We start from the raw sequence: 56,370 nt of genomic DNA on the forward strand, positions 1-56,370 counted from the left end.
TACCGCTACAACGAGGGCTACGTGCTCGTGCAGATGCAGGGCAGCGACGAGGGGCTGGAGCTCCCGGTCGAGATCGCGTCGCACATCTTCCTCGTCGACGACGTCCGCTGAGGTCGGCGCGTTCCACTGAATGGGACGATCCTGACCGTGTTTACGCGTCTCAGGGGCTGCTCGACGACGCCGGATGCCGCATTCCGCGGGCGTCGATGACGCACTGTGCGGAGATTGCCAGGCGCGGAGCGTGACATAACCGTGACCTTCGGGTAGCCTCGAAAAGTCCAACAGGCGAGAAGCCCGCCGTCCGGACCCCGCGTGGATTGCCTCACCGGCTCGTCGTCCACATGTGGTGAAACCCGCACGTCGTGCCCCGACATCGAGTGCTGACGAGCCAGGCGCCCCGGCGCAGAGGCGCCGGAGGACAAGTTTGGCTGAAGAGATCGAGTCGCACGCGAACGTGCCCGAGCACGCCGCGGCGGACCAGAACCGTCGTGCGCGCATCCGGAAGAACCCCGTGCGACGATCCGGCGCCGTCGCGCCCTCGAAGCCGACCGCGGCCAAGGCGCAAGCCCGTCCCGCCGCGTCGTCGAAGAAGGGGCGAGTCGTCAAGCCGCTGCGCAGCCTCGTGGTGCTGACGATGGTGGGCGGTCTCGTCGCCACGGTCGCGATCCCGGCGTTCGCCGCCGGCGCCACCGCCGTGGCCGAGGATTCCAAGACGATCCAGCAGATGGCCGTCGACAACGCGCAGACGTTCGTCGCCGCCTCCGACGCGAACGCCAGTGAGCTGTCGCGCGAGAGCTACGCGGCCACCACCGCGGAAGAGATCGAGAAGAAGAAGGCCGAAGAGGCCGCCGCCGAGCGTGCGCGCCAGGTCGCGGCCGCAGCCGCCTCGGCGGCGAAGTCGCGCGGCACCACCGTCCCCACGAACATCGCCCTCACGTCGCCGGGCACCGGCGAGGTGCGCTGGCCCCTCCTCAACTTCACCAAGGGCCGCGGCCTCTGGGATTCGGGCTACCACCAGGGCGTCGACCTCCTGACGTCGTGCGGCACGCCCATCTACGCGGCGGCGGCCGGCGTGGTCAAGGTCTCGCAGGAGAGCTACGGCGGCTACGGCGTCGGCATCTCGATCGACCACGTCATCGGCGGCCAGCAGGTCAACACGCTCTACGGCCACATGACGTACGGCAGCCGGCAGGTCTCGGTCGGCCAGAGCGTCTCGGCGGGCCAGCTCATCGGCCTCGTCGGCAGCACCGGCAGCTCGACCGCGTGCCACCTGCACTTCGAGGTCCACATCAACGGCTCGGTCGTCGACCCGTGGGCATGGCTGCAGGCCAACGCGGGCTGATCACAGACCTTCAGCAATCACATCGGAGAACGGATGCCTCGAGCCGAGGCATCCGTTCTCTTCTTCGTTACCCGACACGCCATCAGCCGTTCAGTCCCCACGCGCCCCGGGCGTGTCGCGGTGGGTTACCCTGGGACTCGACGCTGAGAGAGCGGAGGGAGCCGATGGGCTGCACACCACGCATCCGAACCATGGATGCGCTTGGACGCCTCGTCCTTCGGCATTGCACGAACGGATGCCGCGGCACTGCCGTGGCGCCAGGGCGCTGTCTGTAGACAGCGCCTTTTTTCATGCCCCTGCGCCCTTGATCGTCGCGCAAGTCGAATAACCGAGAAGCCGTCCCGGCCATTCGAGAGGATGATCAATGCGCACTCTGGTGCTGAATGCGGGCTATGAGCCCCTCGCGGTCGTGTCGTTCAAGCGGGCACTCGTGCTCGTCATGAACGAGAAGGCCACCGTGGTGGAACACACCGAGACCGATCCGGTGTGGGGCACCCGACGATCGTACGAACGCCCCGCCGTGATCATCCTCACCCGCTACGTGCGGGTGCCGGGTGGTCGCCACGTGCCGGTGACCCGTCGGGGCGTGCTCCGTCGCGACAACCATCACTGCGCGTACTGCGGCAAGGCGGCGTCGACGATCGACCACGTTCTGCCGCGCTCGCGCGGGGGCGCCGACTCGTGGGAGAACCTCGTCGCGTGCTGCCTGCGTTGCAACAACATCAAGAGCGATCGCACGCCGCAGGAGATGCACTGGGAGCTGCGGTTCACGCCGCGCCCGCCCCGGGGTGGGCAGTGGACCGTCCGCGGCACCGAGCGCACCGATCCGCGGTGGGAGCCGTACCTCGCCCTCGCCGCGTGATCGCGCGCGGCGTCAGAAGAGCGTGAGGCCCGAGACCTCGAGGGCGAGCAGCGTCGCGCTCACGAACGCCAGCCCGGTGTAGACGAGGTCCTCGAACCAGTCGAACAGGCCCGGTTCGCGCGCCGGCATCATCTTCGGGTTGTAGTAGAAGATCGACACCAGGATCACGAGCACGGAGAAGACGAGCCCGATCCAGGCTGCGAAGGGCACGCCAAGGAAGAGCAGCACGATCACGACGGTGGCGAGCACGTACAGCCACAGCCCCTGGACGAAGGCCCGCATCGAGTCGTACCGCGAGACGCCCGCTTTGGCGGTCGCCCGCCAGAACTCGTAGATGAGCGACAGCGCGAACGACACGATCAGCACCCACGCCGACACGGATTCGAGCAGGCTCGGGTGAACGGCACCGTCCATGGACTGGCTCCTCGCAGGTCTCGTGGAGCGAGCCCACGGTCGGCCTCACGCTAGCGGGTCGGAGGCCGTGACGGGAAGATGCGTTCGTCGACGGTGTGGCTTCAGGTCCGGTCGAGGACGCGCAGCCAGCGCGTGAGGATCGGCTCGAGGGCCGCAGCATCCGTCGTCCCGAGCTCGTCGAGGATGCGGCGCTCGTTCGCGAGGTGGGCGGCGATGGCGCGATCGATGAGGTCCCGCCCCTCGGGAGTGAGTCGCACCAGGCGCTTGCGGGCATCGGATGCCTCGGCCCGCCGCTCGACGAGCCCTCGGGCTTCGAGGCGGTCGACGCGCTTGGTGAGGCCGCCCGTGGTGACGAGAGTGTGGTCGGCGAGCTCGCCGGCGGCGCGTTCGAACGGCGCACCGGCGCGGCGGAGCGTGGCCAGCACGTCGAACTCGCCCTCGCTGAGTCCGAACTCGCCGTAGACCGCGACGAGGCGCTCCGTGAGCTCGAGCGCGACGAGGTGCAGGCGCCCGATCACGCCCTGCGGCGACGGGTCGAGGTCGGGGCGCTCGCGGCGCCACTCCTGCTGGATCTCACCGACGCGGTCGAGTGGTTCGTCGTGCGCGGAGCGGTCGTCGGCGGCCATGCGACCCATCTTATCTTCCCGGTAAGATAAAGTATCTTCCATGGAAGATAAGCGATGGATGTGGATCCTCGTGACGGCGATCGCCCCGATCGCATGGGGGAGCGGGTACGTCGTCACGCACAGCCTGCTGCCGGCGGATTCCCCGCTCTGGGGTGGCGTGCTGCGGGCGCTTCCGGCCGGGCTCATCGTGCTGCTCCTCGCGCGCCGGCTTCCGCGCGGATCATGGTGGTGGCGCTCGCTCGTGCTCGGCACATTGAACGTCGGCGGCTTCTTCGTGCTCGTGTACGTCGCCGGCCAGCGGCTGCCGTCGAGTCTGGCCGCGACGCTGATGTCGGCATCCGCCGCGTGCATGCTGCTGTTCGCGTGGCTGCTGCTGCGTCGCCGACCGCGGCTCGCCGCCGTCGTGGGCGCGACCGTGGGACTCGTCGGAGTGGGGGTGATGCTGGGCTTCGACGCGGAAGGCGCCGATCCGTGGGGCGTCGCCGCGTCGCTCGGCGCGATGGTCGCCTCCTCGATCGGGTTCGTGCTCACGGTGCGATGGGGCTCCGACGTTCCCGCGCTGCCGATGACGGCGTGGCAGCTCGTCGCCGGCTCGATCGTGCTGCTTCCGGCCGCGGTGCTCGTCGAGGGGGCACCGCCGATGCTCACGGTGCCGTCGGCGCTCGGCTTCGCGTACCTCACGCTCGTCGCGACGGCGCTCGCTTACGTCGCGTGGTTCGCGGGGCTGCGACGCCTGTCGCCGGGGGTGGTCGGCGTGGTCGGCCTGCTCAATCCGGTCACCGGGGTCGTTCTCGGAGTGGCGGTCGCGGGCGAGGCGTTCGGGGTGCCGCAGGCGGTGGGGGTCGGCCTCGTGCTCGTCGGGATCGTGGTGGGTGCGGCACCTGCGCGGCGTCGCGCCGATCGTCCGGTGCGTCAGCGGTGGTCGGCGTCGGGGAGTCTGGATGCGACGTCGGGCACATAGTTCTCGATGTTGCGCGGAGGGCGCTCATACCCGCGGGACGGCGGACGCTGCGGGATGACGACGTCCTCGCGGTCGACGACGTCGTACGGGATCCGCGAGAGCAGGTGGGAGATCATGTTGATGCGGCTGCGACGCTTGTCGACCGAGGGTACCTCGTACCACGGGGCCTCGGGGATGTCGGTGTGCACGAACATGCTGTCCTTGGCGCGGGAGTAGTCCTCCCACTTCGTGATCGACAGCACGTCGTTCGGGCTCAGCTTCCAGCGGGCGCATCGGGTCGTCGGCGCGCGACCGGAACCTCGCCTCCTGCTCGTCCGGAGAGACGCTGAACCAGTACTTCAGCAGGAGGATGCCGTCTTCGACGAGCATCCGCTCGAAGATCGGTGCCTGATGGAGGAACCGGTGATACTCCGCATTGGTGCAGTAGCCCATCACGTGCTCGACTCCGGCCCGGTTGTACCAGGAGCGATCCATCAGCACGATCTCGCCTGCCGCGGGCAGGTACGGCACGTAGCGCTGGAAGTACCACTGGCTCCGTTCGCGCTCGGTGGGAGTGGGGAGAGCGACGATTCTGGTGACGCGCGGGTTCAGATACTCCGACACGCGCTTGATCGTGGAGCCCTTGCCCGCGGCATCGCGCCCTCGAAGATCACGACGATGCGTGCGCCGCTGGCCTGGACCCAGGCCTGCATGTCGACCAGCTGGGCCTGCAGGCGCCGCAGCTCCTGCTCGTAGGCCTTCTTCGGGATCCGCGGCTCGCTCATGGATCCTGAGGGTACAGGCTGACGCCGGGTCGGCGGAAGAAGAATCCTCGAACATAACTGTCGGAACCCGGTACTACTCTCGTTCACAGCGATTGAAAGACTAGAACATGCGTTCTAGAATGTGGGAATGAGGGCGATCGTGCAGCTCACGGCACAGCACGTGCACGAGACCGCCGACCAGAGGCCGACGGGCTCCGATCCCGCCGCCCTCGGCGCGTCTTCGCTGGGTACCGTCGCGCAGCTGCGCGCCCAGGTCGAGCGGGTGCAGGGGCGACGACTCGACGCGCCGGTGCTGCCGGTGCATCCCGCGCTCGCCTCGCTGCTTCCCGGGGGCGGTCTGCGCCCCGGGTCTGCATACTCCCTGCCGCGCTCGACGTCGGTGCTGCTGGCGCTGCTGGCACAGCCGTCGCAGGCAGGGTCGTGGTGCGGGGTGATCGGCATGCCGCGGCTCGGCGCCGAGGCGGCGGAGGGGCTCGGCGTCGATCTGTCGCGGCTCGTGCTCATCCCCGACCCGGGCGCGCGCTGGCTCGCGGTGACCTCGACCGTCGCCGAGGTGCTGCCGGTGGTCGCGGTACGGCCGTCGGGGCGGGCGGCCGACGGCGAGATCGCGCGCCTGGCAGCACGGCTGCGCGACCGCGGTGCGGTGCTTCTCGTGCAGGGGCCGTGGCCGCAGGCCGAGGCCGTGATCGAGGTGGGCGAGCCGACATGGGAGGGGGTCGGCCGCGGGCACGGGTATCTCTCCGGCCGAGAGGTGACGCTCACATCGTCGAGTCGGCGCTGGCCGCGATCACGGCGGGCGCGCGTGATGCTTCCGGATGCTGCGGGGCACGTCTCCGCCGCGCCCGAACGCATGCGGCGCGTCGAGGTGCTGCCCTCGGCCGAGTCTGCGGAGTCCTTCGCGCGACAGATCAGAGCGGTGGGGTGACATGACGCCGGGTACGCCCGTCCGGAGCCTCGTGCTCTGGTTCCCCGACTGGCCGGTCACGGCTCTCGAGCGGGAGGCGGGTGCGGCCGCGGCTGTCGAGGACGCGGTCGGACCGCGACCGGGTACTCGCACGGATGCGGCGCAGGAGAAGTTCGAGGCGAAGCCCCCGGTCGCCGTCGTGGAACGCAACCTCGTGGTCGCGTGCTCGGCGTCCGCGCGTGCGGAGGGAGTGCGCCGCGGGCAGCGCCGACGCGATGCCCAGGCGCGGTGTCCCGGGCTGACGCTGGTCACCGCGGACACCGCCCGCGATCACCGCGCATTCGCCCCGGTCGTGTCGCTGATCGAAGAGAGGGCGCCCGGGGTGCAGCTGGTGCGTCCGGGGCTGTGCGCGCTGCGCGCGCGTGGTCCGGCGCGGTACTACGGCGGCGAGGTCGAGGCCGCCCGCATGCTGATCGGCACCCTCCACGAGTCAGGGCTCGACGGGGTGCGGGTGGGCATCGCCGATGGGCCGTTCACCGCGGAGCAGGCGGCACGCGGTGGCACGAATGCCGCAGATCCGGTCTTCGTCGTGCCCGCCGGTGGTGCGGCAGGCTTCCTCGCCCCGCTGCCGGTCGCGGTGCTCGACGCCTCCGCGCTGCTCGGCACCGGCGCGGCGGGGGCGAAGGAGGCGACGGACCTCGTGGGTCTCCTCGCCCGGCTCGGCGTGCAGACCCTCGGCGGGTTCGCCGAGATGCCCACCGATCGCGTGCGAGAGCGGTTCGGCGAGCGGGGCGTCCGGCTTCACGCGCTCGCCGCGGGGCGGGACTCGCGACCGGTGCAGCCGCGCACGCCGCCGCCGGAGCTGCAGCGGGAGATCGCGTTCGAGCCGCCCCTCGAGATCGCCGATCAGGTGGCGTTCGCCATGCGCGTCACCGCCGACGACTTCGTCGCGGGTCTCGGCGCCGTCGACCTCGTCTGCACCGAGCTGCGTGTCGAACTCGTCGGAGACCGCGGGGAGCGCAGCGAGAGGGTGTGGCTGCACCCCGGATCCTTCGACGCCTCGGCGGTCGTCGACCGCGTGCGGTGGCAGCTCGCGGAGGACGTCGGGACGGGCGACGCGGCCGGCGGCGGGCTGCGCAGCGGGGTGACGCTCGTGCGGATCTCGCCGGAAGCGGTGGATGCGGCATCCCATCACGCTCCGGCGCTGTTCGGCGGCGGGCCCGAGGAGCGGGTCCACCACGCGCTGTCGCGTGTGCAGGCGATGCTCGGGCACCGCGGCGTGCTGACCCCCGCGATCGGCGGCGGGAGGTGGCTGGCCGAGCGCCAGGTGCTCGTGCCCTGGGGAGACAAGGACGAACGCGACCGGAAGGCGACCGGCGCCGGGGGCCTCGCGGCGCAGCGCGCACGACCCTGGCCGGGGAGCCTGCCCGACCCGCTGCCCGCGACGGTGTTCGCCGACCCGGTGCCGGTCGACGTGCGGGCGCTCGGCGGCGAGCTGGTCGACGTCGACGAGCGGGGCAACGTCTCGGCCGTGCCCGCACTCTTCGTCGAGAGCGGTCGCCGTCGCGCGATCGAGGCGTGGGCGGGGCCGTGGCCGGTGGTGGAGCGCGGATGGGATGCCGCGCGCTCGCGCCGTGCGCACCGGTTCCAGGTCGTCGACGCCGACGGGTCCGCGTGGCTGCTGGTGTGCGACGGCGACGCCTGGACGGCGGAGGCCACCTATGACTAGGGGGTCGGGCTGATGGGCTTCAACAACCCGGGCGTGCCATGGTCCGAGATGGAGCGTGTGCTGAGCGGCCGTCGCAGACCCGACGCACCGCCGGTCGGCGCGGACGGTGGCGACAGCCCCGCGTGGTCGCATAAGCGAGGGCCGTACGTCGCGCCAGAGATCGAACGCCCGGCCGATGCGATCCCGTACGCCGAGCTGCATGCGCACTCGTCGTACTCGTTCCTCGACGGCGCCTCCTCGCCCGAGGAGCTCGCCGAGGAGGCGGAGCGGCTGGGGCTGCATGCCCTCGCGGTCACCGACCACGACGGGTTCTACGGCATCGTCCGATTCGCGGAAGCTGCGGAGTCGCTGCAGCTCAAGACCGTTTTCGGCGCCGAGCTGTCGCTCGAGCTGCCGAAGCCGCAGAACGGCGAGGCCGATCCGGTCGGCGCGCACCTGCTGGTGCTCGCCCGTGGCGAGGAGGGGTACCACCGGCTGGCGGGGGCGATCACGCACGCGCAGCTGCAGGGGGCGGAGAAGGGCAGGCCGGTCTACGACCTCGAGGAGCTCGCCGCGCAGGCGGCGGGGGAGTGGGCGGTGCTCACCGGGTGCCGCAAGGGCGCCGTGCGCCGCGGGCTCGCCGAGAGTCCCGACGCGGCAGCCGGCGAGCTCGACCGCCTCGTGACGCTGTTCGGGAAGGACAACGTGCACGTCGAGCTGATCGACCACGGCAACCCGCTCGACACCCGTGACAACGACGTGCTCGTCGGGCTCGCGCGGGAGCGGGGCCTCCCGCTCCTCGCGACCAACAACGTCCACTACGCCGTGCCGAAGCGGCAGCTGCTCGCCGCGGCGGTCGCCGCCGTGCGCGCGAACCGCGGTCTCGACGAGCTCGACGGCTGGCTGCCCGCGCACGCCGGTGCCCATCTGCGGTCGGGGGCCGAGATGGCGGAGCGCTTCGTGCGATTCCCGGATGCCGTCGCCCGAACCGTGACGCTCGCCGACGAGCTCGCCTTCCCGCTGCGCAAGGCGAAGCCCGCGCTCCCGAAGCAGAAGGTGCCCGAAGGGCACACGCCGATGTCGTGGCTGCGGCACCTGGTGTGGGACGCGGTGCCGCGCAAGTACCCCGACCTGACGGAGGAGAACCGGGCGCGCATCGAGAAGGAGCTCGGGGTCATCGAGATGAAGGACTTCCCGGGCTACTTCCTGATCGTCCACGGCATCGTGCAGTTCGCGCGAAGCCAGGGCATCCTCTGTCAGGGGCGCGGGTCCGCCGCCAACAGCGCCATCTGCTACCTGCTCGACATCACCGCCGTCGATGCGATCGCGTACGACCTGCCGTTCGAGCGGTTCCTGTCGAGCCTGCGCGAGGAGGAGCCCGACATCGACGTCGACTTCGACTCCGACCGCCGTGAGGAGGTCATCCAGTGGGTGTACCGGGAGTACGGGCGCGACCGCGCGGCGCAGGTCGCGAACGTCATCCAGTACCGCCCCAAGAACGCCGTGCGCGACATGGCGAAGGCGCTGGGGCATTCGCCGGGGCAGCAGGACGCGTGGTCGAAGCAGATCGAGGGATGGGGAGCCCTCCTCGAGACCGGCGCCGGCCACGACATCCCCGATCAGGTGCTGGAGTTCGCGTCCGAGCTGCTCAAGGCCCCGCGACATCTCGGCATCCACTCCGGCGGAATGGTGCTCACCGACCGCCCGGTGGGCGAGGTCGTTCCGATCGAGCACGCGCGCATGGAGAACCGCACGGTGATCCAGTGGGACAAGGACGACGCCGCCTGGATGGGTCTCGTGAAGTTCGACCTGCTGGGCCTCGGGATGCTGGCCGCCCTGCAGTACTGCTTCGACATGATCCGCGCCTCGACGGGGGAGGACTGGGAGCTGTCGACGATCCCGAAGGAGGAGAAGGCGGTCTACGACATGCTGTGCCGCGCCGACTCGATCGGCGTGTTCCAGGTCGAGTCGCGCGCCCAGATGGGGCTTCTCCCGCGCCTGCAGCCGCGCCGGTTCTACGACCTCGTGATCGAGATCGCTCTCATCCGCCCCGGCCCCATCCAGGGCGGGGCGGTGCATCCCTTCGTCAAGCGCAAGCTCGGACAGGAGAAGGTGACCTACCCCCACCCCAAGCTCGTGCCGGTGCTCGAGCGCACGCTCGGCATCCCGGTGTTCCAGGAGCAGCTCATGCAGATGGGCATGGCCGTCGGCGGGCTCACCGGCGAGGACGCCGATCTGCTGCGCCGCGCCATGGGCTCCAAGCGCGGGATCGAGCGCATCGACTCGCTGAAGAAGAAGCTGTACGCCGGCATGGCCTCGAACGACCTCGTGGGCGAGGAGGCCGACGCGATCTACGCGAAGATCCAGGCGTTCGCGAACTTCGGCTTCGCCGAGTCGCACTCCCTGTCGTTCGCGCTGCTCGTGTATGCCAGCTCGTGGATCAAACTGCACTATCCGGCGGCGTTCCTCGCGGGGCTGCTGCGGGCGCAGCCGATGGGCTTCTACTCCCCGGCGACCCTCGTGGGCGACGCGCGCCACCACGGTGTCGAGGTGCGCCGTCCCGACCTGCACCTCTCGGGCAGCGAGGCGGTGCTCGAGGCCGTCGCCGGCGCTTCGACAGGCTCAGCGACCGGGGCGGAGGGGCCGACCGGCCTCGACTCGTGCGCCGAGCGGAAGCAGCCGCCGGTCGGGCTCTTCGACCTCGACGCGCCCGACGAATCCGCCGCACACCGCCGCGACGGGAGGTTCGCGGTGCGGCTGGGACTGGCCGGAGTCAAGGGGATCGGGGCGACGGTCGCGCAGCGCATCGTCGCCGCGCGCGAGACGGGCGGGCTGTTCCGCGACCTCCGCGATCTCGTGCGGCGCACCAGCATCACCGCGGTGCAGGTCGAGGCGCTCGCCACCGCGGGAGCGTTCGAATGCCTCGGTCTCAGCCGGCGCGAGGCGATCTGGCTCGCCGGGTCGGCGGCGCAGGACCGCCCCGAGTTCCTGCCGGACTCGCTCATCGCGGTGCAGCCGCCGCTGTTCGCCGACCCCACCAGCTACGAGCGCCTCGCCGCCGACCTGTGGGCGACGGGCATCTCGACCGACGACCATCCGATCACCCACTACCGCTCCGGGCTCGATGCGCGCGGCGTCCTGACCTCTCGCGAGCTGCGCAGTCACGAGGTCGGCCGCCGCGTCGAGGTCGCGGGGCTCGTGACCCACCGGCAACGGCCGGCGACAGCATCCGGGATCACGTTCCTGAATCTCGAGGACGAGCACGGTCTCGTCAACATCGTGTGCTCCCTCGGCGTCTGGAACCGCTACCGCCGCATCGTGCGCGACTCTCCGGCGCTCATCGCGCGCGGCATTCTCGAGCGCTCGACCGAGGGCGTGACGAACCTCATCGCCGACGCGTTCGAGGATCTCCGCGTCGGCGTGCAGCACCGCGCGAGGGACTTCCGCTGACGGATCCGTCCAGCTCCCTGGTCGGAACCGTCAGGGTAGACCCCGGACGCCGCCGATCCGGCGGGTCCGGGGTCACCCGGGGGGAATCGTGTCGGCGGCCTACTCGACGAGCTTCCCGACGACCGACACCTCGCGCATGAGCGCCTCGATGTCGGCGGGGATGGGCGGGATCTGCTCCCGAACAACTCCGGTCGAGGGGGACCACACCAGGTTGACCTGCAGTTCGGGATCGATGTCGGGGTAGTCGCTCCGGTTGTGGCAGCCGCGCGTCTCGCGGCGCTCGAGCGCGGCTTCGAGCGTCGCGCGGGCGGCGAGAGCCGCCGACTTCAGGTCGAATGCGTGCGCGAGGTCGTGGTAGCCCGCGATATCGGGGTGCACCCCGATGTCGGCCATCCGTGCCTCGATCGCGTCGAGCTCCGCGAGGCCGGTGAGCAGCCCCTGCTCGTCGCGCACCACGCCGGCGTGCTCGGTCATGGTGTCGCGGATCGCCCGCTGGAGCGCCCGGACGTTCTCGGTTCCGTATGCGGCGAGCAGATCGTCGATCTCCGCGCGCGCGGTCGCGACCGCCGAGGCCGAGCGCGTCTGGGCGGGCAGCGCCGCGGAGTACGCGGCTGCCGCCTGTCCGACGATGCGGCCGAACACCAGGAGCTCGATCAGCGAGTTGCCGCCGAGGCGGTTGGCGCCGTGGAGTCCCGAGGACGCCTCGCCGATCGCGTAGAGACCGGGGACATCGGTCGAGTGGTCCGACGAGCGGACCCAGACGCCGCCCATCGAATAGTGCGCCGTGGGCGCGATCTCGATCGGCTCCTTGGTGATGTCGAGCATCTGCAGTTCGAGCATCGTCTGGTAGACGCGGGGGAGGCGGGTCATGATCGTCTCACGCGGGAGGTGGGAGACATCCAGCCAGACCCCGCCGTTCGGCGTGCCGCGGCCCTCCTTGATCTCGGTGTAGCAGGCGAGGGCGACGCGGTCGCGCGTGGACAGCTCGAGGCGCTCGGGGTCGTACTTGTGCATGAACCGCTCGCCGAGGCCGTTGCGAAGGATGCCGCCCTCGCCGCGCGCCGCCTCCGAGATGAGAGTCCCGGCCGCGTTCTCGGGCTCGATGATGCCGCTGGGGTGGAACTGCACGAGCTCGGGGTCGCGAAGGCGGCCACCCGCCTCGACCGCGAGGCGGAAGGAGTCGCCGGTGTTCTCGTCGCGTCGCGACGACGTGCGCCGCCAGATGCGGTTGTGCCCGCCTGCGGCGAGGATCACCGCGTCGGCGTGGATCAGGTAGCGCGTGCCGTCCTCGAGGTCGAACCCGTACGCGCCGAACACCGCGCCGTCGTCGTTCACGAGGATGCGCGTCACGTACACGGTGTCGAGGATGGGCACCTGCAGCTGCGCGGCGCGGTTGATCAGCGTGCGCTGGATCTCGAGGCCGGTGTAGTCGCCGGCGAACGCGGTGCGACGGTAGGTGTGCGCACCGAAGAATCGCTGCGAGATGCGGCCGTCGTCCTCGCGGGCGAACGGCATGCCGTACCGCTCGAGGTCGTCGATGCCGCGGGCGGCGCCCGACGTGACGATCTCGACGGTGTGCGGGTTGGCGAGGAGGTAACTCTCCTTCAGCGTGTCGGCGGCGTGCTGCTGCCAGCTGTCGTCGGCATCCATGGTGCCGAGCGCGGCGTTGATGCCGCCGGCAGCGAGGGAGGTGTGGGCGTCCGACTTCGGTCGCTTGCCCAGGGCGACCACATCGACGCCGGCTTCGGCGAGTTCGATGGCCGCGCGAAGACCGGAACCGCCGGTGCCGATCACGAGGACGGTGGTGGAGAGCTGGCGTTCTGCAGGGATCACGTCAGACACGCTAGGCAGTTCTCTTCGATTACTCCAATGCATATTCATTGTCATATCGATAGCGATACGCTATATTCATGAATCTCGAGCAGCTCCGCGCCTTCGTCACGGTGGCTCAGCTCGGCAATTTCACGCGCGCGGCCGAGGAGCTCCACCTCGCGCAGCCGTCGCTCAGCCGTCAGATCTCGACGCTCGAGCAGAGTCTGGGCGCCGAGCTGTTCCACCGTGCACGAGCGGGCAGCACCCTGACCGTCGCGGGGGAGTCGCTGCTGCCCCTCGCGCGGCGGATGCTGGCGGACGCAGCATCCGTTCGCCGTGAACTCGACGAGCTGGCGGGCCTCCAGCGCGGGCGGGTGCGCCTGGGTGCGACCCCGACCCTGTGCATCAGCCTCGTCGCCGAGGTGCTGAGCGTGTTCCACGCCGCGCATCCGGGGATCGAGCTGCACATCACGGAGAGCGGTTCGCGCGGTCTGCTGGATCATCTCGCCGGCGGTGAGCTCGACCTCGCGTTGATCACGACGTCGGGTGCGGCGTCCCCGGAGCGATTCAGCGTCGCGCCGCTCCTCGTCGAGGAGCTGGTCGTCATCTCTTCGGCCGGCGCACCACCGCTCACCGCGCGAGAGAGCATCGGTCTCGGCGAGGTGGCCGGCCTGCCGCAGGTGGCGTTCAGCTCGACGTACGACCTTCGGGCGACGACCGACGCGGCGTTCGCGGCGGCGGGGCTTTCACCGTACACGGTGATCGAGGGTGCGGAGATGGACGCCGTGCTGCGCTTCGTCGAGCGGGGGATCGGTGTCGCGATCGTGCCCGCGATGGTGCTCATCGAGCGCTCGGGGCTCCGGTCGGTGCGCCTTTCCGATCCGACACTGACGCGCACCATCAGCATCGCCCGCGTCGCCGACATCTCGCCGACGGCGGCCGTCGAGGTGATGGAGCAGACGATCGTCCGCACCGCCGCCGCGCTCGCCGCGGGACCCCAGGCCACGATGCGACTCGCCTAGCCGCCGGACGTGAACGTCAGGGGGTGGGGGAGTCGTCGGCATGCACGCAGCCGGGCGGCTCGGAGTTGCCGCTGAGCGTGAAGTCCTCGCACGTGAGGAACCGGCTCTGGTTGAGACCCAGGACGAATGAGGCGACGGCGATGGCGGCGACGATGGCGAAGATGCCGAGCCGGACGCGCGGCGGATAGTCGGCGATCACGTCGGGCCACACGGTGCGCACGACCACCCACAGCGTGAACGGGATCCCGACGAGTCCGACGACGACCGCGAGCACATCGAACAGGTTGCCCCAGAGATCGTCCGCGGCGGGGGCGCTGGTGAACGACAGCACGAGCCACAGCGACGGGATGGCGAGCGCGATGGCGCGGCCTGCCTTCACGCGGGGCCGCGCCGGCTGGATCAGCACCACGACGAAACCGGCCGTCGCGACCACCCACACGGTCAGGAGCTGGTCGAAGAACGGAGTGTGCCACGCCCCGAGCGTGAATGCGGGCCACCAGATCGCGCCGCTCATTCCGATGAGGACGATCCCGATGCCGCGATAGCGGGAAGGGGTCTTCGAGGCGGCGCCGGGCGCGGGTGTCGCAGTCATCCCGCTCCTCTCCGGCGTGTGTCCGTGTGACGTGCACAGTAGTGCATCCGTGTGGAACCGCGGGAGACCGCGAGCGTGAACGCGCGTTGCGAAATGACGTCGCTCGGTGCTGTCCCCCGCACCGTGTACGCGCTATGGTGAGGCGACGGACTGCTTGCCGTGATCCTGGGAACTGATCACAGCGCGGGCGTCCGGACTGGGGATCTCTGGGGCTGGGCCGCTGATTTCCCCTGCGCTCCCCCCGCGCAAGGACGGTCCCTCGGACGTTGCAGCTAGAGCCTGTAGCGTCCGAGGGACCTCAGCCTGTCCGCGCGCGTCACGCGCCCTTGGGGGAGGGCTCGGCACTGGGGATGCCTGTGCGACGCGACCGAAAGGTGCGGAACCCGGCCTGCTGCCACCCTAGCGCGTCATCTCAGACGCTCCCCGAGCCACACGCAGGACTCTGCGCGATCTGGCGAGCGTCAGTGGAATCCGCCGTCGGCGGACTGGATGATCTGCCGCATGACGTCGATCGAGATCTGCTCGCGCTCTCCGGCGACCCACTCGTGGACCATGAACGGGATCCCCAGGCTGTCGAGGTAGTCGGCGGTCTTCTCGAGGCGAGGAACGACCTGGATGTGATCGTTGCCGAACAGCCCCGCCGTATAGACGGGCTCGCCGTCGCGGATCGCGCGTCGCAGCTCGACGGTGGAGCGTCCCGTGATGCGGTACAGCGACTTGAGCACCTCACTGCCGAAGTCGGGGGTTCCGTCGATGGTGAGCGAGAGGGCGTTCTCGGGCGTGGTCACCCGTCCATCACAGCACGTCGAACCGCGACCACGGTGCGTCGGTCGTCGCCACCGGCGGTCACGAGCCCGCGATCCACCCGAAGCTCGCCGTCTGGTGATCGTGAAGGGGACCAGGCGACGACCCGTCCGTCGCGGAGCCGAGCATCGTCCGGGTCAGCTGCGCCCGAGAGTCCATCAGGCGCGTGAGTTCGGCGGCCAGGTCGTCGTCGTGGGGTTCGCGCTCGTCCTGGGCCGCGCGGAGAACGGTGCGCCGCATCAGCTCCTTCGCGAACGATCCGGTGGTGCCCTCGGCTCGCTCGGCAGCGGCGTCCAATGCTGCGTCGCTGTACGGCAGGTTGTGGGCGTAGCGGCGGAACAGCCGGCGCCGCTCAGCGAGGGCGGGAAGCGGCACCTCGACCGCGAGGTCGACGCGTCCGGGGCGCTCGGCGAGTGCCCGCTCGAGCGCTTCGACGCGGTTCGTCGTCATGATGAAGGCCACATCGGCATCGCCGTCGAGACCGTCCAACGCGTCGAGCACCTCGAACAGCAGCGGCTGAGGAGAGGCGTGCCGTTCCATCGCGACGAGATCGATGTCTTCGAGCACCACGATCGCGGGCTGGAACGTGCGGGCGATCTCAGCCGCGGCACTGACGAACCGGATGCTGGACCCGGTCAGCACCACAGCGGTCGTCTCGGGTGTCGCGCTGAGCAGGTGACGGACGGTGAGCGTCTTGCCGGTTCCCGGCGGTCCGTACAGCAGAACGCCGCGCTTGAGATGCTGGCCCGCGCCTCGCAGCGCGTCGCGGTGCGTGCCGATCGTCACGACGTGCTGGACGATCTCTGGGAGCACGCCGTCGGGGAGCACGATGTCTTCCGCGGCGACGGAGGGACGTGCCACGAACGTGGCGCCGGCCTCGCGCCCGTACTCGGTGTGCTGGAACGACAGCACCTGGCCGCGGAGCACGCTGAGCTCCACCATCGTGCGTCGGAGCGCCTCCAGGAATCGGGTGACGAGCGCGGCATCGGCGGCCATGACCTCCACGAGAGCGGTCTGCCGGCCGTACTGGGGCGCGGCCGCGCGCTGAGCCAGTGCGATCGGGGCGCCTTCGAAGCGCAGAAGGCGGAGTCCGAGTGAGACGACGCGTCTGCTCGAGTCCGGTCCGGTCGCACGTTCGGCGTAGTCGACCGGTCCGACGTCGTAGCGGACGTGGCCGTTGCTGACGAACTCGGACAACCCCTGGTGGTGGCGCTGATCACCGCCGGTGACGCCGATGAGACGGCCGTCGCCTTCGGCGGACAAGGCTTCCAACGCGATGTCGGCGTCGACCAGGCGGTGATCCGAGATCTGCTCCTGCACGACGGAGACGCGTTCGGCATCCGTCGCCAGATGCTCGCTGATGAGGTCGCCGAGCGGAGTGCGAGCGAGGACGGTCTCGCGCGCCGACAGCTCGTTGACACGGTGCAGGTAGACGGAAACGGCTCGCATCAGATCGCGGTCATCCTCGTGCAGCATGTCACCGAACCTCTCATGAACCGGCGACAGCGCACCACATCGCGGCCGTGCTTTCGCGGCACTCGCCGCAGGTCGACCACGACGCTGCCCGAGAGCGTAGGAGCCACCCACCGGATACCCGACACGTCGGCAGGCGTCAAGACGCCGTTTCGAACTGCCGCCGATGCGAGAATTGCCGACGGGGAGCAGGGGTCGGGGGGACCGGCCAGCACCGAAGCGAGAAGCCGTGGCTGTGAGAAGTGAGATATCGAGAGCGCTGACGCATGCGCTCGAGCGCTCGGAGATCACCGCGTGGTTCCAGCCGCAGATCGACCTGGTGAGCAATCGGGTGGTCGCCGTCGAGGCGCTCTGCCGGTGGAATCATGCGGAGTGGGGGCTCGTCGGACCCAATGAGTTCATCCCGGTCGCCGAAGAAGACGGGATGATCGCGGAGATCGGCCGCTTCATGGCCACGCAGGCGATCGCCGTGATGGCCAAATGGGGCATCGACGTCTCGGTCAACGTGTCACCCGCACAGCTGCAGGATTCTGCCTTCGCCACGTGGCTCGGGCAGCTCGTCGAGAGGATCAGCCGTCCCGCGCGGCGACTCACGCTCGAGATCACCGAGGGGCGCCGGATCGGCAACGTGTCGGCGGTCGTCGCACGGCTCGATGGGCTGAGAGCGTTGGGACTGGGCATCGCGATCGATGACTACGGCGCCGGACAAGCCTCCCTCACGCAGCTGAAGCGGCTTCACGCCACCGAGCTGAAGATCGACCGCGCTCTCGTGATCGACGATTCCCCTGCGGCTGAACGCACGATGGGTGCCGCGATCGCCGTCGCCCACGAGGCCGGCATCCGCGTCGTCGCGGAGGGCATCGAGACCCCGCAGCAGCTCGAGAAGGTCAAGACGATGGGATGCGACCGCGGCCAAGGCTACCTGTTCGCACGCCCCATGCCGCGGGCCCAGATGGCGGCGCTCTTGGCGGTATAGCCCGTTGAGAGCGTGTCATGGATGCCTCGGGGCCCAGGCCCGCGGCATCCATTCGTCCTGATCACCCCACGAGGCTGCTCGCTCGGGCCGCCCGCATGCGACGCCGGTTCAGTTCGGCGAGACCGATCATCACCACGATGAGCAGGACGACAGCGGCAACCACCGCTGCAGCGGTCACCGCGGCGGAGAGGGGGACGAGCACCCACGGCAAGGCGACGCCGGGCAGCCCCCACAGCACGACGTCGCGCCAGCGCACCCCGTAGCGAAGCGACTCCACGACGCTCGCCAGGTAGAACAGCGCGATTCCGCCCGCGATGCAGGCGGCGCCTCCGGCCGGCAGCGTGTGTCCGCCCTCGGCGACGGCGGTTCCGAGGCCGGCGGCGAACAACGCGATACCGGCGATCAGCACGAACGGCAGATACATCACCGCGTCTCGCAGCGCACCGATGCGGCCGGCGGTCTGCAGCCTGTGCAGACCGGCCTCAGCCGAGCCGGAGGCGTAATGGAAGAACACCCAGGCCAGCAGTGAGATCGCGATGAACGCCAGGATCGCCGTCCCCAACGACGCGAGCCTCCAGTGCTCGTCGAGTTGGGCGATGGTCGCGAGGATCGACTCCCCGAACACGATCACGACCAGCAGGCTGACGCGCTCCAGCAGGTGGTCGACGTCCAGGGTGCGCTGCAACCAGGCGGTCTGACTCCCGAGGAACGCCAGCAGCCCGACCTCGACCGCGATCGCCACCGCCCACAGCACGAATCGGGCCGGCGGGGCCACGGCCACGGAGATGAGCCAGAGCGTTGCCGGCAGCGCGCTGAAGGCGATCGGACGCCAGAGCGGCACGCCGATGGTGCGCCGCTTCGCGATCCACGGCAGCATCCACACGAGGCGGATGAGCGCGTTGCCGACCGCGAAGACCCAGGCGCGCTCGCCGAGCGCCTCCGGAACCGCGGCCGCCATGATCCCGATGGCGATCATCGCCACCGTGACGGCGGCCCAGACGACCGGGGTGACGTGGGCTCCGAAGAGGTTCAGGGTCAGGGTCATGTTCACCCAGGCCCACCACGCCGGCGCGAACAGGGCGAAGAACACCAGCACCTGCGTCCACCCGGGGTCGCCGTGCAAGAAGTGCGCGACCTGCCCGATGTAGCCGACCATGACGAGGTCGAAGACCAGCTCGAGCCAGTGCGCGCGACGCCCGCCGCGGATGTCGACTTCGGGTCCCTCGCTCACGCGGTCAGCGTACGACCGTCAGCCGTGTGCGTGCGAGGGGCGGGTTGCTCCGGGCTGGGACTCGTCGCTGTCCGATGCGCAGCAGCCGGTCTCAGTGATTGATTTCCGTGGATGTGTTCGCGAGTATTCGCGAATGAGTGATAAGTCGGATTCGGAACAGATCGATGACATCATCGCGCAGCAGGACGGCTGGAAGCGGGAGACGCTGGGCGCGCTGCGGGCCGCGATCAGGGCTGCCGATCCTGATGCTGTCGAGGTGGTCAAGTACAAGAAGCCGTCCAAGCCGGAGGGGGTGGCGTTCTGGACCCACGACGGAGACGTGTGCTTCATCGACGTGCTCAAGAACACGGTGCGGTTGACGTTCAGCAAGGGCGCCCGAATGGCTCCCAACGACCTGTTCAACACGCGACTAGACAGCAAGGTCGTCCGAGCCATCGACTTCACCGAAGCAAGCCCGGTCGATGACGCCGCGATCAAGATCCTCGTCACGGAGGCGGTGAAGCTCAACGTCACTGCCAAGTGAGCGCGCCTCGTGAGCGGGTGAGCGCCGGGTCAACCACCCGCCCGTTGATGGCGACAACACGTCCAAGATGACCCGTGCGGCCAGAGCGAGTAACCGCCTCGATGGGGTTCTCGGCCGACGGGTCGTCGCCGCGTGGGACGCCGGAGCGGCCGAGGACACCCTCTTCGCCGGCTCGAACGTCTGGGCGGTCTACGAAGCACCCGACACCGCGGTGTCGGGTGCGCGCCAGTGGGTCGACGACCTGGCTGTGACGCCGCGCCCGCCTCGCTCCGGCTCGATCCGCCGAAAGTGTGTGGGCAAATCGCCGTTCGGGACACTATGCGCCGAAGAAAAAACCCCAGGGCAAAACAATAAAAGAATGGAGATGCCCCTGGAGGGACTCGAACCCCCAACCGTTTCCTTAGGACGGAACTGCTCTTCCATTGAGCTACAGAGGCTGGCCCGACGAGTCTACCCAGCCGCGAGGGTTGTGCCGTGTACCGGCCTCGACTCCGATGGCGCGCGAGATACGGGGGCTCTTGGGCCCTGTCAAGCCCTTGAGGCCCTTCTCCGCCCGGGAAAACAATGGGCTGATGGTCACTACGGAGCGCCCCGCGTTCGAATTCCTGGGCGATTGGAGCGGGCAGTTCATCGCTACGGCGATCCACAACGGGCATGACGTCCGGCCGGAGGTCGTGGCCGAGCTGGTGCTGCCCGACGAGGATCGGCTGCGGGAGGAAGACCCGCACACCGACGAGATCGGCGCACTCGTCCCGGCCCGCGTCGTGGTGCATCGGTCGCGCTTCGAGGTCGACCTGAACCGCTCGCGCGAGAAGGCCGTCTACCGTTCGGCGGAGGAGGCGTGGGGGCTGGAGGTCGTCCGGGATCCGCCCCTCGACCGGGATGTCGTCGCAGGATCGCTCGAGGTGTACGACGCGTTCTACGGGGAGCTCGGTCGCCGACTTGACGTCGTCGCCGAACGCGGCCCGTTCGTGGTGTTCGACATCCACTCCTACAATCACCGCCGCGACGGGGCGGACGCGCCTGAGGCCCCATGGGCCGAGAATCCCGAAGTCAACGTCGGTACGGGATCCCTCGATAGAGACCTCTTCGGATCCGTGGCGGACGCCTTCATCGAGTCGCTCACGCAGGCGGGGACGTCCGCGGGGCCGCTCGACGTGCGTGAGAACGTGCGTTTCCGCGGCCAGCAGCTCGCCGCCTGGACTCACGCTCGCTATCCGGGCAGGGCCGCCGTGCTCGCGCTGGAGTTCAAGAAGACGTTCATGGACGAGTGGACCGGCGAGGCGGATCACGCTCGAATCGACGAACTCGCCCGGGCCGTGGCATCCACCATTCCGTCCCTCGAAGAGGCGCTTCTAGAGGTGGCGACACCGTGACGACCGACCCGACGCATGTCCACGACGCCGGCGGGCCCGAGACCGACGTCATCGAGAAGGGCGCGTTCTCGGCCGCCGACCTGGCGGCGGACCACGCGATGTCGTCGCTCGCCGGGACGGTGCGATTCCTCCTCGAGATGACGCCGGTGAACGCGGATGATATCCGTGCGGAGTTCCTCGCCGACCGCGAAGTCGACCCGGTCTTCGAGTACCGGAGCCTGGACGTCGACCCCGAAGTGCTCGATGCTCAGGTGGCCGCACTCCCGCTCGACACCGTCACCGATGCCACCCTTTCAGCGCTGCTGCGCAACCGGCAGCGCGAGATGACGCTGCGGGTGGAGATGCTGCGCGCGCGCAACACACCCGAGTTCCTGCAGCTGTCGATCGCGCAGTACGGGCCGGTGCTGCCGGCGCTCGTGGACACCGCGGACGATCTGCTCAGCCGGCTCCCGCACGGGAAGCTCGAGCAGGACTCGGTGGGAGCAGAGGCCTTTCTCGCGGCCGCGAAGGCGGAGATCGCCCACTACCGGTCGATCGACCCGGACGCGGAGCTTCACGCCGAGATCCGCGACGACGTCTCGGGCGTGCTGGTCGAGGGCAACACGCTCCTCATCTCGCAGAACGCGGCGGTGGCCGGTCCCCGCGTCAATGCCCTGCTGCAGCACGAAGTGGGCACGCACCTCGTGACACAGGTCAACGGCCTGGCACAGCCCATCCGCATGCTCGGCGCCGGGCTCGCTCATTACGACGAGACGCAGGAGGGCCTCGCGGTCCTCGCAGAGATCGCGTGCGGCGGGCTCACGGCTTCTCGGCTGCGCCAGCTCGCGGCGCGGGTGGTGGCCGTGCACGCGCTGGTCGGCGGCGCGAGCTTCGTTGAGACGCACCGACTGCTCACCGGCCACGGCCTGCCTGCGGGCAGCGCCTACAGTGTCGCCATGCGGGTGTACCGCGCCGGCGGGTTCACCAAGGACGCCATCTATCTGCGCGGGCTGCTGGCGCTCCTGGAGCACGTGGCGCACGGCGGTGCGCTCGACCTTCTCTTCCTCGGCAAGTTCTCGCTCGAGGACCTGCCCCTCGTGCAGGACCTCGCAGACCGCGGGCTCCTCACGCCCGCTCGCCTTACGCCGCGCTATCTCTCGGAGGCGGCGACCGCGGACAGGATCCACGACGCCGCCCGTGCCGACGACCTGGTCTCGCTGGTCAATGCATAGGCTCCGCGCGACGATCAGACCCATCCCCATGAACCGCGCACAGGCTTCACCGGCCCACGCCCTTCACACCCCCGAGGAGCCCAGATGAAAATCGGTTTCGTCGTCAACGACATCGCCACGGAACAGCCCATCTACTCGACCACGCGCCTCGCGATGAGCGCAGCCGCACGCGGGCACGACGTGCATGTCATGGGTCTTCGGGACTTCGGCTACGAACCCGACGGATCGCTCTCAGCGATCACCGCGACCGCGTCCCAGGGCAAGCGGTACCGGTCCCTCGACCGCTACCTCGAAGACGTGCAGTCCGCGACCAGGGCGCGCACCGAGCTCGACGACTTCGATGTGCTCATGCTCCGCGCCGATCCGGCGGCCGAAGCCGCGGACACGGCGTGGGCGAGCACGGCTGGGCTGGCGTTCGGACGGATGGCCGCGGAGGCCGGCGTCCTCGTCGTCAACGATCCGCGCTCCCTGGCGGACGCCATGTCGAAGGCGTACTTCCAGCAGTTCCCCGAGGTGGTGCGCCCGCGCACGCTGATCACGCGCGACGAAGACCGGGTGCGGGAGTTCATCGACGAGCTCGGTGGGCGGGCCGTGCTGAAGCCCCTGCAGGGTTCGGGCGGTTCGGGCGTGTTCCTGGTCGACCTGAAGCGGGAGCGCAACATCGCGCAGATCGTCGAGGCGATCGCCCGGGACGGCTATGTCGTGGCCCAGGAGTATCTGCCCGCTGCCAAGGAAGGCGACGTGCGGATGTTCGTCATGAACGGCCGCCCTCTCGAGATCGACGGGGTGCACGCCGCGTTCCGCCGGCGGCCGAACGAGGCGGAGGTGCGGTCCAACATGTCGGCAGGTGGCAAGGCGGAGCCGGCGAAGGTCACCGACCAGATGCTGGGCCTCGTGGACGCCGTACGCCCGAAGCTCCTCACGGACGGCATGTTCCTCGTCGGGCTCGACATCGCGGGTGACAAGCTGATGGAGGTCAACGTGTTCTCGCCCGGCGGCCTCGGATCCTGTGCTGCGCTGTACGGCATCGACTTCGCCTCGGCCGTCATCGACGACCTCGAGCGCAAGACGGGCATGCGTGCGCACTACGGCAGCGAACTGCCCAACGTCCAGCTCGCCACGGCATGACGACCACGCGGAGACGCGAAGGCCCCGACATCCGATAACGGATGCCGGGGCCCGAGGCGCTGCGATCAGCCCTGGGTTCCGAGGGCGAAGCGAACCGCTCCGTCGTTCGACAGCTCGGCGTCCAGCACCCGGTCGTCGAGGGCGGCCGCGGCCCCCTCGTCGAGGAAGACACGGGCGCCTCCCTCGGTGACGACCGTGTCGGCCGGCGCCGGAGCAGGAGCGACACTCAGCTCGAATCCTTCCGAGCCCCCGGTGTCGCGGATTCGCACACCGCCCTCTTCAGCAAGGGGCACCCGGGCGACGAGTTCTTCGACGGCCTCGGCGGCGGTCTGGGTCAGCGTAAGCATGCTTTCCTTTCCGTTTGCGGTTCCGGACCGGCCACGATTCCGAGATCGACCGCGGGATGCAACCTTTCCGCGCCGTGCCGCCCGCATTCGGAGGGACTTCCCACGTTCGGCCGCCGCCCGCAACAGGCGCGTGCGGCGACCGAACCGCGGATCAGGGGCGGCGACCGCCGCCGCCGCCGCCCATGCCTCCGCCGGACACGTTGACCCCCTCCGACACCGTCGCCGCCGTCACCCCGTTCACGGCGATCGTGAACGACCCGCCGTCGGCGACCCCCGGGCCGCTGTAGAAGACGGCGCCGAAGCTCTGGTCCGCCTCGAAGCTCGCGATCACAGTGCCCGAGGCATCCATCACCTCCACGGTGTCGCCCGCCGACCCGCTGGCGGTCGCGGCGACCCACTGCTGCGAACCGGTCGGCGCCACGAGCACGGATCCTGCGACGAACACCTCGCCGCCGTCGATCGTGATCGCGCCGTTGGAATCGAGCGCGCCCTGGCCGCCGGCCGAGCTCGGACCGCTGACGACCGTGGTGCCACCGGTGATCGAGATCGTGCCGTTCGAGTCGAGGCCGTCGCCGACCGCGGCCACGCGCACGCTGCCGCCGGAGATCGTGATGGTCTCGCCGGTGTCCTGCTCGCCACCGCCGCCCATGCCGCCGCCCTGCGTGTCGGATGCGGTTCCGCCGGCGCCGTTCACGCCGTCGTCGCTCGACGTGATGTCGACCGTGCCGCCCGAGATCGCGACGTCCGTCGCCTCGAGGCCCTCGGAGGACTCCGTGACCGTCACGACGCCGTCGCGGATCTCGAGGCGCTGTTCGGCGTGGATGCCGTCGTCGCCCGCAGACACGGTGACGGTTCCGCCGCGGACGCCGACCGATCCGTCGGAGTGGACGGCGTCGTCCGCCGCCTCGATGGTGATGTCGCCGCCATCGATCGCGACGACGACACCCGCGGTCACTCCCTTGGGGGAGTCGTCCGCGGTGGAGGCATCCGTTCCCGCCGCCAGCGACACCGTCCCGCCGGTGACGACGGCATCCGTCGCCGCGGCGATGCCGTCGTCGCCGCTCGCAGCCGTCACGGCGCCGCCGGTGATCGCGACGAAGCCCTGCGTGGCGTCGTCGGCCTGGTCGCTCTTGAGGGCGTCGCCGCCGGCGGTGAGTTCGAGCGCGCCGCCTTCGACGGTGAGCGAATCCTTGCCGCGCAGCGCGTCGTCGGCCGCGTCGACGGTGATCTCGCCCGACAGGATGACCAGGTCGTCCGTACTCGTGATGCCGTCGTTGCCGTTGCCCGACACCGAGAGCGCGCCGGAGCCCGAGATCGTGAGGTCGGCGTCGGCGTAGATCGCGGCGTTCGCGTCGGCGCCGTCGGCGTACGACGACGCGTCCGAGACGCTGTTCTCGCTGCCGGCCGCCAGCGAGATGGCGACGTCATCCGCGCTCGTCACGGTGATGGCGGGGGAGTCGGATGCCGCGATCTCGGCGTCGTCGAGGATCAGCACGACCTGCGCGTCCTCGGGTGCGGCGACCACCACCTGGCCGTCGAGCGAACCGGAGAGCCGGAACACGCCCGCCTCCGTGATGGTGACTGTGGAGCCGTCGACGGTCACGGCCTCGGAGTCGCTCGACGCGGTGCTGCCCGAGAGCGTGATGCCCGCAGCATCCGTCTCGCTCCACTCGTCGTCCTTCACGACCGTGACGTCGGCGTTCGCGGCGAGCACGGCCGCCGCGCTGAGGTCGGAGTCGACGACGGCCGCGGTCTCGGTGGTCGTGTCGTCGGTGGTCCCGGTGTTCGTCGATGCGGCGGTCTGCGTCGCGCACCCGGCGAGCACCAGCGCGGCGACGGCCAGAGGCGCGGCCGCGAGGATCAGGCGGCGACGGGGTTGGGGCTGGCGGGGCATGATGCGTCCTCCTTGGGGGTGGCGATGGTCGGGTGGGTCGTGGGCGCGGTGCGGTGCGAGGAATCGAACGGGCCGCGCAGCAGCCGCGCCCACCGGTTGCGGGGGAGGGCCGGGTGAAGCGCCGCGAGTCCGGTGGCGTACTTGCTCACCGTGGCGGGCCGGTGACCGGCCCGCCACAGCGCGCGGTCCACATCGGACGGCCGGGCGCCGGACTTCGTCTCGACGATGGCGAGGCCGGGAAGGGCGAAGCCCTGCCCGTCGGGCTCGATCCACTCGAGCGCGGTGTCGACGGTGGCGCGGCCCGCTCCGTCGCGGGCGAGCAGCGTGGCTCGGCGGTAGCGCGTCAGCAGCGTCGCGTCGAGTTCGTCGGCCCGGTCGGAGGCGACCCCGATCGCCGCGAACGCGTCCGCCACATCGTCACGGGCGTCGTCGGTGAGCCGGTCGCGGTGCCGCGGGTCATACTCGTCGCGGTCCTTGACGGTCGTGCCGCGTGCCCCGCGCGTCTTGATCTCGAGGTACGACGTGCCCGTATCGAGGTAGCTGCGTGTGCGCAGCTTGAAGCGTCGTCGTCGTGGCTGCGCGGCCATGCGGAAGCTCAGCAGGTCGGGGGTGTCGAAGTAGACGGACTCGTAGGCGAAGTCGCGCGCGCCGTCGATCTCGAGCACGCGGGTGCCGGGGTCGAGCGCGGCGAGCACCGGGTCGAGGCCCGCGCGCGGCACGACGTACTTCCTGTCGACGCGGGTGAGGAGGGATGCCTCGGCCACGAGCGCGTCGAGCGACACGGGGTCGAACCGGTCGAAGGCGGTCATCGCGCCGCTCCCTGCATCTCGGGCGCGCTCGCCGCGGTGGCTCGGCTCGCGGCCACCCGCGGGATCCGGTAGCGGACGTCGACCAGCGTCGTGTCGTTCACGAGGTCGAGCTCCTGGACGGTGGTCGACGCCACGGTGCCGCCGAGACGCTCTTCGAGTTCGGCGCGCAGCTCGCGCTCGTCGGCGATGGCGCGGTCGAGGCGAACGACCTGGTGGCGCGACCGCGAGAGCAGCGCCGGGTGGTCGGCGCCCCACAGCACCGCGAGGATCAGGACGACGAGCGCCGCGACGGGCCATGGATCGGTCTGGGGGAGTCCGGTGACGAGACCGATCGCGAGCGCCGCGAAGTAGTACGCCACCTCGCGTTGCGAGATCTCGGACGAGCGCAGCCGGATGATCGACAGCACGCCGAACAGGCCGAGCCCGAGCCCCAGGGCGACCTCGGCGGTGCCGAGGACGGCAGCGACGACCATCACCCCGACGTTCACCCCCAGGAACGCGACGACGAGGTCGCGGCGGTGGTGCCGGCGGTAGTACAGGCCGAGGCTCAGCACGAGGGCGGCAGCCAGGTCGATGCCGATCAGGATCAGCGCGCTGGTGGTCATGGGTTCCTCCCGATGGGGTGTTCGCTGTGATCCATTCGAGCCGCGGTCGCTATGGGGTTCCTATGGCGGGCGTCAGGCCGGCTTACGAGTTCGGCACGGGGCTGCTGTGCGCCGAACACGAAGGTCCGCTGCACGCCGTAGCTCGTCACGAACAGCACCGCCTCGGTGGCGACCTTGGCCAGGACGAGCGGGACGCCGTAGCGCGTGAGCGCATCGAGCCACACGATGTTCGAGGCCAGGAGCGCGACGGCCAGCACGGCGTAGCGGGCGGCCTGCCGCAGCATCCGTCCGCGTTCGGAGGGTGAGCCGGTCGAACCGGCGCGGAAGACCACGCGTCGGTTGACGGCGAAGTTGACGGATGCACTCACGACGCGCGCCGCCACGATGGACGGCACGAGCAGGCCGGTGAGCGCGTGGAGCACGAGGAGCATCACGGTGTCGACGGCGAACGCCAGCAGCGACGACCCCGCGAAGAGCAGCAGCGGAAGCATGATGCGGAGCGAATCCACGATCGGGCGGAAGTGACTGGACGCGTTGCCGTCGAGGTACACGGTCTCGATCGGCACCTCGCGCGTCGCCACCCCATCGCGCCGGCAGCGCAGCAGCACGTTCTGCTCGTACGCGAAGCGCTCGCCCGGCTGGTCGCGCACCCACGCGAGCCGTTCCGATGGGATGCCGCGCAGCCCCGTCTGCGTGTCGCTCAGCGTCCACCCGGCAGCGAGCCGGAACACTCCGCGGGCCACTGCATTTCCCGCACGCGATCGCAGCGGAACCCGCCCCGTGAACGCCCGGCAGCCGAGGATGAGCGTCGGGGCGCCGTCGGTCGCGTCCTCTCGGAGGGCGACGGAGACTCGGTGGATGTCGTGCACCGTGTGCTGCCCGTCCGCATCGGCGGTGACGACGTCGTCACCGGGATGCGCAGCCATCGCGTGGTCGAAACCGGTGCGCAGCGCGGCCGCCTTGCCGCGGTTCGCCTCATGGTGCAGCACCGTTGCACCCTGTGCCTCGACGCCGGCGAAGATCGGCGCGAACGCCGGACCGCTCCCGTCGTCCACGACGACCACCTCGACGTCAGGGTCGGCGGCGAACAATCCGGCGACGACCGGTTCGAGGCGCGAACCCGGCTCGTAGGCCGGGATGAGGACGATCACGGCGTCACTCCGTGTCGGCGTCGGAGGCGTCGGCGATGTAGAGGATGTCGCTCGTGCCGCGCTCGCCGCCGTTCGAGGGCGAGTTGACCACCTCCCCGTCGAAGTACATCGTCGACGAGCCGCCGCCGTCGAGGTTGTACGCGGTGGTGGCGCCGAGGTCGATCATGATGTCGGCGAGCTCGGTGAGGGTGACGCCGGCGCTGTACCCGGACTGGCGTCCGTCGACGACGACGAACACGAGGTGGTTCTCGTCGATCACGCCGACGGCGGTGCGCGGCTGGTCGCCCTGGATGGAGTGGTTGCCGAAGTTCGTGTCGATCTCCGTCGTCTCGATGCCGTCGACGACGGCGCCGTCCTCGACGATCGCGGGGCCGAAGCTCAGGGTGTTCCACGCGCCGTCGGCCAGCAGTTCGTCGGCCGTCGTGGTCGTCTCGTCGTACACCTCGACGCGGCCGTCCGTGTAGAAGACGAGCCCCTGACGGGCGGGCTCGTCGCGGAAGACCACGCCGTTGCGGATCACGATGCCGGTGTCGCGGAACCCGTAGTAGTCGCCGTTGATCGCGAAGATCGCGTCGTTGTCCGCAGCGATCTGGCTGGTGAGCTCGGTGATGTTCTCGCCGAACTGGTCCTTCGCGAAGGCGCTCTGCAGCGCGGTCGCGTCCGACAGGGTCACTTCGGCGACGTAGTAGGTCACGGTGTCGGAGCCCGAGCCCTCGGTGATGGTCGAGATCGCGATCGACGTGGCGCCGTCCGAGTAGGACGTGTCGGTCACGGTCGCGCCGGTTGCGGCATCCGTCGTCGAATCCGCCGTGGAGTCGACCGTGGAGTTCTGCGCCTCGTACTCCGACACGTCGGCGATCTCGACATGCTCGACGAGGAACCGGTCTGTCGCCCAGACGGCCCCGGCGCCGCCCGAGAGGGCGACGACGAGACCGGAGGCGATGACGGCGTTTCGGACCCGACGCTTGCGGGGGCCCTGGGTCGCGCTGCTCTTCTTGTCCATGCCTCCATGGATATGAGTCCGACTTACGACGACCTTCGCCGTGCGCTATGAACCGCCTGGCGCGCGCATGTGCGTTCGGCCAGACCGGAGCGCGCGGCGGAAGAAGCGGGAATGTGGTGCGCGGGGAGCAAATTCTGTGATTCTTGTCATCGTGTCGGGGCGCAATGCACGGTGTATCTGCGGCGCGGTCTGACATGGTGGAGGCGTCGCCGCGAGCACCGAAGGAGGTCTCGCGGACCTCCCTGTCGCCGCAGTCGAGGCTGTCGCACCCGACCCAGAGGAACGCATGACCCGCATTGGCATCGTCGCCGAAGCGCCCGGAGAGACCCGGGTGGCCGCGACCCCGACCACCGTCCCGAAACTCATCGCCCTGGGCTACGACGTCGTCGTCGAATCCGGGGCCGGGGCCGCCTCGTCCTTCCCCGACGCCGCGTACGCGAAGGCCGGCGCGGCCGTCGTCGACGGTGCGACGGCCTGGTCAGCGCCCGTGGTGCTGAAGGTCAACGCGCCGACGCCGGCCGAGATCGACCGGCTCGCGGACGGGGCGACGATCGTCGCGACGCTGAGTCCGGCGCTGCGGCCGGATCTCGTCGAAGCGCTCGCGACGCGGGGGATCACCGCGATCGCACTGGACGCGGTGCCGCGCATCTCTCGCGCCCAGTCGATGGACGTGCTCAGCTCGATGGCGAACATCGCCGGGTACCGCGCGGTTGTCGAGGCGGCGCACGAGTTCGGGCGGTTCTTCACCGGGCAGGTGACGGCGGCGGGCAAGGTGCCGCCGGCGAAGGTGCTCGTCGCCGGCGCCGGCGTGGCCGGGCTTGCCGCCATCGGCGCGGCCTCCAGCCTGGGCGCGATCGTGCGGGCCACCGACCCGCGGCCGGAGGTCGCCGACCAGGTCGCGTCGATCGGCGGTCAGTACCTCGAGGTCGTCGTGCCCGAGGAGGCGAAGCAGATCTCGTCCGACGGGTACGCGAAGGCGACCAGCGAGGCGTACGACAAGCGCGCGGCCGAGATCTACTCCGAGCAGGCGGCCGACGTCGACATCATCATCACGACGGCGCTCATCCCGGGTCGTCCGGCGCCGCGCCTGATCACGGCGGCGGATGTGGCCTCGATGCGCTCGGGCAGCGTCATCGTCGACATGGCGGCAGGTCAAGGCGGCAACGTCGAGGGCTCGGTCGCCGGCGAGAAGGTCGTGACCGACAACGGTGTGGTGATCCTCGGGTACACCGACCTGCCCGGCCGGCTGCCGCAGCAGGCGTCGCAGCTGTTCGCGACCAACCTCGTCAACCTGCTGAAGCTGCTCACCCCCGGCAAGGACGGCGAGCTCACCCTGGACTTCGACGACGTCGTGCAGCGCACGGTCACCGTCGTGCAGGACGGCGCGGTCACCTGGCCGCCGCCGCCCGTGCATGTGTCGGCCGCCCCGGCGAAGGCAGCGGCCGCCGCCCCGGCGGTCGTGGCGCCGAAGAAGACGATGTCGGCCGGCACCCGCACCGGCCTCATCGTCGCCGGCATCGCCGCGCTGTTCGCGATCTGCGCGTTCGCGCCGCCGCCACTGCCGCAGCACTTCCTGGTGCTGACACTGGCGATCGTCGTGGGGTTCTACGTCATCGGCCACGTCGCGCACGCGCTGCATACGCCGCTGATGAGCGTCACGAACGCGATCTCGGGCATCATCGTGGTCGGCGCGATGGTGCAGATCACGGTTCCCGATCTCACGGTGCAGGTCCTCGCCGCGGTCGCGGTGCTGCTGGCGTCGATCAACATCTTCGGCGGCTTCGCCGTCACGCGGCGCATGCTCGCGATGTTCCAGAAGGGTGAGACCCGATGATCGCGGTCGCCGGCCAGGTCGCAGGCGCCGCGTACATCGTCGCGGCGCTGCTGTTCATCCTCAGCCTCGCAGGGCTCAGCAAGCACGAGACCAGCCGTCGTGGGGTGGTGTTCGGCATCGTCGGCATGGCGATCGCGCTCATCGCGACGGTCGTCCTGGTGGCGGCGGGCGCGTGGGATCAGCCGTCCGGCGCGCTCGGGCTGACGTTGCTCGTCGTCGCCGTACTCGTCGGCGCCGCGATCGGGTTGTGGCGCGCGCGGATCGTTCAGATGACGGGGATGCCGGAGCTCATCGCGCTGCTGCACTCGTTCGTAGGTCTCGCCGCGGTGCTCGTCGGCTGGAACGGCGCGCTGTACGACACCGGGCTGACTGGGGCGCTCGCCGACATCCACCACGCTGAGGTCTTCATCGGCGTCTTCATCGGCGGGGTGACATTCACCGGGTCGATCGTCGCGTTCCTCAAGCTGTCGGCGCGCATCTCGTCCAAGCCGCTCATGCTGCCGGGCAAGAACGCGCTCAACATCGGAGCGCTGGTCGCGTTCATCGCCCTCACGGTCTGGTACGTGATCACCCCGGAGCTGTGGCTCCTCGTCGCGGTGACCCTGCTCGCTCTGGCTCTCGGCTGGCACCTGGTGGCGTCGATCGGCGGCGGCGACATGCCCGTCGTCGTGTCGATGCTCAACAGCTACTCGGGATGGGCGGCTGCCGCCGCGGGCTTCCTGCTCAACAACGACCTGCTCATCGTCACGGGTGCGCTCGTCGGCTCGTCGGGTGCGTACCTCAGCTACATCATGTGCAAGGCGATGAACCGGTCGTTCCTCTCGGTGATCGCCGGCGGGTTCGGCATCGAGGCACCGAAGGGCGGCGACGAGGAGTACGGCGAACATCGCGAGATCGACGCCGAGGCCGCCGCCGACCTGCTCGCGGGCGCCTCCACCGTCGTCATCACGCCCGGCTACGGCATGGCCGTCGCGCAGGCCCAGCACGGCGTCGCCGACCTCGTGCAGAAGCTGCGCGAGCGCGGGGTCGACGTGCGGTTCGGCATCCACCCGGTCGCCGGCCGCCTGCCCGGCCACATGAACGTGCTGCTCGCCGAGGCGAAGGTGCCGTACGACATCGTGCTCGAGATGGACGAGATCAACGACGACCTGTCGGGCGTCGATGTCGTGCTGGTGATCGGCGCGAATGACACCGTCAATCCCGCCGCCGCGGAGGATCCGTCCAGCCCGATCGCCGGAATGCCGGTGCTCCGTGTGTGGGAGGCCGACAACGTCATCGTGTTCAAGCGCTCGATGGCATCCGGATACGCGGGCGTCCAGAATCCACTGTTCTACCGCGACAACGCGCAGATGCTCTTCGGCGACGCCAAAGAGAAAGTCGACGAGATTCTCTTCCAGCTCTCACGCTCGTGAAAGCGGCGACGAATCGTCGATGAAGGCCGCGAGGCGCCGTGCGTCAGTGCGCCGCTTCGTAGGCTTCGAGGACGGATGCCGGAACCCGGCCCCGCTCGGACACCTGATAGCCGTTCTGCTTCGCCCATTCGCGGACGCCGCTGTAATCCTGCTGTCCGCTGCGGCGACGCTTGCGGCCGGCAGACGCGGCGCTCGAGGTCGCGCGGGCGGACGAGACGGCGCGTGCTGCCTTCGTGTAGCGCTCGAGAGCGCCGCGCAGTGCGGCGGCATTCTCGTCGGTGAGGTCGATCTCGTATGCGACGCCGTCGAGCGAGAACAGCACGGTCTCGCCTTCGCCGGCTTCCAAGAGGGTTCCGTCGATGTCGTCGACGAGCTGGTGAACGATTCTGCGGGCCATGAGGGAACAATACGCTGAATTGTCGCGGCAGCCTATTGATGAATTCCGTGGCGGTGGATAACAGCCGTCCCACGAGGAGAATTTCGGGGTCGAGGGAAATTCGGACTCGACTGTCCGGAATGGTCGCGGGCGGCGATACGCCGGATCCCGTGCCCGCGGCGTCCGCCGGCGGAGGTCAGGGAAGGATGCCGGCGCGACGGGCGGTGACGACCGCGGCGTGCCGGGTCGAGGCATCCAGCTTCGCCATCGCGGACTGCAGATACGACTTGACCGTGCCTTCTTTGAGGTCGAGGGTCGCCGCGATCTCGGCATTCGTCGAGCCGAGAGCCGCGCAGGCGAGCACGTCGATCTCGCGCGGCGACAACCGGACGTCGAGCTCGACCGACGGCTCCGATGCGTCGTGCGAGAGCGCGGCCAGCTTCTGCTCGAGGCGGTCCAGGCGCGCGCGCAGGGCGGGGTCGTCGATGATCGCCGCGATGCTGCGCAGCTCGGCGTACGTCTCGCGCAGTTCCTCGCGCGTGGTCGCCGGCATGGCGACCGGTGCGGAGCGCGGGGGAGAGAGGGTCAGTCGCCGTTGAACTTCGTCGCGGATGCGCAGCTCGCTCGACAGCTCCTCCGCGACCGCGAAGGCCGGGCGGGCGACGACGTCGCCGACGGGGGATGCGGCCCACGATCCGCAATAGATGACGCCGCGGGCACGCCCGCCCACCATGACGGGGACGGCGAACAGTGTCGCGATGCCCTCACCGAGGACGGCGCGGTCATAGTCGTGCGTGATGCTGCGTGACGAGCCGTAGTCCAGCGCAAGCCGCGGACGCTTCTCGACGAGCGCCCGCCCGCCGAGACCGCGAGAGGCCTCCACGATGAGCCCCTGGAGGTTGCGGGTGCGGGCACCGTGGATGGACGTGACGTGGATCGCGTCGCCGAGCGCGAGTCCGCCGAAGGCGACCGGGAATCGGGTGCGACGGACGAGTTCGGCCACCGCGTGATCGAGCGCCTGCGCGTCGCCGGGATCCCCGTCGAGCGCGTCCACGACGATGCGGACCCCCGCGCCTGTGCGATCGGGGGCCGGTGCGCGATGTGGGAGAGACGCGCCCACGGCTACCTGCTTCCGGCGTGACGGCGTCCTCGCCGCCCTCTTTCGTAGCGTCGACTTTACCAGTCGGGGGGATCGCCTCCGGCGGACGGACATGTCGTCGACGCGGCTCGCGAGGCCCGCGGGCGTCGCCCTGCCGCGCGGGCCTCGCGGCGTGCGGGCGGCCTACACGCCCGCAGCCTCGACCGGCTCGGTCTCAGTGCGGAACCGGAGTCTCGGTGGCGCCGGCGGTGGTCGGCGCGGCCGGAATGGTGGGCCCCTGCTCGAGGTCGATGAGGAACCGCTTCACGTCGGGTCGCCCGCCGTACTCGCCGAGCGAGCCGTCGGCACGGACGACGCGATGCACCGGCACGACGACCGAGAACGGCGTGGTGGCGCACGCGGTCCCGACAGCGCGCGCGGCGCGGGGGATGCCGGCCGCGATCGCGACCTCTCCGTAGCTGGCGGTCTCGCCGTAGGGGATGTCGCACACGGCCTCCAACGCGGCGAGCGTGAAGCCGCGGACGAGCCGCCAATCCAGTGGCAGATCGAACTCTTCGCGGTCGCCGTCGAAGTATTCGTCGAGCTGCGTCGCCGCGCTCTCGAACACGTCGGCGGCACCCGGGGCGGCGGCTTCCGTCTCGTCATCGGGAACAGGGAGGGCGCGCAGCTGCAGGGCGACGCGCTCGATCTCGGCGTGCAGGGGACCGTCGAAGGGGTGCAGGGTCACGATGCCGTCGTCGGTCGTGACGATCAGGATGTCGCCGATGGGTGACGGGTGGACGCGGTAGCGGGGCGGATCCTCGGGGGTCATGCGACCATCCTGGCGCGGGTCGGGGACGCCGTCGCCGGTGGTCGGCGGGATCTGTGGGAACGACGCGCGGAACGCCCGCGGGGGAGGAGAGGGCGTGGTCCGGGGCCTGTTCCGCGGCGGTCCAATACCGCGAAACTCAGGTCCATTGCAAGAGCCGGGCACACGTCGCCTCTAGGGTGGCACGTGTGTGGCGAGCAGAACGCAGCGCCGTGTTGGGCTCAGGAGATGCCGAGCGCGGGTACGACGTGACCCCGGGTGATCTGGGTCTCGCCGAACCCGACGTCACGGTCGTGCACGTCGCCGAGACCGAGCGCGACCGGCTCCGGCTGCAGTCCGCCGCCCTGGGCGGCCGATCGACTCTGCTGCACTTCGTCGACGGGCAGGATGCCGCGATCGAGATCACGAAGGCGCACCCCGGAAGCCTGCCCCAGTTCATCACCGGGCGGTCGACGCTGCTGTCGAACCTGTTCCGCGACGAGGTCGCGCTGCGCAACGCCCGGCTCGCGGCCCAGAGCATCACCGCGAAGGACCAGGAGCTGCGCACGACCCGCGGTCTCGACACCGTGCGCCTTGCCGTCGGTCTTGCGACCTGGCGCGTCGCCGGGATCACGTGGAGCGCACCCGTGCTGCTCCGCCCGCTCGCGATCCGGCGCCACCACGGCGACTTCGAACTCAAGCTGCACGGGACGTTCGCGGTCAACCCCGAGCTGATCCGCGCGATGCGCACGCACTTCGGCATCATGATCGACGCCGGCGGCCTCGCCGCTCTCGCCTACGAGGGCGGCGTCTTCAAACCGCAGCCGGTGATCGACCACATCCGTGCGCTCACCGCGTCGATCGACAGCTACGCCGTGAAGCCGCGTCTGCTCGTGTCGACCTTCGCCGACGTCGGCGGCGACATGGCGCTCGATGCCTCGGATCTCGACCACCGCGTGCTCAACGCGCTCGCCGGTCACGTCGCCGACCGCGAATCGCTCACGGTCCGCCGGGACGGACCCGTTCCGACGAGCCCCGACGACCGTGCCCCCGCCGCCGACATGCTGCTCCTCGACGCCGACTCCGAGCAGGAGCGCGTGCTCGCTCGGGTCGCCGACGGCCAGTCCCTCGTCATCCACACGCTGCCCGGCACCGGCGGCACGCAGACCGTCATCAACGCCGTGGGCGCGCTCGTGCGAGACGGCAAGCGCGTCCTCGTGGTGAGCGCGCGCCGGTCGACGCTCGACGGCGTGCGGCATCGCCTCGCGGGCATCGGGCTTCCCGGCCTGGCGGTCTCGCCCGACCGACTGCAGCGCGATCTCATCCGTGCGATCGGCCGGAACGAGAAGGCCGAGGCGCCGAAGGTCTCCGACATCGACGACGCGCTGGTGCGGCTGCGGGGCGTGCTCCGGGACTACCGCTCGGCCGTGACCGCCAAGCACCCCGATTTCGACGTGTCGGTGCTCGACATCCTCCGCGAGCTCGCCGAACTCGCCGAGCGGGGCGTCGCCCCGGCGACCGAGGCCCGCTTCGAAGCGGACGCCCTGGCGAGCCTCGCTTCGACGCGGAAGGATGCTGCGGCGAAGCTCTCCGCCGCCGCGCGACTCGGCGAGTTCCGCTTCGGCCCCGACGACTCGCCCTGGTACGGCGTCACGTTCGCGACCGTGGAGGAGGCCCGCGGGGCGCACGCGCTCGCCGGCAAGCTCCACCGCAGCGACGTGCCGACGCTGCTCGAGCGCGGCTACGAGCTCATCGCGCAGACGCGCATGCGCCCGTTCCAGACCGTCGCCGAGCTCGGCGTGTACCTGCGCCTGCTGCGCGGCATCCGCGACTCGCTCGACAAGTTCAGCCTCACCGTGTTCGAGCGGCCGCTGGCCGAGCTCATCCAGGCGCACGCGCCGCGTCGCGACGCGCCGGAGATGAACGGCGCGAACCGGCGCCGCCTCCGCCGCCTCTCCCGCGAGTACCTGCGCCCCGGCGTGCACGTGCCCGACATGTACGAGGCGCTGGTGAAGATCCAGCAGCAGCGCACCGAGTGGCAGCGTTACGTCGACGTCGGCGTGACCCCGGAGGTTCCCCTCGGTCTCGGCGACGTCCAGGTCGCCTGGCAGCGCGTCGACGCCGAACTCGGCGAGGTGGACGCCGTCCTCGGCCGCACCGGCGCCGACCGGCTCTCGACCCTCCCCGTGAAGCAGCTCGTTCGTACCCTCGCCGGCCTCGCCGCCGACTCGGACGTGTTCGACAACCTCAAGGAGCGCGCGACGCTGCGCTCCGAGCTCGCCGCGATGGGCCTCGAGCCGCTCCTTCTCGAGCTGTCGGTGCGCCACGTGCCCGAAGACGAGGTGGCCGCCGAGCTCGAGTACGCGTGGTGGCAGTCCGCGCTCGAGCTGCTGCTGCGCACCGACCGTGCCGTGCTCGGCGCGAACACCGCCGTCGTCGACCGGCTGGAGCGCGACTTCCGGCTCGTCGACGAGGCCCATGCCGCGGCATCCGGTCCGCTCCTCGCCTCCCATCTCGCCACGCAGTGGCGGATCGGGATCGTCGACCACCGCTCCGAGGCCGACGGGCTGAAACAGGCGCTGAAGCGCGGCGCCATCACGCCCGCCGAGCTCGCGGCGGTGGCGCCCACGCTCTCGCGCACGGTGGCCCCCGTCTGGCTGGCCTCGCCCTACGAGGTACCCCGCATCCCCGAGACTGTCGAGTTCGACGTCGTCGTGCTGGCGGATGCCGGGGCCCTGTGTCTCGCCGAAGCCTCCCCGGCGCTCCGCCGCGCGGGGCAGGTCGTGGCGTTCGGCGACCCCGTGACTCAGAAGCCCACGCCGTTCCGCGTCTCGGCAGGGTCCGCGATGTCGGCCGCCGTGCCGCCCCCCTCGATCACCGGCGATGGCGCGCCGGCCGACGCCGATGACGACGAGGCGCCGTTCGACGGGACGAGCGTCTTCGAGCGTCTCGCCGAGCTGCTGCCCGTCGAGACGCTCACCCGCAGCTACCGGGCCGGGGGTGAGGACCTCGCGGCGCTGGTGAACGACGCGTTCTACGGCGGCGAACTCGTGTCGCTGCCGTGGGCCGGCTCGTACCTCGGGCGCGGCAGCCTCGCGGTCGACTACGTCGAGGGCGGCCACGGCACCCCCGACCCGATCACGGGGGCCGTCGAGAGCCCCGACTCCGAGGTCGCCCGCGTCGTGACCCTCGTCGTCGAGCACGCCGTCAATCGGGGCACCGAATCGCTCATGGTCGTCACCGCGAGCGTGCGGCACGCCGAGCGCATCCGCGCCGCCGTCGAGGCGGCGTTCGCCGGACGCTCCGACGTGGCCGACTTCGTCTCGCGCGACACCGCGGAGCCGTTCGCGGTGCTGACGCTCGAGGAATCCGTGGCCGAGAGTCGCGACCGAGTGATCTTCTCGCTGGGCTTCGGCCTCACGAAGCACGGCCGGGTGCTCAGCGACTTCGGCGACCTGTCGTCGCCCGACGGCGAACGGCTGCTCACGGTGGGTATGACCCGCGCGCGGCGGTCGATGGTCATCGTGTCGTCGATCCGTCCGTCGGCCTTCGACGACGGCCGTCTCGAGTACGGAGCCGCGACGCTGATGTCGATCCTGGGCGGCATCGCCGCCCGGTCCCGCGAGGCGCGACTCGAAGACCTCGCCGACCCGCTCACGCGCGCACTCGCCCGGGAGCTCCGCCGCGCGGGCCTGTCCGTCGACGTGCACTACCGCGGCCTGCTGCCGCTCGTCGCGCAGTACGACGGCAAGGCGGTCGTGGTCGAGAGTGACCCCGAGACGATCGGCGAGTCGCTGCGCGAGTCGCTGCGGCTGCGCCCGCAGATCCTGCGGCGCCTCGGCTGGCACTACGTGCGCGTGCACTCGTTCGACCTGTACCGCGACCCGGCCGATGTCGCGCAGCGCATCGCCGCCATGCTGGGCGTGCCGCCCGACGCGCCCCGGGTCGACAACGAGACCCAGCCCATCGATGTCCTCGAGTGACCGGCAGCGGATCGAGCGCGTCAAGGGCGCCCGTCGCGCGAAGCTGACGCCCGCGCCGGGGACCACGGGCGAGCCGATCCCGGCCGACGAGAAGACGGATGCCGCGCCCCCGACGGGCCGCAAGGGCCAGGGGAACGCGGCATCCGATTCAGCAGGTCCGAACGATGAGCGCCTGCGACGCGACGTCCCGCCGCACTACTGAGCGCGGGGCGCGGTGCCCTGCTTCTCGAGGATGTCGCGGATCTGCACCAGGATCTCCTGCTCGGTCGGGAGCTTCGGCTCCTCGTCGGCGGGCGTGATGCCGGCCTTCGCGGCGGCGCGCTCCTTGAGCACGTTCATGGGGTGCACGAAGACGAAGTAGACGACGATCGCGACCGCGATGAAAGCGATCAGCGCGTTGATGAGGTCGCTGATCGGGAAGGTCACCGGGCCCCACAGGCCGTTCACGGTGATGCCGATGGTGCCGTTGGCGTCCGGCTTCCAGACGAGTGCGATGAGCGGGTTGATGATGCTCGAGACGATCGCGTTGACGACTGCCGTGAACGCGGCGCCGATGACGACCGCGACCGCCAGGTCGATGACGTTTCCGCGGAGAATGAATTCCTTGAAGCCCTTGATCACGTGTACCCCCTGGGTGTCGTTCCGCGTCTGGGGCGCCGGAGGATCAGGCTCCGGACGACGCGGGCGAGGCTTTCGCCTCGGTCTTCGATGATGTCGAAGTCGACGAGGACGCGCCACCCGAGGCATCCGTTCCGCCGCCCGATCCCGAGCCCGAGGGCTTGGCGCCCGCGCGGGAGTCGGTGCGGTAGAAGCCCGAACCGTTGAACGTGACGCCGATCGAGCCGTACTCCTTGCGCAGCGGCCCGCCGCACTCCGGGCACTCGGTCAGGGTCGGGTCGGCGAAGGATTGCACGGCGTCGAAGCGGTGACCGCACTGCTTGCAGGCGTAGGCGTAGGTGGGCATGGTTCTCTCGGTTCGGGTGTCAGCGCCGCGTGGGCGCGAGGGTGATGGTGCGCGTGGGTGTGACGACGCCCGTCACGCGCTCGTCGAGTTCGTCGCTCGGCACTTCGTCCACGAACTCGGAGTCGAAGACGACGGCGTAGACGGGAGGGCACCGCTCCATCGACCCGAGGGTCTTGTCGTAGAAGCCGCGTCCCCAGCCGAGCCGCATCCCGGTGCGGTCGACGGAGGCGGCGGGGATGACGAGGAGGTCGACGTCGTTGACCGCGATCGGGCCCAGCAGTTCCCCGACAGGCTCCGGCAGTCCGTACATGCCCTCGGCGATGTCGCCCTCGGGGGTGGCGACCGCCCAGTCCAGCAGGCCGTCGGCCCTGGTCACGGGGAGGAGGACACGGATGCCGCGGCTCACGGCATCCGCCACGAAAGAGCGGGTGCCCGGCTCGGCCGTGGTGGAAAGGAAGCAGGAGATCGAGCGGGCGCCGTGCTCGGCGACGAGGGAGTCGAGCTGCGCGTGGATGCCCGCCTCGGCGGCTTCGCGCGCCTGCGGCGAGATGAGCTGGCGTCGTTCGCGGAGCTCGGCACGCAGCGCGCGCTTGGCATCGGCGGTGGCGTCGGACATGGTGTCGATTGTACGGCGCGCAGTATCGCACACCGTCCGTTCGGGCGAGAAGCCCTGATCGTCGCACCTAGACTCTCAGCATGGCGCACACCTCCATCAAGGCAGTCATCCCCGCTGCGGGCCTCGGTACCCGCTTCCTCCCCGCGACGAAGGCGATGCCGAAGGAGATGCTTCCCGTCGTCGACAAGCCGGCGATCCAATACGTCGTCGAAGAGGCGGCGCAGGCGGGCATCGACGACATCCTGGTGATCATCGGGCGCAACAAGAACGCGATCTCGAACCACTTCGACTCGGTCCCCGAGCTCGAGGAGAAGCTGAAGGACAAGGGCGACACCGACCGCCTGCACCGGGTGCTGGAGTCGAGCGATCTCGCCGACATCCACTTCGTGCGCCAGGGAGAGCCCAAGGGCCTCGGTCACGCGGTGCTGCGGGCCAAGGCCCACGTCGGCGACTCCTCGTTCGCCGTCATGCTCGGCGACGACCTCATCGACGAGCGCGACGAGCTGCTCACCACCATGATCGCGGAGCACGAGCGCACCGGAGCCGCGATCATCGCCCTCATGGAGGTCGACCCCGAGCACATCCACCTGTACGGCGTCGCGTCGGTGGAGTCCACCGACGGCAACGGCATCGTGAAGGTCAACGGGCTCGTCGAGAAGCCCCGGGCGGAGGACGCGCCGTCGAACTACGCGGTGATCGGCCGTTACGTGCTCTCGCCGAACGTGTTCGAGATCCTCGAGCGCACCGAGCCCGGCAAGGGCGGCGAGATCCAGCTCACCGACGCCCTGCAGGAGCTCGCGACCGACCCCGATGGCCCCGGCGTCTACGGCGTGGTTTTCCGTGGCCGTCGCTACGACACCGGCGATAGGGTGGATTACATCAAGGCCATCGTGCAGCTGGCGGCCGATCGCGAAGATCTCGGTCCCGCACTGCGTCCCTGGTTCAAGGATTTCGCGGCGAACCTCTGACGCCGCCCGTTCGAGGGGGTCTCGTGGATCTGTCGGCTCCCCGCAGGCACGGCTCGGTGGCGATCCGGCTCGTCCGCCAGCGCGACGCGCGCCTGCTGCAGAACGAGCTGCTCTCGAACCGCGGCTGGCTGCGCCCCTGGGAGGCGACGAGTCCCGATGGGCCGGTGTCGTTCGACATGCGCGTCGGCATCCGCCGGCTGCTGCAGCAGTACCGTGACGGCGTCGGCGTGCCGTTCGTCATGGAGTCCGACGGTGAGGTCGCGGGCCAGCTGAACGTGTGGGGCATCGCCCGGGGCTCGCTCGCGTCCGCCACGATCGGGTACTGGGTGAGCGAGCGGTTCGCCGGGCGCGGCATCACTCCGACGGCGGTGGCCCTCGCGACCGACATCTGCTTCTCGGAACTGCGGCTGCACCGCATGGAGATCTGCATCCGTCCCGAGAACCGCGCCAGCCTGCGTGTGGTCGAGAAGCTCGGCTTCCGCTACGAAGGGCTGCGCCGCCGGTTCATCCACATCGACGGGGACTGGCGCGACCACTACGCGTTCGCCCTCGTCCGAGAGGACGTCCCCGAGGGCGTGCTCCAGCGCTGGGTGTCGGGTCGTGTTCCTCAGGATGCGGCCACGGTTCCGCCCGCGGACCGGCTGCACGCCTAGGTCGTCCGGTTGCCGTTCTCCACCCCCGATGGCGGGCCGCCGCGCATCGCCGTGCCTGAAACGCGAGATAATCCGTCTTGCGTGACACGCGCGCGGATGTTCGGGACACCGCCGTCCGGTCGCTTACCGTGGTGACCATGGGCGGGCAGGTGTGGGGTGGGGGAGTCATTGTTCTCGTCGCCGTGGCCTTGTGGCTGGTGTACCTGCTGCCGTCATGGCACAGTCGCCGCCAGTTCGACGCGGCCGAGCGCAACGCCGTCCGCCTGAATCAGGCACTCCGGGTGCTCGCCGAGACGAGCGAGACCCCCGAAGAGGTGCGGCTCGAGCTCAACGCCCGCACGGCGGCCGCACAGCAGAAGCTCGCGAAGCGGGCCCTGGCCGAGCGCGAGCATGCGGCTCTCGAGGGCGCCCGCGTCGATCTCGAGATCGCCAAGGGTGAGCGCGAGGCCGCGGAGGCCGCCGCCCGCCTCGGCGTGGAACGCGCACGCACCGACCGGGTCGCCGCGGAGGCCGCCGCGCGCGTCGATCTGGAGCGGGCACGTGCCGAGCGTGCGCAGGCTGCCGCCGCCGCACGCTCCGACCTCGCGTCGGTCCGTTCCCTTCCGGTGGCGCGTCGTGCGCGCGCACGACGCTGGTTCCGCCTCGCAGCGACGTTCGCGGGCGTCATCGGCCTCGGGATCGCCGTGTGGGGGGTGTACGAGACCATCACCGCCGGCGCGCAGACCCTGATGTGGGCCGGAGTCGGCCTGGTGGCGGCATCCGGTCTCATCCTTCACCGTCTCTCCCGCGTCGCCGCACGTGCCGTTTCGCGGGCGACGGATGCTGCGCCCCGCCGCATCGCGGAACTGCAGGATGTGGCCCTCGAGCGCGAGCAGCGCGAGTGGGCGCCCCGCGACCTTCCCCGTCCGCTCACGGCGTCGGCGGGTTCGCGGGCGGCCGCGGTGCTGGACGGCGAAGCCGCTCGCGCGGCGCTCCGTCAGGCCGCCCTCGAAGAGGCCATGGCGGCTCGTGCGGCGGCGCAGCAGCCGCCGTCGATCGACGTCGCGCGGACCGCGCGGACGGCCTCCGTCGAGTCCGAATACGCCCGCATGGGGTACGTCGACGACGCCGAGATCGAGGCGCACGTGCGGCAGTTGCTGACCCGTCGCGCGGCCGGCGAATAGGCCTCTCGCGGGGCCTCGGCGATTCGGAGCGGGTGTCGAACCGTGATAGTGTTTTCGAGGTTCAAGGGCCTGTAGCGCAGTTGGTAGCGCGCCTCGTTCGCATCGAGGAGGTCAGGGGTTCGATTCCCCTCAGGTCCACCGAGAGAAGGCCCCCGCAACGCGGGGGCCTTCGGCTTTTCCTTCCTGTCCAGGCAGGCTGCGGGCAGTGTGGGCGCCGAGTCATCTGACGACCTGAGTCCTGTTGCGCCACCCCCGAGACGTGCGCCAGGGTGGGAGAGGCGCCCGCCGGGGGAAGGCGGCGTCCGTTGCTCGAACGATGGGGGCCATGCCGTGCCGAAATCCGCTGCTCGCCCGACCGTGTTCGCTCTGTCGCTCGTGGTCGCGCTGACCGCGGGGCTGGCCGCGTGCGGGAGCCCAGAGCCCGACGCCGCCCCGTCGGCGACAACCGAACCGGGCGCCCTGGCTGTCGTCGAGGACGGGCTCGGCGACGAGGTCGGCGATGCGCTCGGCGCGGCCGCCACAGAGGCGTTCGACGGTGTCAGCGCCCCGGGCGCCGTCATGGCCATTCGCACCCCCGAGGGAACGTGGGCGGCGACGATCGGCTACCAGGACTGGGACAAGACGATCCCGATGACCGCGGACGTCAACCAGCGGGTCGGCAGCGTCACGAAGACCTTCACGATCACCGCGTTGCTGCAGCTCGCCGAGCAGGGCGAGCTCTCGCTCGACGACCCCATCGAGATGTACATCCCCGGCATGCCCAACGGCGACGCGACGCTGTACGACCTCGCCTCCATGCGCAGCGGCATCCCGTCGTACACCTTCGACCAGTCGTTCCAGGACACGCTGTTCAGCGACCCGAACCACGTGTGGACGCCGCAGGAGCTGGTCGACCTGGTCAAGGGGACCGAGCCGATGTACCCGCCGGGGTCGATGACGTTCTACTCGAACACGAACACCGTGCTCCTGGGCATGGTCATCGAGAAGGTCACCGGCAAGCCCATCCAGGACGTCATGCGCGAGCAGATCACCGAGCCGCTCGGGTTGTCGGCCACCTTCTTCCCGACGGACGCCTCGTTCCCCGACCCGCACGCGCACGGGTACACGACCCAGGGGACCGACGACAACCTGCCGGTCGAGGCCACGGACTGGAACCCGTCGTGGGGCTGGTCGGCGGGCGCGATGATCTCCGACCTCGACGACCTGCTGACGTGGGGCGAGGCGCTGGCCACGGGGGAGGGCATCCTGTCACCGGAGTGGCAGGCGACGCGCCTCGACTCGTTCGACTTCGACATCCCGGTCTACCTCGGGCCCGACAAGGAAGCTCCGCAGTCCGAGGCGCGGGCGTATGGGCTCGGGCTCGGCCTCGCGCTCGGCTGGTACGGCCACACCGGCGAGCTCATGGGATACAACACCGTCGTGCAGCACCACGCCGAGTCGGGGACGACGCTCATCGTCATGGTCGACAGCGACATCAAGTCGGGAGAGTGCCCGGCTGACGCACCGACCACGCCCGGGGGCCGCACGACCGGCCCTTGCGAGGACCCGGCCGTCCACATCGCCAACGCGCTCGCCGACGCCGCGGGCCACTCGCTGGTCGAATCCGGCAACTGACGCCGACACGGCGCCGGCGGGTGGGCCGCCGATGCCGTGGCCGCGACTTCTCGAGCCGCCCGGAAGCCTCAGTCGGGAACCGCCTCCGCGGCCGCACGCGCGGCAGCGGGCAGCGCGTCGACGATGCGCGACACGGCGGTGTCGTCGTGCGCGGCCGACACGAACCAGGCCTCGAACACCGACGGCGGCAGCGAGACGCCCTGGGCGAGCATCGCGCGGAAGAACGGCGGATAGCGGAACGCCTCCTGCGCCTTCACCGTGTCGTAGTCCGTCGGCGCCTCGCCCGCGAACTGGATCGAGAACAGGTTGCCCGAGCGCTGCACGACGTGCGTGACGCCGGCTTCTTCGAGGGCGGATGCTGCGGCATCGGCGATCGTCGTCGCCGCGCCGTGGATGCGGGCATACGCGGCGTCGTCGAGGTGGTCGAGGGTCGTGCGCCCCGCGGCGACGGCGAGCGGGTTCCCGCTCAGTGTGCCGGCCTGATACACGGGTCCGAGCGGCGCGAGCAGCTCCATGAGTGCGGCGGAGCCGCCGATCGCGGCGAGCGGGAGCCCGCCGCCCACGACCTTGCCGAACGTGATGAGGTCGGGCGAGAACGGCACCGGGTCGATGCCGTACCACCCGGCGGGCCCGACGCGGAAGCCGGTGAGCACCTCGTCGAGGATCAGCAGCGCCCCGTGCTCGTGCGCGATCTCCGCGAGCGCGGCGTTGAAGCCGTGCGCCGGCGGGACGATGCCCATGTTGGCGGGCGCGGCCTCGACGATCACCGCGGCGATGTCGTCGCCGCGCGCCTCGAACACCTCGCGGACGGCGTCGAGGTCGTTGTACGCGATGACCAGCGTCTGTGCGGCGATCGGGGCGGGAACGCCCGCGGAGCCCGGCATCGCGAGCGTCGCGACGCCCGACCCCGCCTCTGCCAGCAGGCCGTCGGAGTGCCCGTGGTAGTGCCCGGCGAACTTCACGATGAGGTCGCGCCCGGTCGCGCCGCGCGCGAGGCGGATCGCGGTCATCGTCGCCTCGGTGCCCGTGGAGACGAGGCGCACGCGCTCCACCGGCTTCGCCGCGCCGTCGCGCGCGACGCGCGCGGCGATCAGCTCGGCCAGCTCCGTCTCGCTCGGCGTGCTCGCACCGAAGCCGAGGCCATGGGCCGCGGCATCCTGAACCGCCTTCACGACGGCGGGGTGAGCGTGCCCGAGGATCGCGGGACCCCACGAGCCGACGAGGTCGACGTATTCGCGCCCCTCGACGTCGGTGACGTAGGGGCCGGATGCCGAGACGAAGAAGCGCGGCGTCTCGTGCACCGAGCCGAAGGCGCGCACGGGCGAGTTCACGCCACCCGGCATGGCGCCGCGGGCGCGGGCGAATTCCTGTGCGTTCGTCGTCATCGGATCCACTCCGCAAGCTCCAGGGCCCAGTAGGTCAGCACGGCGTCGGCGCCGGCGCGGCGGATGCCGATCACCGACTCCTCGATCGCGCGGCGGCGGTCGATCCACCCGTGGGCGGCAGCCGCCTCGATCATGGCGTACTCGCCCGACACCTGGTAGGCCCAGACGGGGACGGGGCTGGTCGCCGCGGCGTCCGCCAGCACGTCGAGGTAGCTCATCGCGGGCTTGACCATCACGATGTCGGCGCCCTCGGCGATGTCGAGGTCGAGCTCGCGTGCACCCTCGCGGCGGTTGGCCGGGTCCTGCTGGTAGGTGCGGCGGTCGCCCTCGAGCGACGACTGAACGGCCTCGCGGAACGGACCGTAGAACGCCGACGCGTACTTCGCCGCATAGGCGAGGATCGGCGTGTTGCCGTAGCCCGAGTCGTCCAGCGCATCGCGCACGGCGGCGACCTGGCCGTCCATCATGCCCGACAGACCGAGCAGCTGCGAGCCTGCCTCTGCCTGGGCCACGCCCATATCGCGGTAGCGCTCCAGGGTCGCGTCGTTGTCGACGTAGCCCTTCGCGTCGAGCACACCGCAGTGACCGTGGTCGGTGAACTCGTCGAGGCACAGGTCGGTCTGCACGACGACCGCGTCTCCGGCCTCGGCGACGGCGATGCGCGTCGCGACGTTGAGGATGCCGTCGGGATCCGTCGCGCCGGAGCCCACCGCGTCCTTGTGCTCGGGCACGCCGAACAGCATGATGCCGCCGATGCCGGCGGCCGCGGCATCCGCCACCACACGCTTGAGGCTCTCGGTCGAGTGCTGCACGACGCCCGGCATGGACGAGATCGGCACCGGCTCGCTCGCGCCCTCGCGGACGAAGAGCGGCAAGATCAGCTCGGCCGGGTGCAGGCGCGTCTCGGCGACGAGGCGCCGCATCGCGGGGGTCTGGCGCAGGCGCCGCGGTCTGTCCACGGGGTAACGGGGGTCGCGGGGGCTGGCCCCCGCGGGATAGTCGCGGGGGTCGCGGGGGCCGGCCCCCGCGGGATAAGCGGAGTTCACGGGCGTTCTCCCGTCAGGCCGGCGGCGCCGGCATCGAGCAGTTCACGGGCGACGGATGCTGCGACCTCGCGCGACGGATCGCCCTCGTCTTCGGGCCACACGGTGGCGTGCGACGAGGTGAGGGTCGTCGCGCCGTCGAGGCTGTACACGCTCGCCGAGAGCAGGAGCAGCCCGGCGTCGACGACGGCGCGCGCCCCGACCGGAGCGGAGCAGCCGGCCTCGAGGAGGGCGAGCACTTCGCGCTCGGCCTCGACGGCTGCGCGGGTCTCGGCGTGGTCGAGACGATCGACGAGGTGCTCCTCGCCGCGGCGCACCTCGACCGCGAGGGCGCCCTGACCCGGGGCCGTCGGCCAGCGGTCCGCGTCGAGGAACTCGGTCACGACATCGGTGCGGCCGATGCGGGTGAGGCCGGCGGCGGCCAGGATGACGGCGTCCAGCTCTCCGCTCGTCACCTTGCCGAGGCGTGTGTCGACGTTGCCGCGGATGTCGACGACCTCGAGGTCGGGTCGACGGGCTCGCAGCTGCGCCATACGGCGCGGGGACCCGGTGCCGACGCGTGCGCCGGCGGGGAGCTCGTCGAGCTTCAGCCCGTCGCGGGCGATGAGCGCGTCGCGCGGGTCTTCGCGCGCGGGCATGGCCGCGACGACGAGCTGCTCGTGGGGAGCGGTCGGGAGGTCCTTGAGCGAGTGGACGATCACGTCGCACTCGCCGGCAAGCAGCGCATCGCGAAGCGCGCCGGTGAAGAGCCCGGTGCCGCCGGCGCGCGACAGCGGCTCGTTGGAGCGGTCGCCGTCGGTCGTGATCGTGACGAGCTCGGTCGTCACGCCGTACGCGTCGGCGAGGTCGTCCGCCACCATGCCGGTCTGCGTCAGCGCGAGCGTGCTGCCGCGGGTGCCGATGCGCAGCGTGGTCACGCCAGCACCTCGGCGATCTCGTCGAGGCCGATGCGGCGTCCGGTGTAGAACGGCACTTCCTCGCGCACGTGGCGACGCGCCTCGGTCTGGCGGAGGTCGCGCATGAGGTCGACGAGCTCGACGAGCTCGGGCGCCTCGAGGGCGAGGATCCACTCGTAGTCGCCGAGCGCGAACGACGCGACGGTGTTGCTCAGCACGCTGCGGTGCGCGGCGCCCTTGCGGCCATGGTCGGCGAGCATCTGGCGGCGCTCGTCGTCGGGAAGGATGTACCAGTCGTACGACCGCACGAACGGATAGACCGTGAGCCACGCCTCGGGATCCTTGTCGCGCATGAACGCGGGCAGGTGGCTGGCGGTGAACTCGGCGTCGCGGTGCACACCCATCGCGTTCCAGACCGGCACGAGCGAGGCGAGCGGCTCCGCGCGACGGAGCGTCCGGAGAGCCGACTGCAGCACCTCGGGGGCGATGCCCACACCCGTGAGCCAGATCATGAGGTCGGCGTCTGCGCGCAGGCCCGACACATCGTAGAACCCGCGGACGGTGACCCCGGATGCCTCGACCTCGGCGACCGCCGCAGTCAGGTCGCCGGCGGGGGCGGGCGCAGAGGCGTCGCGGCGGAAGACGGCCCACAGGGTGTAGCCGAGGGTTTCAGTGGGGGAGTTCGCCGCGACGTCGGTCATGGTTCCATCCTTTCACCCCCTGCGTGCGAGGTTTCCGGGAGCGCCCCCACAACCCTTGTTCGTTCGTCACAGATGTACGTCATTTCCGGGAATGCGCGTACATCTGTGACGAACGAACGAACGAGGAGGGACGGGCGCAACAGAGACGGCTGAACGCGGGCGCAGTCAGCGGGCGAGGAGCTCTGCCGCCGTGCGCTCGGCGTGGGCGACGATGCCGGCGAGGCCGGAGCCCGCGACCGTCTCGCCGACGACCGTGAGACCGGAAGGAACAGTGGATGCTGCGGCCGGCCGCACCCAGAACACTTGGGCCGCGTCGACCACGACGGGCAGCCGCACCCCCAGCAGCGTCTCGGCGTCGGCACGCGCGGCAGCGACCGGGTCGCCGGGTGTCTCGTCGTAGGAGAGCCGGACCACGTGGCGCCCCCCGGCGGCCTCGCGGAGCCACTCCCACTTCGCGGTCGCGTGGGTGAGGGCGCGAGCGCCCACCGGGGCTCCGGCGGCGACGAGCAGTCCGGTGCCTCGGGGCGCGGCATCCAACTCGTCCTGCTCCACCACCAGCGTCACGAGGTCGATGCGACGACCGGGCGCAGCAGGGGTGGCCACGCCTGGCGCGGCCACGACGACGGTGCCATCGAGAGCGCCGAGAGCGCCGAGGTCGCCGACCCGCGTTCCGAGGCGGATGTCGCCCCCGCGCCGCGCGAGGTCGTCGGCGAGGGCGGGGACGAGTCGGTTGATGCCGCCGCGGATCCCCGCGACCGCGGCGCCCGGCGGAGCGGCGGCACGCAGGCGCGCAACCGCTCCGCTGAGCGAACCCGCGCTCACGACGGCGTCAGCGAGCCCGGGGTGGGCACGCGCGACCGGGAGCAGGTCGGGGTGCTGAGAGTGCACGCCGTGCACGACGGGCGCGACGAGCCGGTCGAGCACCTCGGCGCCGAGACGCTCCCGCACGAGCGGACCGAGCATCGCGGGCACGTCGCCGACGGGCCGTGCGTCGAGCGCGACGGCTCGTTCCGCCGCCGCGAGTCCGACCACTCGCACGACGTCGTCCGCGAGGGGGTCCGCCGGAATGCCGAGCAGCGCGGTCGAGGGCAGGGGGACGGCCTCGCCCGTGACGGGCTGCAGCCAGGCGGGTCCCGGAGCAGGAGCGACGATGTCGCCGGCGAGGTCCAACTCGGCCAGCAATGCCTCGACCGCGCCGCCGCGGACCGCGAAGCTCTCGGCCCCGGCGTCGAGCGCGAGTCCTCCGACCTCGTGCCGTGCGACCGTGCCGCCAAGGTGATCGGACGCCTCGAACACCGTCACCGCGGCGCCCGAGGCCGCCAGCCGGCGGGCGACGACGAGCCCGGCGACCCCGCCGCCGACGACGCTGAAGTCAGCCATTCGCGTGGACGAACTCCACGATGCGCGTGAGCACGGTCGGGTCGGTGTCAGGCGGGACGCCATGCCCGAGGTTCACGACGTGGGCACGGGCGGCGCGGCCGCGCTCGAGCACGTCGAGGATGTGCGCCTCGAGCACCGGCCACGGGGCGCGCAGGAGCGCCGGGTCGATGTTGCCCTGCACCGAGACGTCCGGGCCGAGACGGCGCACCGCCTCGTCGAGCGGGAGACGCCAGTCGACACCCACGGTGTCGACGCCGACGTCGCGCATCGCAGCGAGCAGTTCGCCGGTGCCGACGCCGAAGTGCACGAGGGGCACATCGAGGTGTCGCACCGCGTCGAGCGCCAGGGCGGAGAACGGCGCGACGTGCTGCGTGTAGTCGGCGAGGCTGAGCGAACCCGCCCACGAGTCGAAGAGCTGCCCGGCCGACGCGCCCGCCTCGATCTGGGCGGCGAGGAACTGCCCGGTGATCCCGGCGCACCACGTCAGCAGCGCCGCCCAGGTGTCGGGGTCGGAGTGCATGAGCGCCCGCGTCTTCAGCTGCTCCTTCGACGGGCCGCCCTCGACGAGGTACGACGCGAGCGTGTACGGAGCACCGGCGAAGCCGATGAGCGGCGTCGTGCCGAGTTCTTCGACCGTGAGCGCGACCGCGTCGCGGATGGGGGCGAGCGCCGCAGGGTCGAGCGGGGGCAGGGACGCGACATCCTCCGCCGTCCGCACCGGGTTCTCGAGCACCGGGCCGCGACCCGCGACGATGCGCACGTCGACGCCCGACAGGCGCACCGGGATCACGATGTCGCTGAAGAAGATGCCCGCGTCGACGCCGTGCCGGCGCACCGGCTGCAGCGTGATCTCGCTGGCGAGCTCGGGATTCAGGCAGGCGTCGAGCATGTCGGTGCCGACCCGCAGCTCGCGGTACTCCGGCAGCGATCGGCCCGCCTGACGCATGAACCAGACCGGCGTGCGAGCCGGCCGTTCGCCCCGATAGGCGCGTATCAGCGCGGGGGGATCGTTTCTCTGAAGGACGGAAGGGTGAGAGTCATGCAACGACACACGTTAAGATTAGGTCTGTGCTCCTCTGTCTGACCGCGAACCATCGGAACGCGAGCCTCGACATCCTGGAGCGTCTCTCTGTGGGGGCGCCCACGGCGACGCGCGCCCTCGTGGACGACGAGATCTTCGTCTCCGGCGCCGTCGTGCTCGCGACCTGCAACCGGTTCGAGGCCTATCTCGACATCGACGAGCCGCTCACGGGCGGCGAGGCGGTCGCTGCCGAGTCCGTCATCGAGGCGATGGCCGACGCATCCGGCGTGTCCGTCGATCTGCTGCGCGCGTCGGTCGCGGTTCATCAGGGGGCGGATGCTGCGGCCCACCTCTTCGCCGTCACGAGCGGCCTCGAGTCGATGTCGGTCGGTGAAGACGAGATCTCGGGTCAGGTGCGTCGCGCTCTCGACGCCGCCCGCGCCGACGGCATGACGTCGAGCGAGCTGGAGCGCCTGTTCCAGAAGGCCACCCACACCAGCCGGGGCGTCCGCAACCGCACCCAGCTGCGCGGAGCGCACCGTTCGCTCGTGCGCCTCGCCCTCGAACTGGCGTCGAGCCGCGTCGCCGAGTGGTCCGTCGCGAAGATCGTGCTCGTGGGCACCGGAAAGTACGCCGTCCGCACGGTCGAGGCGCTGCGCGCCCGGGGCGCCGGCGACATTCACGTCTTCTCGCCGTCCGGTCGCGCCGAGGCGTTCGCCGCGCAGCACGGGCTGATCCCCGTGTCGGACTTCGCGGCCGCCGTCGCCGAGGCCGACGTCGTCATCACCTGCACGGCGGACGCCGTCGTGCACGCGGACGCGTTCACCCCCGGACGACGCGTGCTCGTGATCGACCTCGGGCTCCCGCGCAACGTCGACCCCGCCGTCGGGGCGGTCGAGGCGGTCGAACTGCTCGATCTCGAGACCATCCGCCTGCACGCGCCGCTCGCCGAGTTCAGCGCCCACGCCGACGCGCGCGCGATCGTGGGCGACGCGGCCACCGAGTTCCATGCCGACCGCGAGGCCGGCCCCGCGATCACCGCGCTCCGCGGCGACGTGCTGAGGATCGTCGACGCCGAGATCGCCCGAGCGCGCTCGCGCGGCGCGGGCGATGACGTCGAGGCGGCGCTGCGCCACCTCGCGGGCGTGCTGCTGCACCAGCCGTCGGTGCGCATCCGCGAACTCGCGGTCGAAGGCCGCATCGACGAGGCGCGTGCCGCCCTCGAACTGCTCCACGGCCTGTCGATCGAGGCGCCCGGCGCCGCAGACGACGACGGCCTCTGGGCCACCGCCTGATCCCCACGTCCGGGTAGGCCGCTGGAGGAGTCCCTCCGCTCTCGCCTCCACCGCGCCCCGCAGCATCCGTGCGATGTCATTCTAAAGAGGTCTTGCGAAAGGAATCTTTAGAATCTAAAGTCGTCGCCATGACCACCGACGACCAGCCGTTCCCGCGATCGGCGCGCCGTGAGCGCATCACCGATCCCGAGCGCATCCGGGCGCTCGCGCACCCGGTGCGGATCGCATTGCTCGACTACCTGGGCGACGTGGCGGAGGCCACGGCGACGGAGTGCGCCGAGGCGCTGGGGGAGTCGGCCGCGAGCTGCTCGTTCCACCTGCGGATGCTGGAGAAGTACGGCTATATCGAGCGGGCGGAGCGGCGCGGGCGCGAGAAGCCGTGGCGGGTGAAGGTCGCGGACTTCGACATGAGGCCCGATCCGGCGGTGCCCGGTTCGCTGCTCGCGGTGCAGGCGGTCGCGTCGATGGGGCTCGAGTCGGAGTTCCTCCGCGCGATGGACTGGTTCGCACGCATCGATCGCGAGAGCGACGAATGGGTGCAGGCGACGACGTTCACGCGCTCGTCGTTCTGGGCGACCGCGGAAGAGCTCGCACAGCTCAGCCGCGATGTGCAGGAGATCACCGACCGGTTCGCGGGCCGGCACACCGATCCGTCGAAGCGGCCGCCGGGTGCCCGCTACTCCCGGTTCTTCGCCGTGGTGAACCCCGAACCGGAGGACGAGAAGTGACCGCCGGCACGGAACGCGGAGTCGGGCGCGGTCCGGTCGCATGGTCGGCGCCGGGGTTTCCGCGGCTCGCGGCGGGCTGGGTCGCGACCAACCTGGGCGACAGCGCCCTGTTCTTGATGGTCGCGGTCTGGGTGAAGGAGCTCACCGGATCGGACGTCGCGGCCGGCTTCGTCTTCGTCGCGCTGGGTCTGCCGGCGATCCTCGCGCCCTTCATCGGGATGCTCGCCGACAGGATGCCGCGGCGCCGCCTCCTGGTGCTCAACAACGTCGCGCTCGTTCCCCTCGTGCTGTCCCTGCTGCTCGTGTCGGGCACGGCGCAGCTGTGGCTCGTGTACGCCGTCGTCTTCCTCTACAGTGCGGCCGGCTACGTGACGGCGTCGGCGCAGTCGGGCATCATCCGCGCGATGCTGCGCGACGACCAGCTCGCATCGGGCAACGGCGTGCTGTCGACGATCGACAACGGGCTGCGTCTCGTGTCGCCGCTCATCGGCACGGCTCTGTACGTCTGGCTCGGCGCACCGGCGGTCATCGTGCTCACCGCGGCGTGCTTCGCCGTGGCTGCCGTCATCGTCGCGGGACTGCCGGTCGGCGGTGCGGCTCCGGAGCGGGAACCCGGGCGCGGCTACGTCCGTGAGCTGGTCGCGGGTTTCGAGCAGCTCTTCGCCCCGCAGAGTCTCCGGGTCATCACGATCGCCGCGGCGATCGGCTTCGGTGCGACCGGACTGCTCAACATCATCGTGTTCCCGGCCCTCGATGCGATGCACGCCGACCCCGTCGCGATCGGGGTGCTCGTCCCCGTCCAGGGCGCGGGCGCCGTGCTCGGCGGGCTCCTGTCGGCGACCGTCGTGACCCGGTGGGGTGAGGGGCGGTCTGCCGCCCTCGGGCTCCTTCTCCTCGCGGTCGGCAGCGTGCCGTTCGCCTTCGGCTCGGTCGTTCTCGGCGGCGCCGGCATGTTCGTGATGGGGATCGGCATCCCGATCACCGTCGTCGCCTTCTCCACCCTCCGCCAGCGCCTCACGCCCGACGCCCTGCAGGGCCGCACCGGCGCCGCGGCCAACGTGGTCGTGAACCTGCCGCAGACCCTCGTATCGATCGCGGGTGCGGGACTCCTCCTCGTCGTCGACTACCGCGCGCTCATCTGGTTGGCTGTCGGGGCCGTGCTGATCGGCGCGGCGACGGCGCTCCGGGCGCGCCGCACCGTCGCCGTCGCGGCGGCGCCGGGGGAGTGAGCGCTGCGGCTCCGATCGTCCGGCTCAGGTGAGCTCGTGCAGGAGGAACGCGCCGAGGAAGCCGATCGTCGCCCACAGGCCGGTCAAAGCCTGCTGCTCGTCGAACGCCTCAGGGATCATCGTGTTGCACACCATCGCGAGGAGGCCGCCGGCGGCGATCGTCGTGATGAGGGCGATGAGGTTCGGCGACGCCGACTGGAAGGCGACGTAGCCGAGCACCGACGCGATGACGGTGATCAGCGCGATCCCGCTCCACAGCAGGGCGACGTATCTCCCGCTCGAGCCGCCGCGCTTGAGGGCGGCGGTCGAGCCGAGTCCCTCGGGGAAGTTGCTGATGGCGATCGCCGCGACGATCGGGATGCTGATCCCGCCCTGAAGGACGGAGAGGCCCATGACGATGGATTCTGGGATGCCGTCGATCAGAGCGCCGACCGCGATCACGAGCCCCGCTCCGCTCACGGCCTGTGCCCCGGCACGGCGGGCGACGATGTTCGCGGAGATGTCGTCGCCGTCGGAGAACTCGACGCTCGCCGAGACGGCCGTCGAAGACGATCCTGCCGCGCCGACGGCGGCCGGCTGCTTGCTGCGTCGGGAGATCAGCTGGTCCGCGACGATGTAGATGATCGCGCCGCCGAGGAACCCCACGGTGGTCGGGACCAGCCCACCGTCGGCCGCGGCCTCTTCGACGAGCTCGAACGCCAGCGTCGAGATCAGTACGCCCGCGCCGACCGCCATGATCCCCGCGACGATGCGCTGGGGGATGTCGACGAACCACGCGACGGCGGCGCCGACCAGGAGCGTTCCGCCGCCGATGAGGCCGCTCAGCGCCGCGAGCCAGAGTCCCTCCATGGCGCCAACCTAGTGGCGAGGACCACGGATGCCTCGGCGAAACGCGTTCGCCGAGGCATCCGTTCTCGCGTGCCGAGGCGTCAGGCGGTGGCGGTCTCGCGGGAGCGGAGGTCTTTGCGGAGGATCTTGCCGGACGTGGACTTCGGGATCGCCTCGATGAACTCGACGCGACGCACCTTCTTGTGCGGGGCGACGTGCTCGGCGACGAAGGCCATGACCTCGTCCTCCGTGAGGCCGGAGTCGGGGGCGGCGACGATGAAGGCCTTGGGGATCTCCTGCTTGTCGTCGTCGAGCACGCCGATGACCGCGGCATCCATCACCTTCGGATGACCGAGGAGGAGCGCCTCGAGCTCGGCGGGAGCGATCTGGTAGCCCTTGTACTTGATGAGCTCCTTGACCCGGTCGACGATCGAGAAGTAGCCGCCCTCGTGGTAGACCGCGATGTCGCCGGTGTGGAGGAATCCGTCCGCATCGAGCGTCTCGGCCGTCGCCTGCGGCTGGTTCAGGTAGCCGAGCATGACGTTGGGTCCCTTGACCCAGAGCTCGCCCGCCTTCGTGACGCCGTCCGGGCCGAGCTCGGTGATCTCCTCGCCGGTCTCGGTGTCGATGAGCTTGTTGAGCGTGTTGGGCAGCATCACGCCGACGGAGCTCACCGGGATGTCGTAGCGGTCCACCGGCATCGCGTGCGAGACGGGGCTCAGCTCGCTCATGCCGTATCCCTGCATCATGCGCGCGTTGATGCGTCGCCCCGCCGTCTCGGCGGTCTCGCCGTCGAGCGGAGCCGCTCCTGAGAACACGGTGCGGACGCTCGAGATGTCGAACTGGTCGACGATCGGGTGCTTGGCCAGCGCGACCGCGATCGGCGGCGCGATGTACAGGTAGGTGCACTGGAACTTCTGGATGTTCGTGAGGAACTCGACGAGGTCGAACTTCGGCATCGTCACGAGGCTCGCGCGCTGGCGCAGCGCGAGGTTGAGCAGCACCGTCATGCCGTAGATGTGGAAGAAGGGCAGCACCGCCAGCACGCGGTCGGTCTCGGCGAGGTCGAGCGCGACGCGGCACTGCGCGACGTTCGCGACGAGGTTCTGGTGCGTGAGCATCACGCCCTTGGGAATGCCGGTCGTGCCCGATGAGTAGGGGAGCACCGCGATGTGCGTCGCCGGGTCGAACGAGACGTCGGGTGCGGGCGCGCCCTCGGTGAGCAGCTCCCGGAGGTTCGGGTGACCTGAGGCGCCGTCGAGCACGATGACGCGTTCGTGAGGGATGCCGACGGCCTCGGCGGCGGCCTGGGCCTGGGGGAGGAGCGGGCTCACGGTGACGAGCCAGGTGGCCCCGGCATCCCGCAGCTGCTTCTCGATCTCGCCGGCCGTGTACAGCGAGTTGACG

General features: G+C 70.6%; 51 protein-coding genes, 2 tRNA genes and 1 pseudogene (2 of these 54 running past the window's edge). 25 read left to right on the forward strand and 29 right to left on the reverse strand.

Annotation, left to right across the window (positions count from 1 at the left end; all coding sequences use genetic code 11):
* The 3 genes from ACFC1K_RS17170 to ACFC1K_RS17180 form a co-directional block, all read left to right on the forward strand.
* On the forward strand, positions 1–111 hold the final stretch of the coding sequence (locus ACFC1K_RS17170) for a metal-dependent transcriptional regulator (RefSeq protein ID WP_341997862.1). It extends 591 nt beyond the left edge of the window; 111 of the gene's 702 nt are visible here — the last part of the coding sequence; its start codon lies off the left edge, out of view; it ends in the stop codon at positions 109–111.
* 313 nt (positions 112–424) lie between these two features.
* Positions 425–1,342, forward strand: coding sequence for a M23 family metallopeptidase (locus ACFC1K_RS17175; RefSeq protein WP_375872528.1), 918 nt, complete (start codon positions 425–427; stop codon positions 1,340–1,342).
* Between the two features lie 364 nt (positions 1,343–1,706).
* On the forward strand, positions 1,707–2,204 hold the full coding sequence (locus ACFC1K_RS17180) for an HNH endonuclease (RefSeq protein ID WP_056369577.1): 498 nt from the start codon (positions 1,707–1,709) through the stop codon (positions 2,202–2,204).
* A gap of 12 nt (positions 2,205–2,216) precedes the next feature.
* Here ACFC1K_RS17180 and ACFC1K_RS17185 read toward each other — a convergent pair whose 3' ends face one another.
* Positions 2,217–2,618 carry a hypothetical protein gene (locus ACFC1K_RS17185; RefSeq protein ID WP_375872529.1) on the reverse strand — a complete coding sequence of 134 codons (402 nt, stop codon included), beginning with the start codon at positions 2,616–2,618 and terminating at the stop codon, positions 2,217–2,219.
* A gap of 101 nt (positions 2,619–2,719) precedes the next feature.
* A complete protein-coding gene (locus ACFC1K_RS17190) occupies positions 2,720–3,244 on the reverse strand; it encodes a MarR family winged helix-turn-helix transcriptional regulator (RefSeq protein ID WP_375872530.1) in 525 nt (174 codons plus the stop codon).
* Positions 3,245–3,284: 40 nt separating this feature from the next.
* Between ACFC1K_RS17190 and ACFC1K_RS17195 the strand changes: the two genes are divergently transcribed.
* Positions 3,285–4,205 carry an EamA family transporter gene (locus ACFC1K_RS17195; RefSeq protein ID WP_375872531.1) on the forward strand — a complete coding sequence of 307 codons (921 nt, stop codon included), beginning with the start codon at positions 3,285–3,287 and terminating at the stop codon, positions 4,203–4,205.
* On the opposite strand, the pseudogene ppk2 reads toward ACFC1K_RS17195, so the two are convergent.
* Positions 4,157–4,969: pseudogene (ppk2, locus tag ACFC1K_RS17200) on the reverse strand (polyphosphate kinase 2). The gene ACFC1K_RS17195 and the pseudogene ppk2 sit on opposite strands and share 49 nt — an antisense overlap.
* Before the next feature lie 127 nt (positions 4,970–5,096).
* Between ppk2 and ACFC1K_RS17205 the strand changes: the two are divergent.
* Genes ACFC1K_RS17205 through ACFC1K_RS17215 form a run of 3 tightly spaced genes read left to right on the forward strand, consistent with a single transcriptional unit; the run spans position 5,097 to position 11,031 of the window.
* Positions 5,097–5,894 (forward strand): hypothetical protein, encoded by a 798-nt coding sequence (locus ACFC1K_RS17205; RefSeq protein ID WP_375872532.1) that lies wholly within the window; start codon positions 5,097–5,099, stop codon positions 5,892–5,894.
* A gap of 1 nt (position 5,895) precedes the next feature.
* A complete protein-coding gene (locus ACFC1K_RS17210) occupies positions 5,896–7,602 on the forward strand; it encodes a DNA polymerase Y family protein (RefSeq protein WP_375872533.1) in 1,707 nt (568 codons plus the stop codon).
* Positions 7,603–7,614: 12 nt separating this feature from the next.
* Positions 7,615–11,031 carry an error-prone DNA polymerase gene (locus ACFC1K_RS17215; RefSeq protein ID WP_375872534.1) on the forward strand — a complete coding sequence of 1,139 codons (3,417 nt, stop codon included), beginning with the start codon at positions 7,615–7,617 and terminating at the stop codon, positions 11,029–11,031.
* Between the two features lie 99 nt (positions 11,032–11,130).
* Here ACFC1K_RS17215 and ACFC1K_RS17220 read toward each other — a convergent pair whose 3' ends face one another.
* On the reverse strand, positions 11,131–12,864 hold the full coding sequence (locus tag ACFC1K_RS17220; protein ID WP_375872535.1) for an L-aspartate oxidase: 1,734 nt from the start codon (positions 12,862–12,864) through the stop codon (positions 11,131–11,133).
* Positions 12,865–12,941: 77 nt separating this feature from the next.
* On the opposite strand from ACFC1K_RS17220, the gene ACFC1K_RS17225 reads away from it, so the two are divergent.
* Positions 12,942–13,865, forward strand: coding sequence for a LysR family transcriptional regulator (locus ACFC1K_RS17225; RefSeq protein WP_375872536.1), 924 nt, complete (start codon positions 12,942–12,944; stop codon positions 13,863–13,865).
* Between the two features lie 16 nt (positions 13,866–13,881).
* Here the strand turns inward: ACFC1K_RS17225 and ACFC1K_RS17230 are convergent, their stop codons facing one another.
* The 3 genes from ACFC1K_RS17230 to ACFC1K_RS17240 form a co-directional block, all read right to left on the reverse strand.
* Positions 13,882–14,457, reverse strand: a complete 576-nt coding sequence (locus ACFC1K_RS17230) for a hypothetical protein (RefSeq protein WP_375872537.1) — start codon at positions 14,455–14,457, stop codon at positions 13,882–13,884.
* A 461-nt stretch (positions 14,458–14,918) separates the two neighbouring features.
* Positions 14,919–15,245, reverse strand: coding sequence for a hypothetical protein (locus tag ACFC1K_RS17235; RefSeq protein ID WP_375872538.1), 327 nt, complete (start codon positions 15,243–15,245; stop codon positions 14,919–14,921).
* A 58-nt stretch (positions 15,246–15,303) separates the two neighbouring features.
* On the reverse strand, positions 15,304–16,737 hold the full coding sequence (locus ACFC1K_RS17240; protein ID WP_375872539.1) for an AAA family ATPase: 1,434 nt from the start codon (positions 16,735–16,737) through the stop codon (positions 15,304–15,306).
* 232 nt (positions 16,738–16,969) lie between these two features.
* Here ACFC1K_RS17240 and ACFC1K_RS17245 point away from each other — a divergent pair, with 232 nt between their 5' ends.
* On the forward strand, positions 16,970–17,710 hold the full coding sequence (locus ACFC1K_RS17245; RefSeq protein WP_375872540.1) for an EAL domain-containing protein: 741 nt from the start codon (positions 16,970–16,972) through the stop codon (positions 17,708–17,710).
* 61 nt (positions 17,711–17,771) lie between these two features.
* Here ACFC1K_RS17245 and ACFC1K_RS17250 read toward each other — a convergent pair whose 3' ends face one another.
* Entirely contained in the window at positions 17,772–18,941 is a 1,170-nt protein-coding gene (locus tag ACFC1K_RS17250; RefSeq protein ID WP_375872541.1) for a low temperature requirement protein A, read from the reverse strand.
* 133 nt (positions 18,942–19,074) lie between these two features.
* Between ACFC1K_RS17250 and ACFC1K_RS17255 the strand changes: the two genes are divergently transcribed.
* Positions 19,075–19,464, forward strand: a complete 390-nt coding sequence (locus ACFC1K_RS17255; protein WP_375872542.1) for a DUF1801 domain-containing protein — start codon at positions 19,075–19,077, stop codon at positions 19,462–19,464.
* Between the two features lie 365 nt (positions 19,465–19,829).
* On the opposite strand, the gene ACFC1K_RS17260 is transcribed toward ACFC1K_RS17255, so the two are convergent.
* A tRNA-Arg gene (locus ACFC1K_RS17260) sits at positions 19,830–19,901 on the reverse strand.
* 135 nt (positions 19,902–20,036) lie between these two features.
* Here ACFC1K_RS17260 and ACFC1K_RS17265 point away from each other — a divergent pair.
* The 3 genes from ACFC1K_RS17265 (at position 20,037) to ACFC1K_RS17275 (ending at position 23,179) form a co-directional block, all read left to right on the forward strand.
* Positions 20,037–20,840, forward strand: coding sequence for an N-formylglutamate amidohydrolase (locus ACFC1K_RS17265; protein ID WP_375872543.1), 804 nt, complete (start codon positions 20,037–20,039; stop codon positions 20,838–20,840).
* On the forward strand, positions 20,837–22,051 hold the full coding sequence (locus ACFC1K_RS17270; protein ID WP_375872544.1) for a tyrosine/phenylalanine carboxypeptidase domain-containing protein: 1,215 nt from the start codon (positions 20,837–20,839) through the stop codon (positions 22,049–22,051). Before ACFC1K_RS17265 ends, ACFC1K_RS17270 begins: the two co-directional genes overlap by 4 nt.
* Before the next feature lie 84 nt (positions 22,052–22,135).
* A complete protein-coding gene (locus tag ACFC1K_RS17275; RefSeq protein WP_375872545.1) occupies positions 22,136–23,179 on the forward strand; it encodes a glutathione synthetase in 1,044 nt (347 codons plus the stop codon).
* 65 nt (positions 23,180–23,244) lie between these two features.
* Here the strand turns inward: ACFC1K_RS17275 and ACFC1K_RS17280 are convergent, their stop codons facing one another.
* The 6 genes from ACFC1K_RS17280 to ACFC1K_RS17305 form a co-directional block, all read right to left on the reverse strand.
* Complete coding sequence (locus ACFC1K_RS17280) at positions 23,245–23,526, reverse strand: Fe-S cluster assembly protein HesB (protein ID WP_310292269.1); 282 nt, start codon at positions 23,524–23,526, stop codon at positions 23,245–23,247.
* A gap of 151 nt (positions 23,527–23,677) precedes the next feature.
* Positions 23,678–25,420 (reverse strand): carbohydrate-binding domain-containing protein, encoded by a 1,743-nt coding sequence (locus ACFC1K_RS17285; protein WP_375872546.1) that lies wholly within the window; start codon positions 25,418–25,420, stop codon positions 23,678–23,680.
* Positions 25,387–26,229 (reverse strand): polyphosphate polymerase domain-containing protein, encoded by an 843-nt coding sequence (locus ACFC1K_RS17290; protein ID WP_375872547.1) that lies wholly within the window; start codon positions 26,227–26,229, stop codon positions 25,387–25,389. Before ACFC1K_RS17290 ends, ACFC1K_RS17285 begins: the two co-directional genes overlap by 34 nt.
* Complete coding sequence (locus ACFC1K_RS17295; RefSeq protein WP_375872548.1) at positions 26,226–26,834, reverse strand: DUF4956 domain-containing protein; 609 nt, start codon at positions 26,832–26,834, stop codon at positions 26,226–26,228. Before ACFC1K_RS17295 ends, ACFC1K_RS17290 begins: the two co-directional genes overlap by 4 nt.
* Positions 26,831–27,985: a glycosyltransferase gene (locus ACFC1K_RS17300; RefSeq protein WP_375872549.1), complete on the reverse strand. Its 1,155-nt coding sequence runs from the start codon at positions 27,983–27,985 to the stop codon at positions 26,831–26,833. The genes ACFC1K_RS17295 and ACFC1K_RS17300 overlap by 4 nt, the downstream gene beginning before the upstream one ends.
* A 4-nt stretch (positions 27,986–27,989) precedes the next feature.
* Positions 27,990–28,988: a phosphodiester glycosidase family protein gene (locus tag ACFC1K_RS17305; protein WP_375872550.1), complete on the reverse strand. Its 999-nt coding sequence runs from the start codon at positions 28,986–28,988 to the stop codon at positions 27,990–27,992.
* A 286-nt stretch (positions 28,989–29,274) separates the two neighbouring features.
* Here ACFC1K_RS17305 and ACFC1K_RS17310 point away from each other — a divergent pair, with 286 nt between their 5' ends.
* Together ACFC1K_RS17310 and pntB are read left to right on the forward strand one after the other, a co-directional pair.
* On the forward strand, positions 29,275–30,822 hold the full coding sequence (locus ACFC1K_RS17310) for a Re/Si-specific NAD(P)(+) transhydrogenase subunit alpha (RefSeq protein ID WP_375872551.1): 1,548 nt from the start codon (positions 29,275–29,277) through the stop codon (positions 30,820–30,822).
* Entirely contained in the window at positions 30,819–32,234 is a 1,416-nt protein-coding gene (gene pntB / locus ACFC1K_RS17315; RefSeq protein ID WP_375872552.1) for a Re/Si-specific NAD(P)(+) transhydrogenase subunit beta, read from the forward strand. The genes ACFC1K_RS17310 and pntB overlap by 4 nt, the downstream gene beginning before the upstream one ends.
* A 43-nt stretch (positions 32,235–32,277) precedes the next feature.
* Here the strand turns inward: pntB and ACFC1K_RS17320 are convergent, their stop codons facing one another.
* The 3 genes from ACFC1K_RS17320 to ACFC1K_RS17330 form a co-directional block, all read right to left on the reverse strand.
* Positions 32,278–32,631, reverse strand: coding sequence for an Lsr2 family protein (locus tag ACFC1K_RS17320; protein ID WP_310292251.1), 354 nt, complete (start codon positions 32,629–32,631; stop codon positions 32,278–32,280).
* A 175-nt stretch (positions 32,632–32,806) separates the two neighbouring features.
* The gene (locus ACFC1K_RS17325) at positions 32,807–33,670 is read right to left on the reverse strand and encodes a LuxR C-terminal-related transcriptional regulator (RefSeq protein WP_310292310.1); all 864 of its coding nucleotides are present in this window, start codon (positions 33,668–33,670) and stop codon (positions 32,807–32,809) included.
* Positions 33,671–33,923: 253 nt separating this feature from the next.
* Positions 33,924–34,520, reverse strand: coding sequence for a methylated-DNA--[protein]-cysteine S-methyltransferase (locus ACFC1K_RS17330; RefSeq protein ID WP_375872553.1), 597 nt, complete (start codon positions 34,518–34,520; stop codon positions 33,924–33,926).
* Positions 34,521–34,696: 176 nt separating this feature from the next.
* On the opposite strand from ACFC1K_RS17330, the gene ACFC1K_RS17335 reads away from it, so the two are divergent.
* Together ACFC1K_RS17335 and ACFC1K_RS17340 are read left to right on the forward strand one after the other, a co-directional pair.
* On the forward strand, positions 34,697–38,479 hold the full coding sequence (locus ACFC1K_RS17335) for an AAA family ATPase (protein WP_375872554.1): 3,783 nt from the start codon (positions 34,697–34,699) through the stop codon (positions 38,477–38,479).
* Positions 38,466–38,681 (forward strand): hypothetical protein, encoded by a 216-nt coding sequence (locus tag ACFC1K_RS17340; protein WP_375872555.1) that lies wholly within the window; start codon positions 38,466–38,468, stop codon positions 38,679–38,681. The genes ACFC1K_RS17335 and ACFC1K_RS17340 overlap by 14 nt, the downstream gene beginning before the upstream one ends.
* On the opposite strand, the gene mscL is transcribed toward ACFC1K_RS17340, so the two are convergent.
* Genes mscL through ACFC1K_RS17355 form a run of 3 tightly spaced genes read right to left on the reverse strand, consistent with a single transcriptional unit; the run spans position 38,675 to position 40,059 of the window.
* Positions 38,675–39,100, reverse strand: coding sequence for a large conductance mechanosensitive channel protein MscL (gene mscL, locus ACFC1K_RS17345; protein ID WP_375872556.1), 426 nt, complete (start codon positions 39,098–39,100; stop codon positions 38,675–38,677). The two genes, ACFC1K_RS17340 and mscL, sit on opposite strands and share 7 nt — an antisense overlap.
* A gap of 43 nt (positions 39,101–39,143) precedes the next feature.
* A complete protein-coding gene (locus ACFC1K_RS17350) occupies positions 39,144–39,443 on the reverse strand; it encodes an FmdB family zinc ribbon protein (protein ID WP_310292243.1) in 300 nt (99 codons plus the stop codon).
* Between the two features lie 19 nt (positions 39,444–39,462).
* Entirely contained in the window at positions 39,463–40,059 is a 597-nt protein-coding gene (locus tag ACFC1K_RS17355) for a 5-formyltetrahydrofolate cyclo-ligase (RefSeq protein ID WP_375872557.1), read from the reverse strand.
* An 80-nt stretch (positions 40,060–40,139) separates the two neighbouring features.
* On the opposite strand from ACFC1K_RS17355, the gene galU reads away from it, so the two are divergent.
* The 5 genes from galU to ACFC1K_RS17380 all read left to right on the forward strand — a co-directional run bounded on the left by galU (position 40,140) and on the right by ACFC1K_RS17380 (position 44,457).
* Positions 40,140–41,027, forward strand: a complete 888-nt coding sequence (gene galU / locus ACFC1K_RS17360; RefSeq protein WP_310292240.1) for a UTP--glucose-1-phosphate uridylyltransferase GalU — start codon at positions 40,140–40,142, stop codon at positions 41,025–41,027.
* A 23-nt stretch (positions 41,028–41,050) separates the two neighbouring features.
* A complete protein-coding gene (locus ACFC1K_RS17365; RefSeq protein ID WP_375872558.1) occupies positions 41,051–41,680 on the forward strand; it encodes a GNAT family N-acetyltransferase in 630 nt (209 codons plus the stop codon).
* A 137-nt stretch (positions 41,681–41,817) separates the two neighbouring features.
* Positions 41,818–42,843 carry a large exoprotein gene (locus ACFC1K_RS17370; protein WP_375872559.1) on the forward strand — a complete coding sequence of 342 codons (1,026 nt, stop codon included), beginning with the start codon at positions 41,818–41,820 and terminating at the stop codon, positions 42,841–42,843.
* 65 nt (positions 42,844–42,908) lie between these two features.
* Positions 42,909–42,981 (forward strand) — tRNA-Ala (locus tag ACFC1K_RS17375).
* A 192-nt stretch (positions 42,982–43,173) separates the two neighbouring features.
* Positions 43,174–44,457, forward strand: a complete 1,284-nt coding sequence (locus ACFC1K_RS17380; protein WP_375872560.1) for a serine hydrolase domain-containing protein — start codon at positions 43,174–43,176, stop codon at positions 44,455–44,457.
* 68 nt (positions 44,458–44,525) lie between these two features.
* Here ACFC1K_RS17380 and hemL read toward each other — a convergent pair whose 3' ends face one another.
* From hemL to hemE, 6 genes are all read right to left on the reverse strand, one after another.
* Positions 44,526–45,842 carry a glutamate-1-semialdehyde 2,1-aminomutase gene (gene hemL / locus ACFC1K_RS17385; RefSeq protein ID WP_375872561.1) on the reverse strand — a complete coding sequence of 439 codons (1,317 nt, stop codon included), beginning with the start codon at positions 45,840–45,842 and terminating at the stop codon, positions 44,526–44,528.
* Positions 45,839–46,801: a porphobilinogen synthase gene (gene hemB, locus ACFC1K_RS17390; RefSeq protein ID WP_375872562.1), complete on the reverse strand. Its 963-nt coding sequence runs from the start codon at positions 46,799–46,801 to the stop codon at positions 45,839–45,841. Before hemB ends, hemL begins: the two co-directional genes overlap by 4 nt.
* Positions 46,802–46,884: 83 nt before the next feature.
* Positions 46,885–47,802, reverse strand: coding sequence for a hydroxymethylbilane synthase (hemC, locus tag ACFC1K_RS17395; RefSeq protein WP_375872563.1), 918 nt, complete (start codon positions 47,800–47,802; stop codon positions 46,885–46,887).
* Positions 47,799–48,482 carry a hydrogen peroxide-dependent heme synthase gene (hemQ, locus tag ACFC1K_RS17400; RefSeq protein ID WP_310292225.1) on the reverse strand — a complete coding sequence of 228 codons (684 nt, stop codon included), beginning with the start codon at positions 48,480–48,482 and terminating at the stop codon, positions 47,799–47,801. Before hemQ ends, hemC begins: the two co-directional genes overlap by 4 nt.
* A 165-nt stretch (positions 48,483–48,647) precedes the next feature.
* The gene (locus tag ACFC1K_RS17405; RefSeq protein WP_375872564.1) at positions 48,648–49,862 is read right to left on the reverse strand and encodes a protoporphyrinogen/coproporphyrinogen oxidase; all 1,215 of its coding nucleotides are present in this window, start codon (positions 49,860–49,862) and stop codon (positions 48,648–48,650) included.
* Positions 49,855–50,913 carry a uroporphyrinogen decarboxylase gene (gene hemE / locus ACFC1K_RS17410; RefSeq protein WP_375872565.1) on the reverse strand — a complete coding sequence of 353 codons (1,059 nt, stop codon included), beginning with the start codon at positions 50,911–50,913 and terminating at the stop codon, positions 49,855–49,857. The genes ACFC1K_RS17405 and hemE overlap by 8 nt, the downstream gene beginning before the upstream one ends.
* 17 nt (positions 50,914–50,930) lie before the next feature.
* On the opposite strand from hemE, the gene ACFC1K_RS17415 reads away from it, so the two are divergent.
* The 3 genes from ACFC1K_RS17415 (at position 50,931) to ACFC1K_RS17425 (ending at position 54,135) form a co-directional block, all read left to right on the forward strand.
* Entirely contained in the window at positions 50,931–52,178 is a 1,248-nt protein-coding gene (locus tag ACFC1K_RS17415; RefSeq protein WP_375872566.1) for a glutamyl-tRNA reductase, read from the forward strand.
* Positions 52,179–52,306: 128 nt separating this feature from the next.
* Positions 52,307–52,906, forward strand: a complete 600-nt coding sequence (locus ACFC1K_RS17420; protein ID WP_375872567.1) for an ArsR/SmtB family transcription factor — start codon at positions 52,307–52,309, stop codon at positions 52,904–52,906.
* A complete protein-coding gene (locus ACFC1K_RS17425) occupies positions 52,903–54,135 on the forward strand; it encodes an MFS transporter (protein WP_375872568.1) in 1,233 nt (410 codons plus the stop codon). The genes ACFC1K_RS17420 and ACFC1K_RS17425 overlap by 4 nt, the downstream gene beginning before the upstream one ends.
* A 24-nt stretch (positions 54,136–54,159) precedes the next feature.
* Here ACFC1K_RS17425 and ACFC1K_RS17430 read toward each other — a convergent pair whose 3' ends face one another.
* Together ACFC1K_RS17430 and ACFC1K_RS17435 are read right to left on the reverse strand one after the other, a co-directional pair.
* Positions 54,160–54,984, reverse strand: a complete 825-nt coding sequence (locus ACFC1K_RS17430) for a ZIP family zinc transporter (RefSeq protein ID WP_310292213.1) — start codon at positions 54,982–54,984, stop codon at positions 54,160–54,162.
* Between the two features lie 80 nt (positions 54,985–55,064).
* On the reverse strand, positions 55,065–56,370 hold the 3' portion of the coding sequence (locus tag ACFC1K_RS17435; RefSeq protein ID WP_375872569.1) for an AMP-binding protein. The gene runs 287 nt beyond the window's last position; only the last 1,306 of its 1,593 coding nucleotides appear in the window; its start codon lies beyond the right edge, outside the window — the gene reads right to left on this strand; its stop codon occupies positions 55,065–55,067.

This window comes from Microbacterium sp. NPDC056057 (assembly GCF_042266945.1).
Lineage (GTDB): Bacteria > Actinomycetota > Actinomycetes > Actinomycetales > Microbacteriaceae > Microbacterium > Microbacterium trichothecenolyticum_C.

Excerpts from the sequence above, each read along its gene's own strand:
- ACFC1K_RS17255 (WP_375872542.1), top strand. The coding sequence starts at position 19,075 with ATGAGTGATAAGTCGGATTCGGAACAGATCGATGACATCATCGCGCAG.
- ACFC1K_RS17190 (WP_375872530.1), bottom strand. The coding sequence starts at position 3,244 with ATGGCCGCCGACGACCGCTCCGCGCACGACGAACCACTCGACCGCGTC.
- ACFC1K_RS17340 (WP_375872555.1), top strand. The coding sequence starts at position 38,466 with ATGTCCTCGAGTGACCGGCAGCGGATCGAGCGCGTCAAGGGCGCCCGT.
- hemQ (WP_310292225.1), bottom strand. The coding sequence starts at position 48,482 with ATGACCGACGTCGCGGCGAACTCCCCCACTGAAACCCTCGGCTACACC.
- ACFC1K_RS17275 (WP_375872545.1), top strand. The coding sequence starts at position 22,136 with ATGAAAATCGGTTTCGTCGTCAACGACATCGCCACGGAACAGCCCATC.
- ACFC1K_RS17330 (WP_375872553.1), bottom strand. The coding sequence starts at position 34,520 with ATGACCCCCGAGGATCCGCCCCGCTACCGCGTCCACCCGTCACCCATC.
- ACFC1K_RS17405 (WP_375872564.1), bottom strand. The coding sequence starts at position 49,862 with ATGGCTGACTTCAGCGTCGTCGGCGGCGGGGTCGCCGGGCTCGTCGTC.
- hemL (WP_375872561.1), bottom strand. The coding sequence starts at position 45,842 with ATGACGACGAACGCACAGGAATTCGCCCGCGCCCGCGGCGCCATGCCG.
- ACFC1K_RS17180 (WP_056369577.1), top strand. The coding sequence starts at position 1,707 with ATGCGCACTCTGGTGCTGAATGCGGGCTATGAGCCCCTCGCGGTCGTG.
- ACFC1K_RS17280 (WP_310292269.1), bottom strand. The coding sequence starts at position 23,526 with ATGCTTACGCTGACCCAGACCGCCGCCGAGGCCGTCGAAGAACTCGTC.
- ACFC1K_RS17205 (WP_375872532.1), top strand. The coding sequence starts at position 5,097 with ATGAGGGCGATCGTGCAGCTCACGGCACAGCACGTGCACGAGACCGCC.
- ACFC1K_RS17370 (WP_375872559.1), top strand. The coding sequence starts at position 41,818 with ATGGGCGGGCAGGTGTGGGGTGGGGGAGTCATTGTTCTCGTCGCCGTG.
- ACFC1K_RS17320 (WP_310292251.1), bottom strand. The coding sequence starts at position 32,631 with ATGGCCCGCAGAATCGTTCACCAGCTCGTCGACGACATCGACGGAACC.
- ACFC1K_RS17185 (WP_375872529.1), bottom strand. The coding sequence starts at position 2,618 with ATGGACGGTGCCGTTCACCCGAGCCTGCTCGAATCCGTGTCGGCGTGG.
- ACFC1K_RS17305 (WP_375872550.1), bottom strand. The coding sequence starts at position 28,988 with ATGGACAAGAAGAGCAGCGCGACCCAGGGCCCCCGCAAGCGTCGGGTC.
- ACFC1K_RS17225 (WP_375872536.1), top strand. The coding sequence starts at position 12,942 with ATGAATCTCGAGCAGCTCCGCGCCTTCGTCACGGTGGCTCAGCTCGGC.
- ACFC1K_RS17240 (WP_375872539.1), bottom strand. The coding sequence starts at position 16,737 with ATGCTGCACGAGGATGACCGCGATCTGATGCGAGCCGTTTCCGTCTAC.
- ACFC1K_RS17215 (WP_375872534.1), top strand. The coding sequence starts at position 7,615 with ATGGGCTTCAACAACCCGGGCGTGCCATGGTCCGAGATGGAGCGTGTG.
- ACFC1K_RS17295 (WP_375872548.1), bottom strand. The coding sequence starts at position 26,834 with ATGACCACCAGCGCGCTGATCCTGATCGGCATCGACCTGGCTGCCGCC.
- ACFC1K_RS17430 (WP_310292213.1), bottom strand. The coding sequence starts at position 54,984 with ATGGAGGGACTCTGGCTCGCGGCGCTGAGCGGCCTCATCGGCGGCGGA.
- ACFC1K_RS17355 (WP_375872557.1), bottom strand. The coding sequence starts at position 40,059 with ATGTCCGACGCCACCGCCGATGCCAAGCGCGCGCTGCGTGCCGAGCTC.
- ACFC1K_RS17265 (WP_375872543.1), top strand. The coding sequence starts at position 20,037 with ATGGTCACTACGGAGCGCCCCGCGTTCGAATTCCTGGGCGATTGGAGC.
- ACFC1K_RS17420 (WP_375872567.1), top strand. The coding sequence starts at position 52,307 with ATGACCACCGACGACCAGCCGTTCCCGCGATCGGCGCGCCGTGAGCGC.
- ACFC1K_RS17210 (WP_375872533.1), top strand. The coding sequence starts at position 5,896 with ATGACGCCGGGTACGCCCGTCCGGAGCCTCGTGCTCTGGTTCCCCGAC.
- pntB (WP_375872552.1), top strand. The coding sequence starts at position 30,819 with ATGATCGCGGTCGCCGGCCAGGTCGCAGGCGCCGCGTACATCGTCGCG.
- ACFC1K_RS17195 (WP_375872531.1), top strand. The coding sequence starts at position 3,285 with ATGGAAGATAAGCGATGGATGTGGATCCTCGTGACGGCGATCGCCCCG.
- ACFC1K_RS17285 (WP_375872546.1), bottom strand. The coding sequence starts at position 25,420 with ATGCCCCGCCAGCCCCAACCCCGTCGCCGCCTGATCCTCGCGGCCGCG.
- ACFC1K_RS17310 (WP_375872551.1), top strand. The coding sequence starts at position 29,275 with ATGACCCGCATTGGCATCGTCGCCGAAGCGCCCGGAGAGACCCGGGTG.
- ACFC1K_RS17350 (WP_310292243.1), bottom strand. The coding sequence starts at position 39,443 with ATGCCCACCTACGCCTACGCCTGCAAGCAGTGCGGTCACCGCTTCGAC.
- ACFC1K_RS17230 (WP_375872537.1), bottom strand. The coding sequence starts at position 14,457 with ATGACTGCGACACCCGCGCCCGGCGCCGCCTCGAAGACCCCTTCCCGC.
- galU (WP_310292240.1), top strand. The coding sequence starts at position 40,140 with ATGGCGCACACCTCCATCAAGGCAGTCATCCCCGCTGCGGGCCTCGGT.
- ACFC1K_RS17290 (WP_375872547.1), bottom strand. The coding sequence starts at position 26,229 with ATGACCGCCTTCGACCGGTTCGACCCCGTGTCGCTCGACGCGCTCGTG.